The 56,258-nt window shown below is 59.4% G+C and carries 46 protein-coding genes; 17 read left to right on the top strand and 29 right to left on the bottom strand.

Going from position 1 to position 56,258, the window contains the following annotated elements:
- The 7 genes from BN1128_RS26135 to mnmL form a co-directional block, all read right to left on the bottom strand.
- Positions 1 to 2,814, bottom strand: a 2,814-nt coding sequence (locus BN1128_RS26135; protein ID WP_244464553.1) for a retention module-containing protein, incomplete at its 3' end; no start/stop codon positions are given.
- A 186-nt stretch (positions 2,815 to 3,000) separates the two neighbouring features.
- On the bottom strand, positions 3,001 to 4,926 hold the full coding sequence (locus BN1128_RS03195) for an EAL domain-containing protein (RefSeq protein WP_042866263.1): 1,926 nt from the start codon (positions 4,924 to 4,926) through the stop codon (positions 3,001 to 3,003).
- 3 nt (positions 4,927 to 4,929) lie between these two features.
- Positions 4,930 to 5,691, bottom strand: coding sequence for a transglutaminase-like cysteine peptidase (locus BN1128_RS03190; RefSeq protein WP_042866262.1), 762 nt, complete (start codon positions 5,689 to 5,691; stop codon positions 4,930 to 4,932).
- A gap of 118 nt (positions 5,692 to 5,809) precedes the next feature.
- Positions 5,810 to 7,138: a TolC family outer membrane protein gene (locus BN1128_RS03185; RefSeq protein WP_042866261.1), complete on the bottom strand. Its 1,329-nt coding sequence runs from the start codon at positions 7,136 to 7,138 to the stop codon at positions 5,810 to 5,812.
- A gap of 35 nt (positions 7,139 to 7,173) precedes the next feature.
- Positions 7,174 to 8,592, bottom strand: coding sequence for an HlyD family type I secretion periplasmic adaptor subunit (locus tag BN1128_RS03180; RefSeq protein ID WP_042866260.1), 1,419 nt, complete (start codon positions 8,590 to 8,592; stop codon positions 7,174 to 7,176).
- On the bottom strand, positions 8,585 to 10,729 hold the full coding sequence (locus tag BN1128_RS03175; protein WP_042866259.1) for a type I secretion system permease/ATPase: 2,145 nt from the start codon (positions 10,727 to 10,729) through the stop codon (positions 8,585 to 8,587). The genes BN1128_RS03180 and BN1128_RS03175 overlap by 8 nt, the downstream gene beginning before the upstream one ends.
- 388 nt (positions 10,730 to 11,117) lie before the next feature.
- Positions 11,118 to 12,053 carry a tRNA modification radical SAM protein MnmL/YtqA gene (gene mnmL, locus BN1128_RS03170; protein WP_042866258.1) on the bottom strand — a complete coding sequence of 312 codons (936 nt, stop codon included), beginning with the start codon at positions 12,051 to 12,053 and terminating at the stop codon, positions 11,118 to 11,120.
- A 600-nt stretch (positions 12,054 to 12,653) separates the two neighbouring features.
- Between mnmL and gltB the strand changes: the two genes are divergently transcribed.
- Positions 12,654 to 17,111, top strand: a complete 4,458-nt coding sequence (gltB, locus tag BN1128_RS03165) for a glutamate synthase large subunit (RefSeq protein ID WP_042866256.1) — start codon at positions 12,654 to 12,656, stop codon at positions 17,109 to 17,111.
- A 12-nt stretch (positions 17,112 to 17,123) separates the two neighbouring features.
- Positions 17,124 to 18,539 (top strand): FAD-dependent oxidoreductase, encoded by a 1,416-nt coding sequence (locus BN1128_RS03160; RefSeq protein ID WP_042866254.1) that lies wholly within the window; start codon positions 17,124 to 17,126, stop codon positions 18,537 to 18,539.
- 84 nt (positions 18,540 to 18,623) lie between these two features.
- Here BN1128_RS03160 and BN1128_RS03155 read toward each other — a convergent pair whose 3' ends face one another.
- The 6 genes from BN1128_RS03155 to soxR all read right to left on the bottom strand — a co-directional run bounded on the left by BN1128_RS03155 (position 18,624) and on the right by soxR (position 22,718).
- A complete protein-coding gene (locus BN1128_RS03155) occupies positions 18,624 to 19,385 on the bottom strand; it encodes an amino acid ABC transporter ATP-binding protein (RefSeq protein ID WP_042866253.1) in 762 nt (253 codons plus the stop codon).
- Positions 19,382 to 20,038, bottom strand: coding sequence for an amino acid ABC transporter permease (locus tag BN1128_RS03150; RefSeq protein ID WP_244464552.1), 657 nt, complete (start codon positions 20,036 to 20,038; stop codon positions 19,382 to 19,384). Before BN1128_RS03150 ends, BN1128_RS03155 begins: the two co-directional genes overlap by 4 nt.
- Before the next feature lie 57 nt (positions 20,039 to 20,095).
- Entirely contained in the window at positions 20,096 to 20,869 is a 774-nt protein-coding gene (locus BN1128_RS03145; RefSeq protein WP_042866249.1) for an amino acid ABC transporter substrate-binding protein, read from the bottom strand.
- Positions 20,870 to 21,173: 304 nt separating this feature from the next.
- The gene (locus BN1128_RS03140; protein ID WP_042866248.1) at positions 21,174 to 21,584 is read right to left on the bottom strand and encodes a nuclear transport factor 2 family protein; all 411 of its coding nucleotides are present in this window, start codon (positions 21,582 to 21,584) and stop codon (positions 21,174 to 21,176) included.
- An 11-nt stretch (positions 21,585 to 21,595) separates the two neighbouring features.
- A complete protein-coding gene (locus BN1128_RS03135) occupies positions 21,596 to 22,174 on the bottom strand; it encodes an O-methyltransferase (protein ID WP_042866245.1) in 579 nt (192 codons plus the stop codon).
- A gap of 79 nt (positions 22,175 to 22,253) precedes the next feature.
- On the bottom strand, positions 22,254 to 22,718 hold the full coding sequence (gene soxR / locus BN1128_RS03130; RefSeq protein WP_042866242.1) for a redox-sensitive transcriptional activator SoxR: 465 nt from the start codon (positions 22,716 to 22,718) through the stop codon (positions 22,254 to 22,256).
- A gap of 66 nt (positions 22,719 to 22,784) precedes the next feature.
- Here soxR and BN1128_RS03125 point away from each other — a divergent pair, with 66 nt between their 5' ends.
- Positions 22,785 to 23,768, top strand: a complete 984-nt coding sequence (locus tag BN1128_RS03125; RefSeq protein WP_042866239.1) for a questin oxidase family protein — start codon at positions 22,785 to 22,787, stop codon at positions 23,766 to 23,768.
- Here the strand turns inward: BN1128_RS03125 and BN1128_RS03120 are convergent.
- The 7 genes from BN1128_RS03120 to BN1128_RS24405 form a co-directional block, all read right to left on the bottom strand.
- The gene (locus BN1128_RS03120) at positions 23,765 to 24,199 is read right to left on the bottom strand and encodes a hypothetical protein (RefSeq protein WP_042866237.1); all 435 of its coding nucleotides are present in this window, start codon (positions 24,197 to 24,199) and stop codon (positions 23,765 to 23,767) included. The genes BN1128_RS03125 and BN1128_RS03120 overlap by 4 nt on opposite strands.
- A 49-nt stretch (positions 24,200 to 24,248) precedes the next feature.
- Complete coding sequence (locus BN1128_RS03115) at positions 24,249 to 25,289, bottom strand: M35 family metalloendopeptidase (protein ID WP_042866236.1); 1,041 nt, start codon at positions 25,287 to 25,289, stop codon at positions 24,249 to 24,251.
- Between the two features lie 316 nt (positions 25,290 to 25,605).
- Complete coding sequence (locus tag BN1128_RS03110; RefSeq protein ID WP_042866235.1) at positions 25,606 to 26,250, bottom strand: DUF2913 family protein; 645 nt, start codon at positions 26,248 to 26,250, stop codon at positions 25,606 to 25,608.
- Between the two features lie 137 nt (positions 26,251 to 26,387).
- Positions 26,388 to 27,683, bottom strand: coding sequence for a DEAD/DEAH box helicase (locus BN1128_RS03105; protein WP_042866233.1), 1,296 nt, complete (start codon positions 27,681 to 27,683; stop codon positions 26,388 to 26,390).
- Between the two features lie 274 nt (positions 27,684 to 27,957).
- Complete coding sequence (speG, locus tag BN1128_RS03100; RefSeq protein ID WP_042866231.1) at positions 27,958 to 28,491, bottom strand: spermidine N1-acetyltransferase; 534 nt, start codon at positions 28,489 to 28,491, stop codon at positions 27,958 to 27,960.
- Between the two features lie 114 nt (positions 28,492 to 28,605).
- The gene (locus BN1128_RS03095; protein WP_042866228.1) at positions 28,606 to 29,256 is read right to left on the bottom strand and encodes a DedA family protein; all 651 of its coding nucleotides are present in this window, start codon (positions 29,254 to 29,256) and stop codon (positions 28,606 to 28,608) included.
- Positions 29,257 to 29,509: 253 nt separating this feature from the next.
- On the bottom strand, positions 29,510 to 29,662 hold the full coding sequence (locus tag BN1128_RS24405; RefSeq protein ID WP_244464551.1) for a hypothetical protein: 153 nt from the start codon (positions 29,660 to 29,662) through the stop codon (positions 29,510 to 29,512).
- Between the two features lie 201 nt (positions 29,663 to 29,863).
- Between BN1128_RS24405 and BN1128_RS03090 the strand changes: the two genes are divergently transcribed.
- From BN1128_RS03090 to BN1128_RS03075, 4 genes are all read left to right on the top strand, one after another.
- A complete protein-coding gene (locus BN1128_RS03090) occupies positions 29,864 to 30,817 on the top strand; it encodes an autotransporter domain-containing protein (protein WP_042866227.1) in 954 nt (317 codons plus the stop codon).
- A gap of 220 nt (positions 30,818 to 31,037) precedes the next feature.
- Positions 31,038 to 31,280, top strand: coding sequence for a phospholipase D-like domain-containing protein (locus tag BN1128_RS03085; protein ID WP_042866265.1), 243 nt, complete (start codon positions 31,038 to 31,040; stop codon positions 31,278 to 31,280).
- 68 nt (positions 31,281 to 31,348) lie between these two features.
- Complete coding sequence (locus tag BN1128_RS03080; RefSeq protein ID WP_042866225.1) at positions 31,349 to 31,939, top strand: hypothetical protein; 591 nt, start codon at positions 31,349 to 31,351, stop codon at positions 31,937 to 31,939.
- 17 nt (positions 31,940 to 31,956) lie between these two features.
- Positions 31,957 to 32,775: an HAD family hydrolase gene (locus BN1128_RS03075; protein WP_042866222.1), complete on the top strand. Its 819-nt coding sequence runs from the start codon at positions 31,957 to 31,959 to the stop codon at positions 32,773 to 32,775.
- Positions 32,776 to 32,824: 49 nt separating this feature from the next.
- Here BN1128_RS03075 and BN1128_RS03070 read toward each other — a convergent pair whose 3' ends face one another.
- The 5 genes from BN1128_RS03070 to dapB all read right to left on the bottom strand — a co-directional run bounded on the left by BN1128_RS03070 (position 32,825) and on the right by dapB (position 42,327).
- The gene (locus tag BN1128_RS03070) at positions 32,825 to 34,009 is read right to left on the bottom strand and encodes a DUF1615 domain-containing protein (RefSeq protein ID WP_042866221.1); all 1,185 of its coding nucleotides are present in this window, start codon (positions 34,007 to 34,009) and stop codon (positions 32,825 to 32,827) included.
- 232 nt (positions 34,010 to 34,241) lie between these two features.
- Entirely contained in the window at positions 34,242 to 35,900 is a 1,659-nt protein-coding gene (leuA, locus tag BN1128_RS03065) for a 2-isopropylmalate synthase (protein WP_042866220.1), read from the bottom strand.
- Positions 35,901 to 36,449: 549 nt separating this feature from the next.
- Positions 36,450 to 39,674, bottom strand: a complete 3,225-nt coding sequence (gene carB, locus BN1128_RS03060) for a carbamoyl-phosphate synthase large subunit (RefSeq protein ID WP_042866219.1) — start codon at positions 39,672 to 39,674, stop codon at positions 36,450 to 36,452.
- 16 nt (positions 39,675 to 39,690) lie between these two features.
- Entirely contained in the window at positions 39,691 to 40,842 is a 1,152-nt protein-coding gene (gene carA / locus BN1128_RS03055; RefSeq protein ID WP_042866218.1) for a glutamine-hydrolyzing carbamoyl-phosphate synthase small subunit, read from the bottom strand.
- Between the two features lie 672 nt (positions 40,843 to 41,514).
- Positions 41,515 to 42,327, bottom strand: a complete 813-nt coding sequence (gene dapB, locus BN1128_RS03050; RefSeq protein WP_042866217.1) for a 4-hydroxy-tetrahydrodipicolinate reductase — start codon at positions 42,325 to 42,327, stop codon at positions 41,515 to 41,517.
- A 240-nt stretch (positions 42,328 to 42,567) separates the two neighbouring features.
- On the opposite strand from dapB, the gene BN1128_RS03045 reads away from it, so the two are divergent.
- The 5 genes from BN1128_RS03045 (at position 42,568) to serA (ending at position 48,436) form a co-directional block, all read left to right on the top strand.
- Positions 42,568 to 43,536 carry an alpha/beta hydrolase gene (locus tag BN1128_RS03045; RefSeq protein WP_042866216.1) on the top strand — a complete coding sequence of 323 codons (969 nt, stop codon included), beginning with the start codon at positions 42,568 to 42,570 and terminating at the stop codon, positions 43,534 to 43,536.
- Positions 43,537 to 43,953: 417 nt separating this feature from the next.
- Positions 43,954 to 45,288: a Na+/H+ antiporter NhaC family protein gene (locus tag BN1128_RS03040; RefSeq protein ID WP_042866215.1), complete on the top strand. Its 1,335-nt coding sequence runs from the start codon at positions 43,954 to 43,956 to the stop codon at positions 45,286 to 45,288.
- 156 nt (positions 45,289 to 45,444) lie between these two features.
- Positions 45,445 to 46,044, top strand: a complete 600-nt coding sequence (locus BN1128_RS03035) for a 5-formyltetrahydrofolate cyclo-ligase (protein ID WP_042866214.1) — start codon at positions 45,445 to 45,447, stop codon at positions 46,042 to 46,044.
- A 240-nt stretch (positions 46,045 to 46,284) separates the two neighbouring features.
- The gene (rpiA, locus tag BN1128_RS03030; RefSeq protein ID WP_042866213.1) at positions 46,285 to 46,938 is read left to right on the top strand and encodes a ribose-5-phosphate isomerase RpiA; all 654 of its coding nucleotides are present in this window, start codon (positions 46,285 to 46,287) and stop codon (positions 46,936 to 46,938) included.
- A 265-nt stretch (positions 46,939 to 47,203) separates the two neighbouring features.
- Positions 47,204 to 48,436, top strand: a complete 1,233-nt coding sequence (gene serA / locus BN1128_RS03025; protein ID WP_042866211.1) for a phosphoglycerate dehydrogenase — start codon at positions 47,204 to 47,206, stop codon at positions 48,434 to 48,436.
- Between the two features lie 150 nt (positions 48,437 to 48,586).
- Here serA and BN1128_RS03020 read toward each other — a convergent pair whose 3' ends face one another.
- Entirely contained in the window at positions 48,587 to 48,967 is a 381-nt protein-coding gene (locus BN1128_RS03020) for a diacylglycerol kinase (protein WP_042866210.1), read from the bottom strand.
- A 153-nt stretch (positions 48,968 to 49,120) separates the two neighbouring features.
- Between BN1128_RS03020 and BN1128_RS03015 the strand changes: the two genes are divergently transcribed.
- Both BN1128_RS03015 and aac(6') read left to right on the top strand, forming a co-directional pair.
- Positions 49,121 to 50,185, top strand: coding sequence for a 3-deoxy-7-phosphoheptulonate synthase (locus tag BN1128_RS03015; protein ID WP_042866209.1), 1,065 nt, complete (start codon positions 49,121 to 49,123; stop codon positions 50,183 to 50,185).
- A 7-nt stretch (positions 50,186 to 50,192) separates the two neighbouring features.
- Positions 50,193 to 50,651, top strand: a complete 459-nt coding sequence (gene aac(6') / locus BN1128_RS03010) for an aminoglycoside 6'-N-acetyltransferase (RefSeq protein ID WP_042866208.1) — start codon at positions 50,193 to 50,195, stop codon at positions 50,649 to 50,651.
- Between the two features lie 22 nt (positions 50,652 to 50,673).
- On the opposite strand, the gene BN1128_RS03005 is transcribed toward aac(6'), so the two are convergent.
- The 3 genes from BN1128_RS03005 to BN1128_RS02995 all read right to left on the bottom strand — a co-directional run bounded on the left by BN1128_RS03005 (position 50,674) and on the right by BN1128_RS02995 (position 53,332).
- Positions 50,674 to 51,483, bottom strand: coding sequence for an ATP-binding cassette domain-containing protein (locus BN1128_RS03005; RefSeq protein ID WP_042866205.1), 810 nt, complete (start codon positions 51,481 to 51,483; stop codon positions 50,674 to 50,676).
- Positions 51,470 to 52,477 carry a vitamin B12 ABC transporter permease BtuC gene (gene btuC, locus BN1128_RS03000; protein WP_042866204.1) on the bottom strand — a complete coding sequence of 336 codons (1,008 nt, stop codon included), beginning with the start codon at positions 52,475 to 52,477 and terminating at the stop codon, positions 51,470 to 51,472. Before btuC ends, BN1128_RS03005 begins: the two co-directional genes overlap by 14 nt.
- A 90-nt stretch (positions 52,478 to 52,567) precedes the next feature.
- Positions 52,568 to 53,332, bottom strand: coding sequence for a substrate-binding periplasmic protein (locus BN1128_RS02995; protein ID WP_042866203.1), 765 nt, complete (start codon positions 53,330 to 53,332; stop codon positions 52,568 to 52,570).
- A gap of 113 nt (positions 53,333 to 53,445) precedes the next feature.
- On the opposite strand from BN1128_RS02995, the gene BN1128_RS02990 reads away from it, so the two are divergent.
- From BN1128_RS02990 to glgC, 3 genes are all read left to right on the top strand, one after another.
- Complete coding sequence (locus tag BN1128_RS02990) at positions 53,446 to 53,802, top strand: DMT family protein (RefSeq protein ID WP_042866201.1); 357 nt, start codon at positions 53,446 to 53,448, stop codon at positions 53,800 to 53,802.
- Between the two features lie 59 nt (positions 53,803 to 53,861).
- Positions 53,862 to 55,001 (top strand): type IVa pilus ATPase TapW, encoded by a 1,140-nt coding sequence (gene tapW / locus BN1128_RS02985; protein WP_042866198.1) that lies wholly within the window; start codon positions 53,862 to 53,864, stop codon positions 54,999 to 55,001.
- 273 nt (positions 55,002 to 55,274) lie between these two features.
- Positions 55,275 to 56,258 (top strand): glucose-1-phosphate adenylyltransferase (gene glgC / locus BN1128_RS02980; protein WP_042866264.1); only part of this gene is annotated, 984 nt, incomplete at its 3' end.

Below are 56,258 nucleotides of genomic sequence, written 5' to 3'. Positions count from 1 at the left end.
CAGGCTTTCGTCCACGCTGGTACTCAGGCGCGGCGCTTCCTCCGCCAACCCGGCACTCGGGCCGTCATCTTCAAACCGGAATACCCCGCCAGTCCCCACGTCAATGGCGGCACTGGCGCTGTCGCCATCGGCATCCGTCACGGTTTGCACCAGGGTCAGTACCCCGCTGCCCAGGCTCAGCGCCACGCTGTCATCCGCATTGTTGGTATCGCCGTGCCAGACGTTATCCAGCAGGGCAAGCGTCACTTCCCCGGTACCCGGGTTGATGGTCAGCGTGAAGTAATCCACCCCACCGGCACTGCCGGTGATGACGTTACCCACCTGGTTCAGCACGATGGCCTCACCTTGCCCAGCGGGAGCTTGCGGATCCACCGCAAACAGGCCGCTGACCACGTTGCTGCCCGTGAGCGCCAGGCTATAACCAATCGTGCCCGCCCCATCGGCCCCGAAGGCCGGATTGAACTGGGCCTGCACGGTGGCGGCACTCAGGCTGGCGCTGGCGACGCCATCACTGCCCGCACCGCCCAGCGCTGCCAGGCTTTCGTCCACGCTGGCACTCAGGCGCGGCGCTTCCTCCGCCAACCCGGCACTCGGGCCGTCATCTTCAAACCGGAATACCCCGCCAGTCCCCACGTCAATGGCGGCACTGGCGCTGTCGCCATCGGCATCCGTCACGGTTTGCACCAGGGTCAGTACCCCGCTGCCCAGGCTCAGCGCCACGCTGTCATCCGCATTGTTGGTATCGCCGTGCCAGACGTTATCCAGCAGGGCAAGCGTCACTTCCCCGGTACTCGGGTTGATGGTCAGCGTGAAGTAATCCACCCCACCGGCACTGCCGGTGATGACGTTACCCACCTGGTTCAGCACGATGGCCTCACCTTGCCCAGCGGGAGCTTGCGGATCCACCGCAAACAGGCCGCTGACCACGTTGCTGCCCGTGAGCGCCAGACTATAACCAATCGTGCCCGCCCCATCGGCCCCGAAGGCCGGATTGAACTGGGCCTGCACGGTGGCAGCACTCAGGCTGGCACTGGCGACGCCATCACTGCCCGCACCGCCCAGCGCTGCCAGGCTTTCATCCACAAACACACTGCCCACACCTTCCGATCCAGAGGTAAGCGTGACGCTCGGTACATCATCCAGGATCACCACATCCAGACTGCCACTGGTACTATCGCCATCGGTATCCACCAATACCACACCGAAACTCTCACCCAGAGCCGCATCATTGACAGGCTTGGTATGATTTTCATTGTCGCTCAGGGTGTAGCTGTAATTAACGCTGCCTAACCCGGTGACAGGGTTGTAATTAATGCCGGTCACGACCAGCTGATTACCCAGTGGACTGGTAATCGCCTGAGGGAACGCAGTAATAGCTTGCCCATTACTGATCAGAGTGACACCGCCCAGAGTCAAACTCTGTACACCATCTGCCGCATTAAAGGTGAACACACCACTTTGAGTGAGAGCAGTTGCATTCGGGTTACTGCCATCTGTCAACGCAGCTTCACCTAGCGTCAGTTCACCGCCTTCCAGCTGTAAGCCAGCCAGATCAACAGGCTCATCAACCGGGGTGATAGCAATAGAGAGAGTGGACTGAACCGTGTCTGTGCCGTCTGTGACGGTATAGTTCACCGCAGGAACCGGTCCATCGTAATTAGGTGCCGGCGTGAACAGATAGCTGCCATCGGCATTGACCAACAGGGTTCCCACCCCAGTCAGAGTTACGGGTGTGCCCAATGCAGGATTGGTGATGGAACCCCAGCTAAAACCGGTAACAGACGGAGCCTGTGGCCCATCATTGTCGATGGTATTGGTCAACAAGTTACCTGATATGGTGGTGTCTTCTGTCACAACAACACTCTCATTCTGATCGGAGATATCATTGGCAGGAGTAATTGTCAGTTCCAGTGTGGACTGAACCGTGTCAGTGCCATCGGTGACGGTATAAGTAGCAGGAGGTACAGCGCCATCATAGTTGGGGGCTGGTGTGAAGGTGAAACTGCCGTCAGCGTTAATGACGAGGCTGCCGACACCATCAATTGTGATGCTGGTACCTGCAGCAATGTTGACGTTATCCCCCCAGCTGAAGAGCAGCACAGACGCCGCATCAGGGCCATCCGTGTTGACCGTGTTGGTGAGAACATTGCCGTTCAGTACCCCATCTTCGGGCACGGTCAACTGCTCACCTTGATCCGCCAGCTCGTTGGCCAGTAGTGGTTCTGCCAGCTGCTGAGCATCGACGACAGGCTCGGTCTGGTAAGTGGTGTCGAACCCGGCGGCAGCAATCGTTGCATCACCGATTCTATCTATGGTGACAAAACCGCCATTACCACTGGCACCGGCGACCCCACCAATTCCACCGCCACCACCACCTGCGGCAGGTGCCCCACCGGCGGCAGAAGCCTCAAAGTTTTGCGTCGGGTCTACCCCTTGCAAAATCGATTTTTGCAATGCGGCAATATCGGGAGAGGTCGCACTCCCTGCATCCGGAGTTTGTGGTTGTCCCGGTACCGGAGCATCCGGAGCTACGGCGTCCGGGGTGGCAGATGTAGGAGAATCGTCGTAGGGTGCCAGAGCCAGCTTGGCGTCGTCTGCAATATTGAGTTTGGCGCCTGGCTGAAGGATTTCACCTTTCTGCAGAGGGCGACTGCTACCATCGGCCAGCAATATTTGAACATTGCCTTCAACAGAAGAAACCACCACGGTTTTGTCGATTATTTGGGTACGCATATCCATTGCTCCAACATGACAGATCTTGATGCCTACACCATAGATGCCTGTCAGGTTCGATTCCGTTGCAAAAATGTACAAGATGGGTTCAAACCGGGAGCAATGCTTCGCATTAAATCGAAGGGTCTTTTTTTATATTGTTTAATCAGTCACTTATTTGGGATTCGAGTAAAGCCTTACGCGATCCATCAGCTAAAAGCCTTAATACTTATTTTTAATTCGCATAAAAAAAGGGCCCTCATGGGGCCCATTTTTAGTGCTAATGGCTCAGGACAAAGGAAATGCAGGGTGTACGAAGCCCTGATAACCATCGATATGCAACCTGGATAGCAACTCGACCTGATGCTGATCCTCGACACGGGTTGCAATGGTTGTCACACCCGCATTGTGAGCGGCGCGGCAAACTGCGGCCAAGAAGGAGGTATCGGCACCTGGCTCCATGACCTGACTGGTATAACCATGGTCAACCTTGACATAGGCTGGCGCCAGCTCCTCCAGATAACCCAGAGACTGGAAGTGGCGACCATAATGATCAACACCCCACTGGAACCCGTATTCCTGCAACGTGTTCACCAAGGCGGTCACATGTTCCTTGTGCTTCATGATGGCGGCCTCCGGTATCTCAAACAACAATCTGTCCTTCAATTCGGCGTGAGTCGACAGATACCCTGTCAGCCAGCTCAGAAACTCGTCAGAACAGAGGGAACCTGCCGTGATATTGATGGCCAGCACCAGATCTGATTGCCGCTCAAGCAAGGGCACGCAGGCCTCCAGCACCGCCTGATCAAACTCGCTGCCCAGCTTGAACTGCTCGATGGCTGGCAAGAATTGACCGGCAAAGTAATCAGTACCATCACGTGAAATAGAGGCAAACAACTCGGCATGCAGTCGTACCCCATTGTCGAAGCGGCAAGCCGGCTGAGCCTTGAAGCGCCACAAGTGCTGAGCAATGGCATCTTGCACCAGATCGCGCCAGGCCAGACGCCCCATCAAACCCTGATCGGTACCGCCTTCCATCACAACGGCACCACGGCGCTCATTGCGCGCCTTGCCCAAGGCATTATCGGCCTTGGTCAGCAGGGCAGACAGGTCGTCATTACCGTCACGTCCCGCAATACCGATGACAGAGAGGGCATCCCCTTCCCCCATGGGATTCACGACCAGGTCGGCAATACGACCGTTGATGACTTCGGCCAGCTCCTTAAGCTGAGCCAGATCATCGGTAGGGCACAGCAGCGCATATTCAGTCGCAGAGATCCGCGCCAAAGCCGCACCATCCCACCCCTTCAACTGATCTTTCAAGGTCTGGGCGATGGACTTGACCATGTTGTCCCGCGCGGCAAACCCCTCTTCACGGTACAGGTCATCCAGCATATCGACAGCCACCAGCATGACACCACCTTGTCCTGCCTCGGCAATCCATGCATTGACCTGCCCGACAAAATAGGCACGGTTACCCAAGCCGGAAACGGCGTCCACATAGACACGCTCCCGCAATTTTATGGCCTCTTCTGCTTGCTCTTTAAACTGCAGAGCCAGCTTGCTGGAGAGGGTGTTGATGGCCTGTACCACCTGTTTCAACTCGTGGGTCTTGGGTTCTGGAATGGCGTGACCAAAGTGATGCAGTTCAATCTCCACCGCCTGCTCACAGATCTGCTTGAGCGGCTTGAGCAGATAATTCAATGCTCTCATCAATAGAATGATGGTGATCAAAAAACCGATAAGGAACCAGCTTGCCAGTTCACTCATCCCTCGCCACAGCTCGTAATAGGCCTGACCCGGGTGACCGACTACTTTCAATTTGCCCAGTTGCAGCCAGCCTGATGTCAGAATTGACTCGTTGGATACCTCGGGAAACAGGCCCAGGCCAATAAACCATTGCGGCACACCCTGGATATTGCTGGTGTTCTCCTGCTCGATGACATCCTTGGAAGCCAGCAGATCCAGCCGGATCAACTGGTAATAACCACCATCAAAAATGGCCTGGATCACTGATTCAGCCCCCACCTTGTCACCGTTTTCCAAATACGGGGTAAGTGCCAGCCCCAGCGAAGTGGCGGTATTGATGACGGTGGTTTCCTGTTGCTGCGCCAGGTAGGTTCGAGTCGAATTGAATTGCACCCAATAAGTGGCCGCAAACAACAATCCGAACAGGATCAACATGGTTGCCAATAATTGTCTGTAGAGCGTCATAGGTTAATCATCCAAATTCACCACAGGCTGAGCCAATCGCCCTGAAGTCATGCGATTGCGTAAATCACTCCATAATCCCAAGCGTGACGACCGCCCGGCCAGTTCCCCTTGGCCACGCGCCTTCATCAACCACAAGTGACTACCGTTAAAGCTGTATATCGGCACCAGATCCCTGCGCTGACTGGCAGGGCGGATCGAGCCGATTAAATTATCCAAAATCACAGGCACTGAGGAAGGCGTGTCATAGTAGGCAACAACCATATGAAACTGGTTATAATCCAATGCCTTGACATATACCATCCGCATCTTTTCATCCGGAATGCCAAGCTCCAGCAGGGTGAAATACTTGGAAATGCTGAAGTCTTCGCAATCACCGCCTGCCGCCCCCAAAAACTCCAGCGGGGTGGCCCAGTAATCTTTTTTGCGCCACAACTTGATGTCATCGATGAAGCGCATCTGGTTGAAAAACTGGTTTACCTTCTCCAGCTTCTGGCGCTCGTTCAGCCCTGCAGCACGATTTTGCATGACCAGCGTACGCCAGGTTGTCACACGCTTGCCCGCCCTGACCCCATAGGTTTCCTGGGCGCGCTGGACCAATTTGAGATCTTCGGGTGTCAAAGGCTGACTGGCAGAGAGCAGCAGCGGAAGTGAAACCAGCAGTAACCACAGCGAGTAACGCAACCAGCGAGCGCGTAAAAGCGGGCCCAACCCTGAGACTGACACCCTGCTGCAACCGCTTGCCTTCCACCACACAGTCACGCTCATCCTCTGGCATCCAATGACAGTCACTGCATCGGTCTAGGCTGACCGTGAGAGACAAAGGATGGCGGCAGCACGGCTGCAACCATCCCTTTCAATCGCATCAAGCCTGATGCGATCCCCATTACTGCTTAGCTTGCCAGTCGGCAGGCTGCTGGACGTTAAACGCGTTGAGCAGACTGCCTGTGGCGTTGAGGATGCGATAGTCAGCCAGCAGAGCGTCATACTCGGCGGTAATGTAGCTGCGGCGCGCCTCAAACAGTTCGTTCTCGGTGTTCAACACGTCCAGCAAGGTACGCTGGCCCAGGCCAAACTGCTTCTTGTACGCCTGTACAGTGTCATAGCTGGCGTCAACGTGCTCTTTCAGGAAGGTCTTCTGCTTGGTCAGCGACTCCTTGGCGTTCCAGGCCAGGCGAGTCCCCTCCTCAACCTGACGGAAGGCATTCATGTGAATGTCTTTCGCCTGGGAGTAAAGGGCTGACGTTGCCTTGCTTTCGGCCAGATCAGAACCGCCGCGGAACAGGTTGTAACGCATCCGCACCATGGCGGTCAGATCGTCGTTACGTCCCTTGACTGCATCTATATCCTCGTTCCAGTTCTGATCCACTTCAAATGACACATTCGGATAGAAACCGGATTTGGAACCCTCATGCTGATACTTGGCCGCTTCGATATCCTGCAGGGAGGAGAGCAGAGTCGGATGCACTTCGGTGGCCGTTTTCAATGCAGCATCCAGACTGGCGGGAACAAGTTCTCCATTGGGAACGGGTTGTACCAGATCCTTTGGCATCTCGTTGACGACGCGAATGAACTCACTCTCGGCATCGCGGTAGTTGTTCTCGGCAGCAGCCTGGTTGGCATAAGCCCGGGCAACACGACCATCGATCTGGGTCTGGTCGGCGGTAGAGCCAAGACCCGAATCGGTCCGCTTGCTGATGTCGCTGCGGATCTGCTCATGGGTTTCCAGGTTCTGCTTGGACAGCTCCAGGAGCTCCTGCTGGCGCAGCATGTTGAGGTACACCTCTGACACACGCAACGCCGTGTTCTCCGCTTCGGAGATCATGGCCAGACGCTGGGCGTTGGCTTCTGCATCGGTACGGGCCACGTTGCTGCTGACATTGAAACCGTCAAACAGCATCTGACGCAGGCTGATCCCGGCCTCTTTGCGGGTCATCGAGTCATCGATGGTGGTCGAGTTGGCAGCAGCTGCACGGGTGGACGGGCTGTCGGTCTTTTCATAACCGACACCACCGCGCAGATCTATGGTGGGGTAATAACCGCCTTTGGCACCATCATGCTGATACAGTCGAGCCTGATAGAGGTCAAAAGCTTCCTTGATTTTCGGATGGGTAGCCAGTGACTGTGCCACTGACTGTTCCAGCGTTTGGGCCTGGGTAAGGCCCGGGAACAGCACGGCGCCACTTACTAACATGGCAACAATCGTCTTCTTCATGGTATCTCCAGTCATGTTGTTTTTAGATTGTTGGCTTATCGTTCTCTCAGTGCCGACTGCCTAGCCCGTAATATCGGCTTAAGCAAATAGTCTAGGACACTTTTTTTACCAGTAATAATATCTGCACTGGCTAACATACCGGGGATGATGGGAAGTGCGTTAAGCTCATCGCCCAAGTAACTTTTCTCGGTGCGAACTCGCACCAGGTAGAAGGAGTTTCCCTCCTCATCCTGGATTGAGTCGGCACTTATCTGTTCAACCTTTCCATGTAATCCTCCATAGATAGTGAAGTCATAGGCAGTGATCTTGACCACGGCTTCGAGCCCTGGCCGCAAGAATGCAATGTCTTTCGGGGAGACCTTGGCCTCGACCAGCAGGGTGTCTTCCAGCGGCACTATCTCCATCAGGTCCATCCCAGGTTGCACCACACCACCCAGGGTATTGATCTTGAGCTTCTTGATGGTGCCCTTGAGCGGCGCAATCACGCTGGTACGATCGACCCTGTCCCGCAGTCCTACCTGGCCCTCGGAGAGCTGGCTCAGTTTCCCCTGCCGCTCGTTGAGTTCGGTCTGTGAGTCGGCCCGAAACTTCAACGCTATGTCGTTGCGCTTGGAGATTGTCTCTCGCAGCACTGAGTTGAGTTTGGGGATCAGCAGCCGGTTGCTCTCCAGCTCCCCCCGCATCTCGTTGACCTGACGCTCCAGCTTGATGAGCTCGACCTGAGGAACTATCCCCTCCTTGGCCAGCGGACGGCTGATATCCAGCTCCTGACGAGCCAGATCCACACTGCGCCCGACGGTTCTGATCTTGGCGTTGAGCTCTATGGTCTCCTGCTCTTTTTGCTCGATCTGCTGACCAAGTATATAGAGCTGGTTGTTCAGGTTGTTGAGCCGCTCATCCTGTACCGACTTTTCACGCGCAACGTACTCGGCAAACACGTTCTCGAACCCATCTGGAAAATCGATCGGCTGCTTGTCGATGACCACCTGTTCACGCCAGCCAAGATTGGGGCCGGTCTTGACCACGACACTCTGGATCTCGGCCCTTAGCCGGGCGATATCGCCCTTGAGGATCACCAGCTCTTGCTCACGCTCCCGAAAATCGGAGCGGAAACGGGTGTCATCGATACGCAGCAACGGCTGCCCCTTCTCGACTATGTCCCCCTCCTTGACGAAAATCTCCTTGACGATCCCCCCCTCCAGGTTCTGGATCACCTGCAACTGACGGGACGGGATCACCTTGCCCTGCCCGACCGTCACCTCGTCCAGCTCGGCCCAGGCGGCCCAGATGATGGCGCTCATGAAGAACAGGAAGCAGGCCCACAGCAAGGCTCTTGCCCGGGTCGGGGTGGTCAGTAAGACGGCGGCGGCGCCATCGTCGACAAACTCCAGATGCTCGGGGGCAGGCAGCACAGTATCGGACGGCGACTTATTGAACAGGCCAAATCTAGCCATTGGACGCCTCCTGCACTCGCACCTTGCCTTCTTTCAACTGTTGCAACACCACCTCTTTGGGCCCATCTGCCACTATCTGTCCCTGCTCCACAACGATGACTCGCGACGCGACATCGAGCATGGAGGTCTTGTGAGTGATGAGGATCAGGGTCGTCTCCGGTCCCAGTCGTGCCAGCTCATGCTTGACCTGCATCTCTGACTGGTTATCCATGTTGGAAGTGGGTTCATCCATCACCAGAATGGGGGGATCGTTGAGCAGGGCCCGGGCCAGCAGGATTGCCTGACGCTGACCGCCGGAGAGCTGTCGCCCCCCTTCGCCTATCTGGCGGTCAAGACCGTTCGGGTCCCGGTTGGTGAAGTTGGTGACTCCGGCCCGCTTGGCCGCACGCATGACCCGCACATCGTCCACCAGCGGGTTGCCGAGCATGATGTTGTCACGCACCGAGCCAAAAAACAGGGTCACATCTTGCGGTACACAGCCTATGTTGCGCCGGATCACGGATGCGGGCAGTTGATCCAGCTCGAACCCATCGATGCGCACCGAACCATCGGTTGGCCGATACAGGCCCATCAGGATCTTCTCGAGCGTCGTCTTGCCCGCCCCGATCCGGCCTATGATGGCCACCTTTTCGCCCGGTTCGATCCGCAGATTGATGTTGTGCAGTGTGCTGCTTTCCATCCCGGGGTACTTGAACGACACATTGTCAAATTCGATCCTGCCAGCGATGACAGGGTGATGAATATACTGCTTGCCCTCCTCCTGCTCGCCCGGCGTCATCATGATCTTCTCCAGGATCTCCAGCGCAGATTTGGCCTGGTTGTAGCGGGTGGAGAGCACCGAGAGTTGCACCATGGGGGCGATGGCACGGCTCGACAGCATAACGGCGGCAATCATACCGCCCATGGTGACCAGCCCTTCCGATATCTGATAGACACCGACGATCACCAAGCCCACAGTCACCACTTGCTGGATGTAGCTGGCCAGGGACGACATGGAGTTGGTGATGCGGCGAGTCTGCACGCCCCAGGTCGATATATGGGATACCGCCTGCTCCCAGCGATGCTGGAACATACTCTCGGCACCAAAGATCTTGACGGTCTCCAGCCCGGAAATACTCTCGATCAGGTTGGCGTTTTTCTGGGAAGCGAGCCGCGAGCCCTCTTCGATGGACTGCTTGAGGGGCGCCTGGATATAGAAGCTGTAGGCCACCAGGATCAACATGGCGACGATGGGCACCACCACCATGACGCCGGCAAACATCCATATGATAAAGAGGAAAAAGACCGCAAAGGGCAGATCGATGAGGGTAGAGACAGTGGCGGAGGTGAAGAACTCCCGCACCGACTCGAACTCCTGCAGATGTTTGGCAAAGGCGCCGGTGGAGGCCGGTCTTGACTCCATCCGCATGCCCATTACCTTGGCGAAGATCTTGGCCGACAGCAGTACGTCCGACTTCTTGCCTGCGATATCGATAAAATAGCTGCGCAACTGACGCATCACGAAGTCGAAGGTAAACACCACCATGGCGCCCACCGCCAGCACCCAGAGCGACTCGAACGCCAGGTTGGGCACTATCTTGTCATAGACGTTCATGGTGAACAGCGGGCTGGCCACCGCAAACAGGTTGATCAAGACGGAGGCAATCAGTACATCCCGATAGATGCCTCGGGATTCAAACAAGGTGCTCCAGAACCAGTGTCCATCACGGGTCTCCAGCACCTTGGGGGAACGGTCATCAAACTTGAACTGCTTTTTGACAAAGAAGAGCCGACCCAGATATTCATCACCCATCTGGGCAATGCCGAGCCACTCGGCCGCATCCCCTGCCTGAGGAAAAATCACCTTGCCCTGGGTTCTGTCTTCGTTCCACTCCAGCAGAATGCAGGCACCGCCGTTGCGCATCTGCAGCACGCAAGGCAGCAACAGGGAGGAGATATCGGCAAGGGGCTGGATCACTTCCCGTGCAGACAGCCCGCCCCGCTCGGCGGCGCGACTGAACAGGTTCGGGGTCAGCAGGCCGGACACCAGCGGCAATCCAGTGGTCAGGGCATCCCTGCTGTTGGGTACACCATAAAAGCGGGTCAGGAAGACCAGGCACTCCAACAACTCATCAATACGGTTAGTTTCTGCTTGCATAGCATCCTGTCACTGCATGATTAGGCCGACTGTGGTGGTCACACATCGCTGTCCGTTGAACGCGATCTCATGGAATAAATAACCCGGACTCCACGGCAAGAGATCAACAGCCTGATTAATGTTAAAGCACAGGTAAATGACACTGGATCTCATCGTCAGACCTGAGAGGCATTATGCCCAAAGGCGGTACGGCATGATCGGCACTCGATAGCGACACAAGATGGCGCCACGTCCGATATATCCCACCTAAATTGGAAATAATACAAGCTTATTGATAATGATATCTTTTTCAAGCCCAGTACTATATCAAGACAATTTTACCGAAACTATACCGCAAAGACTGAATTTCATCTAATAACCCTCTGTTTTTTTGACGAAATTTGATCGCTCACTCAATACATCCGGCAAGGGAAAAAGGTCGTCCCAGGCTGTGCCCCTGAGCGCCGGAGCGAGCCAGTTCACTAGCAATACCGGCCATGGCTGTCCAGCGATTCTCGCACCAGACCGGCGCCAACAGGGTCGGACGGCGAGCCGAGGCCGAGATGCGGTGATAGACCACCTCGGGTGGCGTGTGCTGGATCATGGCCACCGCCGCCTCCACATATTGCTCCAGGGTCAGCACCTCAAGTCGACCCGCCTGCCAGGCCTTGCCGAGGGTACTCCCCTCCACCACGTGCAGCGGGTGCAGCTTTATCCCCTCCACGCCCGTCTCCACTATGCGGTGCAACGTATTCAGGCTGTCCATGGGCACTTCACCGGGCAGGCCGACGATCAGGTGGGCGCAAACCTTGATGCCACGCCGATGGGCCCGTTCGACCGCATCGGCATAGGCTGCATAGCCGTGCCCGCGATTGATACGCTGCAAGGTTTTGTCATTGGCGCTCTGCAGCCCCAGCTCCAGCCATACCTCATAGCCACGGGCCTGATAGCCGGCCAGCAAGTCCAGCACAGCATCCGGCACGCAATCGGGGCGAGTGCCGACACACAAGCCCACCATATCGCTGACCGATAGCGCCTCTTCATACATGCGCTGCAGATATTCAACCTCTGCATAGGTGCTGGTATAAGCCTGAAAGTAGGCGAGGTAGCGCTTGGCACGGGTCACTTCATCCCGGCGCGCCAGCAGTTGTTGCACCACGGAGAGCTGCTGGGCCGACTCGTCGGCAAAAGAGGAGACATTGCAGAAGGTACAGCCACCGCGGCCCAGGGTGCCGTCCCGATTGGGGCAGGTGAAGGCGCCGTGAATGGAGAGTTTGTGGATCTTCTGGCCGTGGCGTTGCTTGAGATCCTGACCGAATGTATTGACGAGTTCGTGTAACTGCATGACACCTCCGCTAAAGGAGCGCCATTGTACGAGCTTGCACAAACAGGGCGCTGAGCTGGATCAAGGGAGGCGAGGGTCAGAAAACATATAAATATTCACCAATATTTGGATAAATATCTGCAAGTGGGTAGTTATTGACGCTTTCGAAACCCGTCAGCTAAAAACAGCGCCTGGGCTACAACCGAATAACGGCCAGCTAACCACCTGTTGAGCAATGAAATTTGCCTCGTAGCCCCGTTGGCGACAAATGCAAGACTCGGGGTGCGTAATTGTGATCGCCACCTCTCACTGACCGGATAGATTGGTAAAATTACTACAAATCCCCGTCCCCACTGAGTCAACCAACAAACCCCAAGATATCAGTATTAAATACCGCAAAAACAAAAACAGCCAGAGCAATAGCCAATTCAAGCCCCATATACACCCGCACCCCGACATTTTGTTATGACTTTGTAATATTGAAAACAGCCGGGATGTCCAATTGACCTTGCCGAAAAATCCCATTAGTTTGGAGATTCGCCACGTCAGGCGGACGGAACCACAAGAGCCAATCGCAATTTATGCAATTTGCGATGCAAGGCCGAGCAAGGGAGAAATGCAATGTCACTATATGATCCAAAGCTGGAGAGGGATAACTGTGGCTTCGGCCTGTTGGCCCACATGGAAGGTGAAGCCAGCCACAAGCTTGTCCGTCTCGCGATGTCAGCATTGGCTCGCATGCAGCACCGCGGCGGCATCTCCGCCGACGGCAAGACCGGCGATGGCTGCGGTCTGCTGCTGCAAAAACCGGACAGCTTCTATCGCGCGATCGCCGAAGAGAAAGGATGGCATCTGGGCCGCAACTATGCGGTCGGCATGCTTTTCCTGAATCCGGACCCCCTGTTGGCCCAGGCCACTCGCGACATCATAGATGAGGAGCTGGAAAGAGAGACCTTGAGTCTGGTTGGTTGGCGCAAGGTGCCCATCGATACCAATGTGCTCGGTCCCATTGCCAAAGCCTCCCTGCCAAGCATCGAACAGGTCTTTGTCAACGCGCCCCCCGGCTGGGTCGACAAGGATCTCGAGCGCCGCCTTTATATAGTGCGTCGCCGCATCGAGAAACGCATCAGCGACGACTACTTCTACGTGGTCAGCCTCTCCAACCTGGTCACAGTCTACAAAGGACTGTGCATGCCAGTGGATTTGCCGCGCTTCTACCTGGATCTCGCCGACATTCGCATGCAGGCCGCCATCTGCGTGTTCCACCAACGTTTCTCCACCAACACCAGCCCGCGCTGGCCGCTGGCCCAGCCGTTCCGCTACCTGGCCCACAACGGCGAGATCAACACCATCGCCGGCAACCGCCAGTGGGCCAAGGCGCGCAGCTACAAGTTCGCCACCCCGCTCATTCCGGATCTGCAAGAGGCCGCCCCCTTCGTCAACACCACGGGCTCCGACTCCTCCAGCCTCGACAACATGCTGGACTTGTTCCTGGCCGGTGGCATGGACTTGTTCCGCGCCATGCGCCTGCTGATCCCGCCTGCATGGCAAAAACACCCGAACATGGATGACGACCTGCGCGCCTTCTATGACTTCAACTCCATGCACATGGAGCCCTGGGATGGCCCGGCAGGCATCGTCATGACAGATGGCCGCTACGCCACCTGCGCGCTGGACCGCAACGGCCTGCGCCCTGCACGCTATGTTATCACCAAGGACAAGTTCATCACGCTGGCCTCCGAAGTGGGCACCTGGGATTACACCCCGGACGAGGTGCTGGAGAAGGGCCGGGTCGGCCCGGGCGAGCTGTTTGTGGTGGATACCCGCAACGGCAAGGTGTGGACCAGCTTCGAGATCGATGACGATCTCAAGAGCCGTCACACCTACAAGCAGTGGATGGACAAGCATTGCAAACGACTGGTGCCGTTCGAGCAGATGGACGACGCCAGTACAGGCGCCCGCGAGTTCTCGGACGACCAGCTCAAGACTTATCAGAAGCTGTTTGGCTACTCCTACGAGGAGCTGGATCAAATCATCCGCGTACTCGGCGAGAACGGCCAGGAGGCGGTGGGCTCCATGGGGGACGACACCCCGATGGCGGTGCTCTCCTCCAGCCAGCGCACCCTGTATGACTACTTCCGTCAGATGTTCGCCCAGGTGACCAACCCGCCCATCGATCCGCTGCGTGAAAACCACGTCATGTCGCTGGCCACCTGTATCGGCCGCGAGCAGAACGTCTTCAACGAGACCTTCGGCCACGCCCACCGGGTGCTGTTCCAGTCGCCGATCCTGCTCTACTCCGACTTCCATCAGCTGCTGGCGCTGGAAGGGGAACACTATCGTCATGCGGTGCTGAGCCTCAACTACCAGCCAGAAGAGGGACTGCAAGGGGCGCTGGAGCGGCTGTGCAACGACGCTGCCGACAAGGCGCGCGGCGGTACCGTCCTGCTGATCCTGTCGGATCGGGACGTCAGCGCCAATACCCTGCCCATTCCAGCTGCCATGGCGGTGGGCGCGGTGCAACGCACCCTGGTCGACAACAACCTGCGCTGCGACGCCAACATACTGGTGGAGACCGCCAGCTGTCGCGATCCGCACCACTTCTCGGTGTTGCTGGGCTTTGGTGCCACCGCCATCTACCCCTATCTGGCCTATGAGACCCTCGCCAAACAGGTCGAGGAAGGCGTGCTCAAGATGAGCCTGCGCCAGGCCATGCTCAACTACCGCAACGGCATCAACAAGGGGCTCTACAAGGTGATGTCCAAGATGGGCATCAGCACGGTCGCCAGCTACCGCTGCTCCCAGCTGTTCGAAGCCGTGGGCCTCTCCAGCGCCGTGGTCGCCATGTGCTTCCGGGGCGTCTCCAGCCGCATTCAGGGCGCCGATTTTGCCGATATCCAGCAGGATCAGCTCAATCTGGCCCGTCAGGCCTGGCTGCAACGCAAATCCCTCACCCAGGGCGGCCTGCTCAAGTTTGTCCACGGCGGCGAGTACCACACCTACAACCCGGACGTGGTACAGACCCTGCAAACCGCGGTGCGCTCCGGCGACTACGCCGATTACAAGGAGTACGCCCGTCTGGTGAACGAGCGCCCAGTCTCCACTCTGCGTGATCTGCTCGCCCTGAAGAAGGTCGATAACCCGGTCCCGCTGGATCAAGTCGAGCCCGCGGCCAAGCTGTTCCCCCGCTTCGACTCCGCCGCCATGTCCATCGGCGCGCTGGGCCCTGAGGCCCATGAGGCGCTGGCGGTGGCCATGAACCGGCTCGGCGGCAAGAGCAACTCGGGCGAGGGTGGCGAAGATCCCAAGCGTTTCGGCACCGAAAAGAATTCGCGCATCAAGCAGGTGGCCTCGGGGCGCTTCGGCGTCACCCCCCACTACCTGATGAACGCCGACGTGGTGCAGATCAAGGTGGCTCAGGGCGCCAAGCCCGGTGAAGGCGGTCAGCTGCCCGGTGACAAGGTGACGGCCCAGATCGCCAAGCTGCGTTATTCCGTGCCCGGCGTGACTCTTATCTCGCCGCCGCCGCACCACGACATCTACTCCATCGAGGACTTGGCCCAGCTCATCTTCGACATCAAGCAGATCAACCCGGACTGTCTGGTGTCGGTGAAACTGGTCTCCGAGCCCGGCGTCGGTACCATCGCCTGCGGCGTGGCCAAGGCCTATGCCGACTTCATCACCGTCTCCGGTTATGACGGCGGTACCGGCGCCAGCCCGCTGAGTTCGGTCAAATATGCCGGCTCCCCCTGGGAGCTGGGTCTGGCTGAAACCCAGCAAGCGCTGGTGGCCAACGGCCTGCGCCACAAGGTGCGGCTGCAGGTGGATGGCGGCCTCAAGACGGGTCTGGACATCATCAAGGCAGCCATCCTCGGCGCCGAGAGCTTCGGTTTTGGCACAGGCCCCATGGTGGCGCTCGGTTGCAAATACCTGCGCATCTGCCACCTGAACAACTGCGCCACCGGCGTTGCCACCCAGGATGAGAAGCTGCGCCGCGAGCACTTCACCGGCCTGCCGGAGATGGTGATGAACTACTTCCAGTTCATCGCCGAGGAGACTCGCGAGCTGATGGCCCAGCTGGGGGTGACCCAGCTGACGGATCTCATCGGTCGCACCGATTTGCTGGAAGCCCTGCCAGGCCTTACCGCCCGTCAATCCAAGCTGGATCTCTCCGGCCTGCTGGCGAGCCCGGTGGCACCGGCAGGCTCCAGCCTGTTCAGCCAGCAGCACAACCCCACCTTCGACAAGGGTCCGCTCAACCTCAAGATGGTGGAAGACCTGCTGGAGGCGGTCGAGCACAAGTCTGGCGGCGAATTCCGCTATGACATCCGCAACACGGATCGCTCCGTGGGTGCGCGCCTGTCTGGCGAGATAGTCAAACGCCACGGCAACCAGGGCATGGCGGCCGATCCGGTGAAGGTGCACTTCAACGGCACCGCAGGCCAGAGCTTCGGCGTCTGGAACGCGGGTGGCCTCGAGATGATACTCACGGGTGACGCCAACGACTACGTGGGCAAGGGCATGACAGGCGGCAAGCTGGTGGTCAAACCCCACGTCGGCGTGGCGTTCAAGTCCCACGAGGCGGCCATCATAGGCAACACCTGCCTCTACGGCGCCACCGGCGGCAAGCTCTACGCCGCAGGCACGGCGGGCGAGCGCTTCGCGGTGCGCAACTCAGGCGCCCTGGCGGTGGTTGAGGGGATTGGCGACAACGGCTGTGAATACATGACAGGCGGCATAGTCACCATACTCGGCACCACGGGCGTCAACTTCGCGGCAGGCATGACGGGCGGTTTCGCCTACGTGCTGGACGAGTGCGGCAACTTTGCCAAGCGCACCAACCCCGAGCTGGTTGAACTGCTGGACGTGGCGGATCTCGCCATCCACCAGGAGCACCTGCGCGGCATCATAACGGCGCACCTCAATGAGACCGGCAGCTCGCGCGCCGAGGAGATCCTGGCCAACTTCGACTCTTATGTGCCCAAGTTCAGGCTGATCAAACCCAAGTCCAGCGACGTCAAGTCCCTGCTTGGCCACACCAGCCGTTCCAGTGCAGAACTCAGAATCCAGGCGCAATAAGGAGGGAACCCTATGAGCCAGAACGTATTCCAGTTTATCGATGTCCAGCGGGTCGACCCGCCCAAGAAGCCGCTCAAGATCCGCAAGATCCAGTTTGTAGAGATCTACGAGCCCTTCAATCAGGCCCAGGTCGGCATGCAGGCGGATCGCTGCCTCGACTGCGGCAACCCCTATTGCGAGTGGAAGTGCCCGGTGCACAACTACATCCCCAACTGGCTGAAACTGGCCAACGAGGGGCGCATCCTGGAGGCGGTGGAGCTCTCCCACCAGACCAACAGCCTGCCGGAAGTGTGTGGCCGCGTCTGCCCGCAAGACAGGCTGTGCGAAGGGGCTTGCACCCTGAACGATCGCTTTGGCGCCGTCACCATAGGCAACATCGAGAAATACATCACCGACAAGGCGTTCGAGATGGGCTGGCGCCCGGATCTCTCCAAGGTGATCAAGACAGACAAACGGGTCGCCGTCATAGGTGCGGGCCCGGCCGGACTGGCCTGCGCCGACGTGCTGGCGCGCAGCGGTGTCAGCGCCGTGGTGTTTGACAAGTATCCGGAGATCGGTGGCCTGCTCACCTTCGGCATCCCCTCCTTCAAGCTGGAAAAAGAGGTGATGCAGCGTCGGCGCGAGATCTTCGAGGGCATGGGAATCGAGTTCCGCCTCGAGACCGAGGTGGGCAAGGATGTCACCTTCGCCGACTTGCTCGGTGAGTTCGATGCCGTCTTCCTCGGGGTCGGCACCTACAAGTACATGAAAGGCGGCTTCGACAACGAGACGGCCCCCGGGGTGTATGACGCCCTGCCCTACCTCATCTCCAACGCCAACCGGCTGCTGGGCTTTGAGAAGGCACAGGCCGATTACATCGACTTCGCCGGCAAGCAGGTGGTGGTGCTCGGCGGCGGCGATACCGCCATGGACTGCGTCCGTACCGCCATCCGTCAGGGCGCCGACAAGGTGATCTGCGCCTACCGTCGCGATGCCGAGAACATGCCGGGCTCCAAGCGGGAAGTGAAGAACGCCCAGGAGGAAGGGGTGGAATTCATGTTCAACCTGCAGCCGGTCGGCGTCGAACTCGATGCCCATGGCCGCACCTGCGGCATCAAGGTGGTGAGCACCGAGCTCAGTGCGCCCGATGCCAATGGCCGTCGCAATCCGGTGGTGATCGCGGGTTCCGAGCAGGTGCTGGCTGCCGATGCTGTGGTGATGGCGTTTGGCTTCCAGCCCAACCCCCAGCCCTGGATGGCGGAGTACGGCATCGAGCTCGACAGCCGGGACAGGATCAAGGCCCCCGAGCAGGCCGAGCATGCCTTCCAGACCAGCAACCCCAAGGTGTTCGCCGGTGGCGATGCGGTGCGCGGCTCGGATCTGGTGGTGACCGCCATCTACGAGGGCCGCAAGGCCGCCGAAGGGATCATGGACTACCTGGCAGTTTAATCTGCCGTCCAAGGCTTCCCCAAGCAAACAGCCCCGCATCTGCGGGGCTGTTTCTTTATGTGGCTGCCGCCCTGGCAAGCGCCGCTAGATGCTCCAACTCTCCGGCAACCGCTCGGTCAGGGTGGAGATGTACTCAAAGGTACGTGCCCGCTTGGGAGTGGTGAACATCTGGCGCGCACTGCCCGCCTCCACCACCTCGCCGGATTCCAGAAAGATCACCTGTTGCGCTATCTGGGCTGCGAGGCGCAGGTCGTGGGTGGCGATCAGCATGGTGGTGCCTTCACGGGCCAGCTGGCGCAGCACGGCCACCACCTCGAGCGCAAGTTCGGGATCCAGCGCCGAGGTGGGCTCGTCACAGAGCAACACCTTGGGCGCCGGTGCCAGGGCTCTGGCGATGGCGACTCGCTGTTGCTGGCCGCCGGAGAGGGTAGCGGGCACCGCCTCGGCCTTGTGCCTGAGTCCCACCTTGTCGAGCAACGCCAAGCCACGCGCCTGCGCTTTCGCCTTGGGCCACTTCAGCACTGTCACCAGCCCCTCCATCACGTTTTCCAGCACCGTCATGTGCGGGAACAGCTGGAAGTTCTGAAACACCATGCCAGTCTGCTGACGCAGGCTCAGCACGCTCTGGCGGGACAGGTGGTGGGCAAAGTCGAGCTCGCTCCCTCCCAGCACCAGCTGCCCCGCATCCGGTCGCTCCAGCAGGTTCACGCAGCGCAGCAAGGTGCTCTTGCCGCTGCCGGAGGGGCCTATCAGGGCGGTGACGCTGCCTGCGGCCATGGCAAGGTCTATCCCCTTGAGCACCCGCTGCCCGCCAAACTGTTTCTCGATGCCGCTCAATCGGATCATAGGGCAAGCTCCCGGGTCTCTTTGTGGGTCAGTCTACGCTCCAGCCTGTTTTGCAGGGTGGAGAGTACAGAGCTGAACAGCAGGTAGATGATGGCCGTTTCTATGTAGAGAATGAGCGGCTCATAGGTGACGGAGGCAAGTCGCTGGGCCGCCTGAAACAGCTCGGGCACAGTCACCGCCGCCGCCAGCGAGGTGTCCTTGACCAGCGAGATGAAGGTGTTGGAGAGCGGCGGCACAGCGATACGTGCCGCCTGTGGCAGGATCACCCGCCACATCACCTGGGGCCAGTTCATGCCGATGGAGTAGGCCGCCTCCCACTGCCCTTTCGGGATCGCCGCCAGGGTGGCGCGGATGATCTCCGAGCTGTAGGCACCTATGTTGAGGGTGAAGCCGATGACGGCGGCGGTAAAGGCATCCAGCACAATGCCGGCGCTCGGCAGGCCGTAGAAAATCAGAAAGAGTTGCACCAGCAGCGGCGTACCCCGAATAAGCCAGACATAAAAACGGACCAGTACAACCAGCGGGGTGGGGCCATATAACCTTGCCAGTGCCACCAGGAAACCGAGCAATATTCCCAATACGAAGGTGATCAGGGTCAAGGGCACGGTAAAAATAAGCCCCGCACTGAGCAGGGGCCAAAAAGAGTCGATCATTAACTGTAACCAAGCCGGCACGTTAATTCCCTCGATTGTTATTATGTTGTCGCAATATTATTGCGAGACGTCGGTGCCAAAATATTTAACCGATATTTTTTGATAGCTGCCATCCTGTTTCGCGGTGCGCAGCGCCTGATTGATGGCGGCCAGCAATTCGGGTTGCCCCTTGGCGAGCAGCACGGCAGATTGATCCCCCTTCGCCTCGGTCGCCGCCACCTTCAACTTGGCATCCGGCTTCTGCTTCTTGAAGTCCAGGAAGGAGAGACTGTCGTTGATGGTCGCATCCACCCGCCCGGTCAACACCAGCGCCAGCGACTGGTTGAAACCCTCTGTAGCCACCACCTCGGCCCCCGACGCCTTGGCCAGCTGGGCGAAGTTGCTGGTCAAGGACTGGGAGGATTTTTTACCCTTCAGATCCGCAAAGCTGTTGATGCTTTTGTTGTCGCTGTGCACCACCACGACTGCCTTGGAGGTGATGTAGGGATCTGAAAAGTCATACTTTTTCAGCCGCTCCGGGGTGATAGCCACTTCGTTGAGCACCAGATCGTAGCGTTTGGCATCCACCCCGGCGATGAGCCCGTCCCACTTGCCTTCGACAAACTCCGGCTTCACTCCGAGACCGCTTGCAATCAGCTCGCCAATCTCAACATCAAAACCCACCAGCTTGCCGCTCTTGTCGTGATAGGTGAACGGAGGATAGGCCCCTTCCGTGCCGATCTTGATCACCCCGGCGCTATGGATGGCGGCGAGGCTGGATTGGGCCTCGGCCGATGTCATCAGAGCCAGCGGAAGCGCCGCCAGCAAAAACAGGGAGCGTACTTTTTTCATGATCCACCTCGTTATATTTATAAATATCCAGAACGCTTGCCAAATAAAAATATTGGCGCCATGCAATCATTATTTTCCAACCCTGAATCCATAGCCGGCTGATTAATTTCATTCGCTGCAATATCAAAGATTAATTCTGCGGGCTATCGGCATGGACAAAACATAACGCGGACCATTCCATTGCCAAACAATGAAATGTGGGGATATTTAGCGAAATAATGGATAACGAGGATGGATGAGAGTAAGGCAACAACACAAAATAATCATTTCCCCAGGGCGGCATGGCTCACCCTGGGGGCCGGGATCAGGCGAGTTGCGACTCCCGGGGGATCGGGGTCACCCAGGGACGACGCCAGTGGGGGGCCTCGTAGAGATCGGGCCAGAACTCGGTCTGGTGCAGGATGGCATTCCCGCTCACCGTGTGAAAGGTGATGGCGCGGGCATGCACCAGGCCATCGGTGATCAACACCTCGGTCACCACCTCCCGCCCCTGCTCCATCAGCCGGACCACCTCAAAATTCCAGGGGCCCGCCGCCGGATAGCGGCGGTTGACCTCGATGAAGTTGCAGCGCCCCGCAATCCGCTCACCGGACTGCGGCCAGTCACAGACATAATCCTCACACAACCACCTGGCAGCCTTGGCAAAATCGTTGCTCTGCATGGCCTGCCAATAGGCCTCTACCACAGCTCTTGGTTCCATGGTCTTGAATTCCATGCTCACTCTCCCTACAGACGCACCACCAGCCACTCCCCCTTGCCCACCGGCACCAACGTGCTCTGGAAGGCCGGATCGCGCTGCACCTCACTCATCCACTCGGCCATCTCGTCCCAATGGGAGATGGCGTTGTCCACCACCAGCAGGCCACGAGGGGCCAGCAGGCGCCGGATCTGCGGCCACCAGGCCCGATAGTGCTGACGATCTGAATCCAGGAAGACCAGCTGATAACCTTCCGTCGGCAGCTCGGCCAGCAGGGCCCCCGCCTCGCCCGCCAGCTGGGTGATCCAGGGGCCTAGGCCGGCGCGCTGGAAGTTGGCAGCAGCCATGACCCGCTTGCCCTCATCAAGCTCTATGGTGGTGACCCGGCCATCGAGCCTGCGTACCGCCTCGGCCAGCCAGAGGGTGGAGTAACCGTTGGAGGTGCCTATCTCCAACACGGCGTCTGCCCCCCTGGCCTGCACCAGTACAGCCAGCAGTTCGCCGGTATCGCGGGTGATGTTGAGCATCTTGCTGCCACGGGCCTGCTGCTGGCTGTCGTTGTATTCGCCAAACTGCTCCAACTCCCGTTTAAGCTGTTCCAGTGCCATGTCTCCTCCTTGATGGTTAAACGAGTCGGCCCTGTGCATGGCATGGTTGGGTCGACGCTCATGTTCATCATGTTGCTGATCACTCGTCGGACGGCGGCGCATCCCCCAGCAGATAGCGAGGGCCGGCGCCCTGTCTTGCGGCCTGATCATCCGGGTTGTAAAGGGCGCAGTGCTCGAGCGACAGGCAACCGCAGCCGATGCAGGAGGTGAGCTTGCCCTTGAGCTGCAGCAGAGCCTCGATGCGCTGATCGAGCAGCCCCTGCCACTGGCTGGCGATCTGCTCCCAGTCGCGACGATCCGGTGTGCGACCATCGGGCAAGCCGGCGAGGGCATCGGCAATGTCGCCAAGGCTCAGTCCCATCCCCTGCGCTACCCGGATGAAGGCGATCCGGCGCAGCGCATCCTGCGGATAGAGGCGCTGGCCGCCTTCGCTACGCACGCTGCGAAGCAGCCCCTTCTGCTCGTAAAAACGCAAGGCACTGGCGTTGACGCCGGAGCGCCTGGCTATCTGGCCTATGGCTAACCACTTGCGATCCGTATCCATCCTTGACCTCAAGTTAGCTTTAACTTGCACAATCCTGTCTCCCTTAATGAAAGGAGTCAAACGATTATGCATCATCTTCATCGCCTGCTCGATGCCAACCGTGCTTTTGCCCTCAATGGCCGGGGCACCACCAACCACTGCCCGATGGCGCTGCATGCCCTGCACGAGATGGGAGCCAGCCCCCGCCAGCTGCAGCATTTCTTCGATCACTGGCAGGCAACCCATGCGCTGCCGAGCGGGGAAACAAGTCAGGGGGAGGATGAAATCAGCTTCGTTAGGCTGCGTCAGCAACTGACAACGCGGCTTGCCACCCAAGGCTGGCAGCCCACCTTTGCGACACTGCTGACGCGCCGGCTTTCCCCTGCGGGAGGGGCCTTTCACCCCCTGATCCGCTTCGCCTGCGCCCTGGAAAATGGCCATCTGGGGGAGCAGGCCGCCGCGCTGGCTGCCTGGCAGTGCCGCCCCCTGATACTGCCCGCCGGAGAGGCCGCCCCCAGCCGAGATATCGTCAGTCTGCTGGCTGGGGTATCCGGACAGTGGGAGGGTGCGAGCTGGCAGGGCGAGTGGATAACGGGTCGATTGCAGCAGGTGGCAGAGGCGCCGCGCTGGCCGGGCACACTGCCCCGCTCACTCGTCGAGTCGTCGGCAGTATTCGCCCAGCTGGCAGAGATCGCCCGGCAGCTCTATTGGCAGACCGGCAATTTCACCGTGTTGCACATGGTGACCGGCAGTAGGGCCGCCGCCCTGGTCGCGCGGCAGTTGCCCGGCGAGTGGCAAGCGCCGTGGCAAACCCTGATGTGGCAGGCGGTGGCGGCGGCTTATATCACGGTCGGGGCGCCCGCGTTGCGTTCCCGGCGCTGGCCAGACGTTTCAGGGCTGGATTGGCAGAAGGTGTTGCCACTGGCGCTGGCCAGCTTGGACGATCATGTGATCAAGCTGGTGCACTGCTGCTGGCGGGAACGGGACATATCGCCTCGTTATCTGGCGGTAGCGGCGCGCGCTGTGGGGCTGCTGGATGCGAGCAACGGCAAGGCGTGTCAGCTCGCCTAGTGCGCAGCCAGGCGACTGAAGCTGATGGCTGGGCAACGCGGGGCAACCCCCTGAGTCAGGGTCAAGGGCTGAGTACGATAGCTGAGGTGATAGAGGCCTGGGCGCGACAGATCGTAGACCTGGGTCAGATCCGCATCCGCCTGGCTCTGCTGGCCCGGCCCCAATATGAAGAAATCCTCGGCCGCAGGAGCACCACGCTTGGCGAGCGGCCCCTTGTAGGCCAGCGGCTGGTTATCCAGGGTGAGTTCGATGGCATCGGCAAACCAGCCCTCGAACGGGGTAAACCAGCTCAGCACTTCGAGCGGCCCCTCCCCCTTGTTGGTCAAGGTCATCACCAGAGGCAAGGGCTCGTCCACCCGGCTGTGTGCCTTGACCGACAGCTCGCACTGCAGGGGGGCGAGTGCAAGGGTCGTGAGCAAGAGTGTCATCATGGTGCCTCCTTCAACATCAAACAGGGGCCTCGCGGCCCCTGTCAGCGGATCATTTTTCGCTCGGGGTATTCTCGGCGAAGTATTCGTGGTTGTCGGCGTTGTTGAGCGCCTTGACCGGATCCGTCTTCGCCAGATTGCGGGCATTGGCCTGACCGTAACCCAGATCGTCGGTGCCCGCCACCACGGTGAAGTGGCTCAACTCATGGACTATGGTGCCGGCACGGGAGTCGGTCCCGGTGACGGGCGCCGTCCAGAAGCTCTTGCACAGATAGACCTTGTAGGGCTGATCCGGGTAGACGTAGGCAAAGTAGCTCTGCTTGCAGCCGCAGTCGAAGGTGAGCGGCTTGTTGCCGATGGCATCCTTGATCTTGCTGAAGTGCCCCTCGGCCTGATCCCAGCGGGAGGCGTCATAGGCGCCAAACCAGCTGCGATAACGCTGGCCATCGGGCTTGTCCACCGCCAGGTAATTGCTGGAGTTGTTGCTGATGCCGCTGGCGGCATCGAGCGCGGCCAGAATGTCACTCTTCTGGGTGTTGCTGCAGCGGCCGCTGAAGCTGACCGAGGCGGTGACGGCCTGAGGGTCGGCGGCGGCTACCTTGGCCTGGACTCGCTCATCGTTCACCCCCTCCACCCACAGGGTGATGGCGTTGGACTCGCTCGCCTGGGCCTGTTTGGCCTTGGCGGCCTTCGCCTCCTGCGGTACGGTCGGCAGCTGATAGCGGATGCTGTACTGACCCTGGGCGCTCATGTCATAGAGACCCGACACCTCCGCCTGCACCGTCAGGCTCTGGCCGGCCTTGAGCAGCTGGAAGTCCTTGTCGGTCGGCGCCGCCCGCTTGATCAGGGCCCCCTCGTAGCTGACCGGCTGGCCATCCCGTTCCACCAGGAACAGGGGCGCATCTTCGCTGCCCGGCAATTGCCACTTGAGCAGTCGGATCGGCTTGTCACCCGTGTTGGTCAGCGTCAGGTAGACGCGCACATCGTCTGTGCTGCCATCCACCAGGGTGAGTTGGGCGTCGAGCCCTGCGGCGCAGAGCGGAGAGGCCAGCACACCGGCCAGCAGCAGGGCAATGGGAGTCGCTTTCATCATGTTTCCTCATTCATTGAGTATCGCCATCAGGCGGTTTGCTTCCTTAAGGCCCTCTTTGGGGCCAACTCACCCTAGAGCAGAAATTTTCCGCCACCATCCCACCATATGGGGGATGCCCCCCATCAGAGGGGAAAGAGGAGGGAATCGCCCGATGCGACAAATCGCCCGCGACAAGAACTGGGCACGCCAGCCCTCATCCCACTTGCTCCTGACCCTCCTCTTCTTGCCTCCCCGGCGTCCCCATCGCAGCTCGCCGCGCATAAAAAACCCCGGCGCCAGGCCGGGGTTTGGAAACTGCAGGGGAAGAGGCTCACCGTCAGGCTTTCGCCTCGGCCAGCAGCGCCAGCGCGGGCTGCAGGTTGGCCGGCACCAGACAATACGCCTTGTGGTGCTTGACCAGTGTGGTCTTCTTGTTGCCCTGGCTCAGCAGCAGACCGTGGCGAAAGGCCGCCTCGGCCAGCTGGGTTTCATCACAGCGCGCATAGAGGGTCAGCGGCTTGACAAGCTCCCCCTGGACCAGGTGCTCGCCATATTCGCGGCTGGAGATGACCAGGCTGGATTGGCCCTGCCCCTGCAGGCGCAGCTTGGCGCTCACCTCGCTGTCGGTAAACACTAACCAACCCGCACTTTCCAGCTCGGCCAGCATGGCGGCCAGCTTGGTGCCGAGCTGTTGGGAGTCGGCCTGCGTGCGAGCGTACTGGAAGGCGATGCGCTCCAGCAAGCCCTTGAGATCGGCGCCAGCCCCCAGGGTGCGGCCCTGCTGGATCCAGCCTTTCAGATCCTCCATCACCAGCCGGGAGAAACGCTTCTCCTTGAGGGAGTCCGCCATCCAGGTACAGAGAAAATGGCTCTCCTGGGCCGGGGTGCGCTTGCCCGCCTTCTGCTCGGCGGTACGCGCCAGCTCGGCAAGGCTCTGGGTGGCCATGTCGAGCAGGGCCTGATTGTAGTTGGGAAGGGTCATCACGGATCCTCAGAGAGACGGGCGGGCCAGAGGCCGGGTCATCAACAGCATAAAGGCGCCAGTGGCGCCTTTATATACAAAATCGCCCCTCCCGGTCTGCCCTGACAAGGGGAAGGCCCGGGCGGGGTTGGGCGCGCTTACTTCGGCTGACGCGGCTTCTTCATTGCCGCCAGACGCTTGAGGCGCTGGCCCTGCAGCTTGGCCTCGGCCATGGCCTGGGCGGCGGCGTTGTCATCGCGCTGGGGGCGCTTGCCGAAGCGACGACGCTCCTGCAACTGCTTGATCAGCTCGTCACGGTTGCCCACCTGGTAGCCCGGCACCATGACGCGACGGATCTTCTGGCCGATCAGCGCCTCGATCTCGAGCAGGGTGCGCTCTTCTTCGCGGCTGACGAAGGAGATGGCCATGCCGCTCTTGCCGGCGCGGCCGGTACGACCGATGCGGTGCACGTAATCTTCGGCTAGGAACGGCAGATCATAGTTGACCACGTACTGCAGATCCGGGATATCCAGACCACGGGCGGCCACTTCGGTGGCGACCAGCACCCGCACCTTGCCTTCGGTGAATTCGCGCAGGGCGCGGCGACGGCTGCCCTGGGCCTTGTCGCCATGTACCACGGCGGACTTGATGCCATCCAGGTTCAGTTCGGCCACCAGCTCGTCACAGCTTTCACGGGTACTGGCAAACACCAGTACCTGCGGCCAGTTCTGCTTGCCGATGAGCTCGGAGAGCAGCTCGCGCTTGCGCTTCTGCTCTACCGGATAGACGGTGTGAGTAACGGTATCGGCGGTGGAGTTCTGCTTGTTGACGCTGATGATCTGCGGCTTGTCCAGCATGACGTTGGCCAGCTTCTTCACCCCGTCGGAGAAAGTGGCGGAGAACAGCAGGTTCTGGCGCTCCTTGTTGACCGCTTGCAGGATCTGCTGCACATCGGCGCTAAAGCCCATGTCGAGGATGCGATCCGCTTCGTCCAGCACCAGACACTCGACGCCGGAGAGGCTGAGGTTGCAGGCGGTCAGGTGCTCCAGCAGACGACCCGGGGTCGCCACTATGATGTGAGCACCCGCTTTCAGCTTCTTGGCCTGCACATCCTGCTTGCCGCCGCCAACGAGCGTCAGTACGGTAACATCCAGGTACTTGGCAAAATCATTGATGTTGCTCGCCACCTGGGCTGCCAGCTCGCGAGTCGGGGTCAGGATCAGCACACGGGCGTTGGACGGTTGCAGCTCGGCCGGCTTGTCCACCAGGCGCTGCAGTATCGGCAGGGCGAAGGCGGCAGTCTTGCCGGTCCCCGTCTGGGCGCTGGCCAGCACATCGAGACCGCGACGGATAGTCGGGATCGCCTGGCGCTGCACAGGGGTCATCTCCTGATAACCGCAATCTGAGACAGCACGCAAAATCTCGGGGGCAAAATCGAACGATTCAAATCTCATAAATTGGGTTCCTGTGTTCCAGCTGGGCTGTGTTTGGCTTGCGGCTCGGCGTAGGCGAGGCGGAGGTTGATACCACCGGTGGCTGCGTCCGACATCAAGTCAGAAAGTGAGCCGGAAAATGGCGGGCGCGAAGTGTAACAGATAGGCATCACAAATTCTGCCTCAAATGACCTGAGTTTTTATCCTGCTGCCAAAACGCGCCGACCGGGGGAAAAGCCAGGCTGACACGGGCCGGCGCCGCCCTCCCCCCTGGGCACTCAGGCGTCAGGCAACCTTAGTCCCGGTTTGCATCATCTGCCTGAAAATCACGCTGAAACAGACACATGCGAATGGCGGTGCGATATTTGCCATCGATGAAAAACTCCTCTTTCAGCTCCCCCTCCGGCGCGAACCCCAGCCCCTGATAGACGTGGATCGCCTTGGCGTTATCCCGATCGACGATGAGATACAACTTGTGCAGGTTCAACACGTTGAAGGCGTACTTCATCCCCTTCAGGGTCGCCGTCTTGGCATAACCCAACCCCTGATAGGCGGGAGCTATGATGATCTGGAATTCGGCGCGGCGATGAATACTGCGAATATCCACCAATTCCACCAGCCCGACCTGGGTGCCGGCCACCTCCAGGATGAAACGGCGCTCGTGCTGATCGTGGATGTGCTTGTCATAGAGCTGGGCCAGCTCCATGTAAGCCTCGTAAGGCTCCTCGAACCAGTAGCGCATTATGCTGGCGTTGTTGTTGAGCTGATGCACGAATTTCAGATCCTCTCGCTCGAGGGGACGAAGGCTCAGGGTGTCATGACATGACATAAGGTACCTGCTTGAAGGTTGATGGGCGACCCTGGCGGCCCGCTCGGGGTCGTGCCAGGGTCAGGTGAACATTCACAAGCAACACGCGGGGCGGTCTTGGCCGCCCGCAGCCGATCAGCGGATGCGATTGGTCGGGCGCTTGAGCAGCCGGATGGCGATGGCCGCCATGGCGATGACGAACAGACCGAGGGAGGTCACCAGCAGACACTTGGTCATCAGCTCGTGATACTGGACAAACGCGGGGGCCGCCATCACGAACTTGCCCACCAGACTCAGCAGCAGGGCCCAGAGGAAGGCGCTGGCGAAGCTTGCCATCATCACCCGCGGCAGATGCAGGCGCGAGACCCCCATCAGCATGGGCGTCAGCACCCTGACGAAGGGCACGAAGCGGGAGGAGAACATGGCCCAGAAGCCATAGTTGTGCAGCAGACGCGAGGCCCGTGGCAGGCTGCCGTCCGGGATCATCCGCTCCACATGGCCCATGAAGGAGGTGCCGTGCAACGCATGGCCCTGCAGATAGGCGATCAGGCTGCCAAGGCCGGCAGCAAGCGGCATGTAAATCAGTGTAACTTCGGGGCCGAGCACCCCCATTCCCACCAGACCACCGGCCAGCAGCACCAGACTGTCACCGGGCAGGGGCAAAAAGACGAAGCTTGATTCGAGAAAGAGGATCACCACCAGGCAGGTGACGAGCAGGCCCACCGCCTGCATCTGGATCAATTGGTCAAAGTCCTGTTGCCATATGGCAAGCAGCATATCCTGCATCTGGTGACTCCCATCAACGTCAGTGAGTATCCATCCCGGGGGACCCGATGGCCCCCAGTGCGGCAGACCCTCCCTGTCGCCATGCCCCTTCTCTCCCTGAGGGATGCCCGTTATACACCCTGCCAAGTGAACAAGAAATTAATGCAGGTCACGGATAGTGGAGATAATCGGCCTGACGCGACGAAAGTTGCGCCTTGAGCCTTGAGCGCGTACGCCTTGAACCCAAGGGATTGCGCTCGAGGGAAGACGGCCATCAGCTGCGCTTGAGTTGCTGCAATTTGGTGAGGGTGAGCAGGGTCTGGGCGAAGAGATCGCACACCCAGAGCACGAAGACCGTCTCGTCCGGGTGCGACTCCTCCTTCAGACTGGATCGCTCGGCGATGATGAATGAAACCGAGCAGCTCATCCCCCTGCTTGAGGGGCGCCATCAGTATGGTGACCGAGAGGGCAAGCCCCGCTTGGTCCATCGTCAACCACCCGCCCCTTTGCCTCGGGATCACACACGCCAGAAGAGTGCCATCCGGCTCATTATCCGGGCTGCCAAGCCGGTAAAAGATCGCTACAGTGTAATCGTGCCTCACCCAACGAGGCTTCACGGGAACCCGGCATGCCCTCACACACCTCTCACACCAGCCTGCCCCTGCTGATCAGCCTGCTGCTCGGCGCCAACGCCATGGCCGACGAGGAGTCGCTGGTGCAACAGCGCGCCAATGCGGTGGTCTCGCTGATGACCTTCACAGTGGTGCCCGACATCACCGCCAGCAACATCAATATCGGCAGCGGCACCAACCAGTCGGCGGCGCTCAACATGACCCAGGTCGGCGGCGGCGCCACCATGAGCGAGAGCGTGCCCATCTATCTGGAGGGGACGCTGGGCTTTAGCCGCTACGATCCCCAGTTCGTGGTGAGCAACGGCAGCGAGACCCGCACCCTGCCCACCAAATGGAACAGCTTCACCGCCGCAGGGGGCATCGGCTGGGATCTGCATCTGCATCAGGATCGCCACGGCGGCAACTGGGTGCTGCGCCCCATTGGCAACGTCACCCTGGGCACAGTGGCCAGCGATTTGCGCGTCGGCAACTGGCTGCTGGGCCAATACACCGGCAAGAATCTCGATTTTCTCGACGGCGGCAGGCTCGATGTCTACGGCCTGGGCGGCGCCATGATGCTCGACTATGAACTCTTCTCCCCAACCCAGGACATAGACGCCGAGCTGCGCTACTCCTATCAGCATCTACAGAGCTTTGGCGGCACCTCCGCCAGCGTGACCGGCCAGGCCAATGCGGAGAACCTCGGCCTCTATCTGCGTCGCCGTGCCCCCATCGGCGAGCTGACACTACTGGATCGGCCGCTGCGCTACGTGGTGGAAGGGGCTCGCACCGAATATCTCGGCGAGCAACGGGGCCTGCTCGGTTTCAACTCCCTCAACTCGCTGGGGCTCGGGATCGAGCTCGACAGCAGCAAGTACGACATCATAGTGACCCGCACCCGGCTGGTGGCCCGCTATATGTTCAGCCACAACACCAGCGGCTACGGCGTCGGGCTGGCGATGAGTTTCTAGTGTCTTGGCATGGCGACATGACCCGCCTCGACAGCAAAATCTCTGACTGGGCGCACATTTGACTCAATTGCCACTATCAGGTCCCACCTGTATCTCCTAGCATGGGGGCATGGGGCAGCGATGGATACGGTGACGCTGTGCTGTGCCAAGGATGGAGGTCGGTCTTATAGACTACCGTGACCAGAGAACACATGACATTTCCAAGGACAGGGAGCTTGTTATGGCCAAATTTCTGAATACCAGTGCAACCAATTACTTTCTTGAAGAACTGATCAAGGACGCCAAAGAACGACTGATCCTGATCAGTCCTTTCCTCAAGCTCAATGTACGGAATGCAGATCTGGCGCCGGCTTGCCACAACACGGTACTGAGGACCAGCAAATGGGGAGATACCAAGGGCAATAGTTTCTGTGGCTGTCCTAGCTATCAACAATACCGCAACCTTCTCCCTATTAAGAACTAAACATCGAACTAAAAGACGCTTACTCCTGAGCGGATAACCAAATTCACATATTTAAATAAGGATATTGTATGCCAGAGTTAGCTATCTCAGATTTCACTAATATTGCTGTTGCAACTGGCTCACCTAAACACACAAAACTTAAGCAGGTTGCACTAAGAGGGGATTATGCACACTATAAAGATTACTACTTGCAACTTAGAACAGCTATAAAGTCACTTTTTAGCCAAAAGAGACATGTTTCGTACCTGATCGAAATATCACGAAAGCAAAAGGACTCCAGTAAAAAAATAAAATTTGAACGCCTAGCCCATAATTTTATTAAGTGGCAGTCAGGTAAGAACATTGATGTGTATGCATCATTGCGAGAGTCCTTTGTTTTTAATAGCACTACTATCCATTGCAATCCCGAGCTGAGCGCATTGATAAATGGCGTCCGAACTCATGTTAAGCTCCATTTTACCGAGAAACAGAGAATGACAAGAGAGCGAGCTGACTATATCTGCTATTTAATGCATGAAGCAATTCAAGAGGCAGATGCGGAATATATAGTTCTTGATCTGCATTCCGGCCAAGAGTTCAGACTTACCTCTGACAGAGACAGAATGGAGGAGAAAGTGTGTCGGGAAATATTATGGATTGAGCAGAACTGGCCGATTTAACTTTTAGAGGATTATTCATGAAGTGCGCACTAATTTATGATTTTGATGGGACCTTAGCGGAAGGTGATTGTGCCCAGCATGGGGTTATGCCCGAATTAGAGATAACTGATATACCTGAATTTTGGGCCAGCGTGAAACGTAGAGCAATGTACGATGACGGCGATGAAATATTGACCTACCTTGGTATGCTAGCAGAAAGGGCTAACATGCTTCAATCTGATGTCCTTAGTACAGAAAAACTAATGATGCATGGACAATCAATCCCTTTATTCAGTGGCGTTGATTCATGGTTCGATAGAATTAACAGCTTTGCTGAAAGCATTGACCTAGAACTGGAGCATTACATCATATCAAGTGGCCTTGATGCAATGATTAGAGGAACATGTATTGGAGACAAATTTCGTGATATTTATGCTTGCAAATATCACTACTCTGAAAATCATCGCTACGCAACGTGGCCCGCACAAGCAATTAACTATACAACCAAAACACAATTCTTATTTAGAATAAACAAAGGAATTCATAATTCATGGGATAATAGGGAAGTAAATAAATTCATTGAACTTCAAGATAGAGACATACCATTTCAGAGAATGATATATCTTGGTGATGGCGACACCGATATTCCATCTATGAAAATGGTGAGGTATCAAGGTGGCAGGTCTATTGCTGTCTTTGACAACAAAAAATGGCCTCTAAAATCAACTCAAGACAAAGTAGAAAAGCTAATATCCGAAGAAAGAGCTGATTATGTCGTCCCTGCTCTGTATGATGAAGGCAGTCACCTAGACATCACAGTAAAAGGCTTATTGAGGTTATTTAAAAGAAAGGGATAGTTCTTAACTATAAACAAAGGCGGCCCATTGGCCGCCTTTGTTATTGCAGTTACAGCGACCCCAGCCGCTTCAGGCAGGTTTGCTGGCGCCACTGCACCCGTTTGGCAAACCAGGCGGTGGTGAGGTTGCGGGTGATCTTGGGGCTTTTGAGAGAGATGCCCGGCAGCACGGCGCGGGGTTGTCGCTTGCCGGCCTGCTTGTCGGCCAGGGTAAAGACCCTGTGGTAGAGATCGCTCTGGGCAAATTCGGCGGTATCCCCCAGTTTCAGGCTCTGGTGAATGGCCTGCTTGCTCATGCTGAGGCGGCTGGCGATGGAATGAACCGCGAGTTCTGTCTTGCCCGGCAGATCTGAGTCGTAGCGAATGAGATCCCCATCCAGTGCCAGCGGCTTGCCGCTCACGCGGCTGACCGCCGCCTGGAATGCGGCGTTGCGACTGGCATACCAGCCGGCGTTGAAGTCGGCGTAGCGGTAGAGGTGATCCGGATACTGGGCCGGGTAGTTGAGCAGATGACGGGTGCCAAACCAGATGCCACCGCGGCGGCTAAAGACTTCGTGGCGGATGGAATCCTTGACGGGATAAGGGTAGCCACGGGCGTTGGCCTCGGCGAAGGCGATACTGACCTGCATGGGACCACCGGTACGCACCGGGTTCATGTTGCCAAACAGGGTCTTGCCCATGGGCACCTCCCCTATCATGTCCTCGAAGATCTCGCTCATCTCCCGCTCGGTGCGCAACTTGTCGATGCGCTCGGCATAGCTCTTGCCGGTGGGTGAATTGATGCTGAGCGCTGTGCGCACCACGAACTCGGGGATCAGCAGCTTGCCGGCACGGGCGTTGATCTCCTGCCAGGCGATCTTGCCAAGCCCTGGCACCACGGGGTCTGCTTGAAAGGTGGACTCCTGCTCGGCCACCGCCAGCACAGAACAGACATTCTCGTCGGTCACGGCCAGATCCTGTTTGGCAAGGGCCGTGACTATGTCCTGCGCCCAGCCCTTGCGATCCACGGTACGGGCCGGCAACAACCGCACTATGCGCGACTGCATGCTGGCCGGGGCTCTGGGAGTCTGGGCCTTGGGCAGGGACGCGGGTTTGGTGATGGCCGGCCCCATGATGGCCGCACTGCCAGGTTTGCGGGTATCGCCCTGGCTGGCAGGTTCGCTGGCACAGGCAGCCAGCAGCAAAGCGGCCAACAGAGGCGCGACATGATGACGATAACGAGTGAGATGATGCATGAAAGCTTCCCGATGGATGAGGCGCCGCTGGCGTGGCCAGACAAGTCCGGCCCCCGGCAGCAAGGGCATTGTAGAGGATTGATCGGGGGATCTGAAGGCATGAGCATCGCCAGCCCGAGAGCATCCGCCGTTGACACGACAAGGCCCCCGCCGGTTGGACGGGGGCCTTGCAGGTGTATCGGGCCAGGGCCAGAGGCAAAAACAGCGCCCCGGCAGCTGAGCAGGGGGTGGATCAGGCCGTTTGGCGCAGCGCCTGAACCTGGGCGGCGCCATTGATCACCGCCTGCAAGGAGGCATTGACCACGTCACGGCCGATGGCGACCCCGCACATGCGCTGGCCATCGACGCTGAGCAGCACATAGGCGGCGGCGCGAGATTCGGTACCGGCACAGAGGGCATGTTCCGAGTAATCGAGCACGTCGATGTGCATCCCGGTCTGGCGCTCCCAGCCGTTGACCAGCGCTGTGATGGCCCCCTCCCCTTCGCCGCTCAGGTGCAAGGTGCCGTTCGGGGTCTGCAACTCGAGGCACAGACTCTCCTGACTGTCGTGACCAAGCTGGAAGCGACCAATGCGATAGCCGTGTACCGGCTCGAGGTAATGCTGCTCAAACAGGGCTCGGATCTGTTCCGGGCTGATTTCGCTGCTGCTTGCCTCGGCCTGTGCCTGGACCCGGCGGCTGAAGTCAATTTGCAGCCAGCGTGGCAGTTGCAGGCCAAGGTCGCGCTCCAGCAGATAGGTGACGCCGCCCTTGCCGGACTGGCTGTTGATGCGGATCACCGCCTCGTAGCTGCGGCCAAGGTCTGCGGGATCGATGGGCAGATAGGCCACGTCCCAGTAGGCATCGGGTTTCTCGGCCGCCAGAGATTTGCGAATCGCATCCTGGTGGCTGCCGGAAAACGCCGTGTAGACCAGCTCGCCCGCGTAGGGGTGGCGCGGGTGCAGGGCTATCTGGGTGCAGGCGCCCACGGTGGCGACTATGGCGTCCATGTCAGAGAGATCCAGCTCGGGATCAATCCCCTGGCTGTAGAGGTTCATGGCCATGGTGACTATGTCCATGTTGCCGGTGCGCTCGCCGTTGCCAAGCAGGGTACCCTCGATGCGATCGGCCCCCGCCAGCACCGCCAGCTCGGCGGCGGCCACGCCGCAGCCCCTGTCATTGTGGGTATGGATGGAGATGCTCACCTCGGGGCGCGCCTTGAGGTGGCGGCAGAACCACTCCACCTGATCTGCGAACACATTGGGAGTGCTCACCTCGACCGTGGCAGGGAGGTTGAGGATCATGGGGCGGCCAGCAGGGCGCCACTCGTCGATGACGGCGTCGCACACATCTACCGCGAACTCCACCTCTGTGCTGCTGAAACTCTCGGGGGAATATTGAAAACTCCACTCTGTGCCAGGGTTGCGCGCCGCATGGTCTCGCACCCAGCGCGCGCCTTGCACGGCGATGGCCTTGACCCCCTCCTTCCCTGAGTTGAACACATAGTTGCGCTGGGTCGGGTTGACCGAGTTGTAGACGTGGACGATGGCCCGTTTGGCCCCCTTTAGCGATTCAAAGGTGCGGGCGATCAGATCTTCGCGGGCCTGCACCAACACCTGTATGGTGACGTCATCGGGAATGAGATTGCGCTCAATAAGCTCGCGCACGAAGTCGAAATCAGGCTGGGAGGCGGCGGGGAACCCCACCTCTATATGCTTGAAACCGACATGGACCATGAGCGCCCACATTTGCAGCTTCTGGGCCACCGTCATGGGTTCGACCAGCGCCTGATTGCCGTCGCGCAAGTCCACGGCGCACCAGAGCGGCGCCCGCGTCATCACCTGGTTGGGCCATTGACGGTCCGCCAGTGCAATAACGGGGGCGGGGCGGTATTTGCGATGATCGAAGCTCATATTCAGATTCCCTTGGCTGATGTCCTTGAGGCGCGGCGCCGTTGCGGGCAATGAAGGTGAGCAACGACGCGACTGGGCAGGCAAGCTGACGGGGTAAGGAGGGGGAAGCGGGCTTGCGCGGTAACGCTGGCCCTGACGGTTGCGTGGGTGGTAACCCCACAACCGGTTTCCTGTGGTCCCTATGGATAAAGGGGCCGGCCTCGGCTGCCGGATAAGCAACTGGCCCTGATCCTCGCACCCCGCTGTTGCGGGCGCAGACGACCTTATGTGATGAGAAACAAGTATATAGAGGTGGGCAGGCGAGTGATTGCAAAGATTGCAAACCAGAGCCACCAATGCGCAATCATTATCACTTTTATGCCACCCATAGGGTGTATCTCACCCTCCGATGACCATATCCCCTCTCCCATGCGCACCTTTCCCCCATGACGGAGGCTGGTCAGAGCCGCCAAAAAACAGAAACCCCGCCATCGCTGGCGGGGTTTTTCAGGTTCGCGGGTGTTGTGCAAAGAAGGAGAGAAAGACTCCCCTGCCCTTGTTACGCAATCCTTAGCGGTTTTTCACCTTCTGATGCAGCTCCTGCACCGAGTTCACGTTGGCGGTGGCATCCATGCTGATGGCCATGCAGGTGGCAAACGCCTCATTCATGGTGGTGGTATAAGCCACCTTGTGCTGCAAGGCGGCGCGGCGCAACTGCTTGGAGTCCTGGATCGCCACTCGCCCTTCGGCGGTGTTGACGATGTAGGTGTACTCGCCATTTTTGATGCGGTCGAGAATGTGCGGACGCCCTTCGTGCACCTTGTTGACCAGGCGCGGGTTGATGCTCGCTTCACCCAGCGCCACTGCGGTGCCGTGAGTGGCATCCAGCTCGTAGCCCAGCTCCAGCAGCTTGGCAGCCAAATCGACCACCAGCGCCTTGTCGCTGTGACGCACCGACAAGAGAGCACGGCCCTCTTTCGGCACCGCATGGCTGGCACCCAGCTGGGCCTTGGCATAGGCCTCGGCAAAGCTGCTGCCCACCCCCATTACTTCACCGGTAGAGCGCATCTCTGGCCCCAGCAGCGGGTCAACCCCAGGGAACTTGGCGAAGGGCAGTACCACCTCTTTCACCGAGTAGTAAGGCGGGATTATCTCGGTGGTAAAGCCCTGATCTTTCAGGCTCTGGCCGGCCATGACGCGGGCGGCAATCTTGGCCAGCGGCGCACCGGTCGCCTTGGAGACAAACGGCACGGTACGGGCGGCACGCGGGTTCACTTCGATGAGGTAGATGTCATCGCCCTTGACCGCAAACTGCACGTTCATCAGGCCGACTACACCGAGTTCCAGTGCCAGCTTGCGCACCTGCTCGCGGATCTCGTCCTGAATTTTCTTGGACAAGGTATAAGGCGGCAGGGAGCAGCCGGAGTCACCGGAGTGGATACCGGCCTGCTCGATATGCTCCATGATGCCGCCGATGACCACATCGGTGCCGTCGCAGATGGCATCCACGTCCAGCTCGGTGGCATCGTCCAGGAAGCGGTCCAGCAGTACCGGCGATTCGTTGGAGACGCTCACCGCCTCGGCGAAGTAGCGACGCAGGTCGGTCTCGTCATAGACGATCTCCATGGCGCGGCCACCCAGCACGTAGGAGGGGCGCACCACCAGCGGGTAAGTGATCCGCTCGGCGGTCAGCACTGCCTGCTCCAACGCGGTGACTGTGCCGTTTTCCGGCTGCTTGAGGCCCAGACGCTCGACGGCGGACTGGAAGCGCTCGCGGTCTTCGGCGCGGTCGATGGCATCCGGGCTGGTACCGATGATCGGCACGCCGTTGGCTTCCAATGCCCGTGCCAGTTTGAGCGGGGTCTGGCCACCGTACTGGACGATGACGCCCTTGGGCTTCTCGATGCGCACGATTTCCAGCACGTCTTCCAGGGTCACTGGCTCGAAGTAGAGGCGATCCGAGGTGTCGTAATCGGTGGAGACGGTCTCCGGGTTGCAGTTGACCATGATGGTCTCGTAACCGTCTTCGCGCAGGGCCAGTGCCGCGTGCACGCAGCAGTAGTCAAACTCGATGCCCTGACCGATACGGTTCGGGCCGCCGCCGATGATCATGATCTTGTCACGATTGGTCGGGTTGGCCTCGCACTCTTCGTCATAGCTCGAATACATGTAGGCGGTGTTGGTGGCGAACTCGGCCGCGCAGGTATCGACCCGCTTGTAGATCGGGAAGATGTTGTGGCGGGCACGCAACTTGCGCACCTCGCCCTCGGCCACGCCGAGGATCTTGGCCAAGCGCGCGTCGGCGAAGCCCTTGCGCTTCAAGGCGCGCAAGAAGTCGGCGTCAAGACCGGCCATGCCGCGCTCTTTCACCTGCTCTTCCAGCTTGATGAGATCTTCTATCTGCACCAGGAACCAGGGGTCAATCTTGGTCAGCTTGAAGATGCCGTCCATGGAGAGACCGGCGCGGAACGCATCGGCGATGTACCAGATGCGGTCGCAGCCAGCGTCCTGCAGCTCGTGGCGGATGCGGGTCAGGGAGTCCGGAGCATTGAGGTCAACCATGGGGTCGAAGCCGGTCTTGCCGGTCTCGAGACTGCGCAGCGCCTTGTGCAGGGACTCCTGGAAGTTGCGGCCAATGGCCATCACTTCGCCGACGGATTTCATCTGGGTAGTCAGGCGGTCGTTGGCACCGGCGAACTTTTCAAAGTTGAAGCGCGGTACCTTGGTGACCACATAGTCGATGGCCGGCTCGAAGGAGGCCGGAGTGCGACCGCCGGTGATGTCGTTCATCAGCTCGTCCAGGGTGTAACCGATGGCGAGCTTGGCGGCAATCTTGGCGATGGGGAAACCGGTCGCCTTGGAGGCCAGCGCAGAGGAGCGGGACACCCGCGGGTTCATCTCGATGATGACCATGCGGCCATCTTTCGGGTTGATACCGAACTGGACGTTGGAGCCGCCGGTCTCGACGCCGATCTCGCGCAGTATCGCCATGGAGGCGTTGCGCATGATCTGGAACTCCTTGTCGGTCAGCGTCTGGGCTGGCGCGACCGTGATGGAGTCACCGGTGTGGATGCCCATGGGGTCGAAGTTTTCGATGGTGCAGACGATGATGCAGTTGTCGTTGCGATCCCGCACCACTTCCATCTCGTACTCTTTCCAGCCGATCAGCGACTCATCGATCAGCAGCTCTTTGGTCGGCGACAAGTCCAGACCGCGCTCGCAGATCTCGACGAACTCTTCGGTGTTGTAGGCGATGCCGCCGCCCGAGCCGCCCATGGTAAAGGAGGGACGTATGATGCAGGGGAAGCCGACCATCTGCTGCACGCCCCACGCCTCTTCCATGTTGTGGGCGATACCGGCGCGCGGACACTCCAGACCAATGCTCTTCATGGCGATGTCAAAGCGGCGGCGATCTTCGGCCTTGTCGATGGCGTCGGCGGTGGCACCTATCATCTCGACACCGAACTCGGCCAGCACCCCGTGTTTTTCAAGATCCAGCGCGCAGTTCAGTGCTGTCTGGCCACCCATGGTAGGCAGTACGGCATCCGGGCGCTCTTTCTTGATGATCTCGCGCACCACTTCCCAGGTGATGGGCTCTATGTAGGTGGCGTCGGCCATCTCCGGGTCGGTCATGATGGTGGCCGGGTTGGAGTTCACCAGGATGACGCGGTAGCCCTCCTCGCGCAGGGCTTTGCAGGCCTGGGCGCCGGAGTAGTCAAATTCGCAGGCCTGACCGATGACGATGGGGCCGGCGCCGAGGATCAGGATGCTCTGTAGGTCGTTACGTTTTGGCATGGCTTCTCTTTTCCTCTTAAGCGCGATACTGCTTGATCAATTCAATAAAGTGGTCGAACAGACCGGCACAGTCGTGCGGGCCCGGGCTCGCCTCGGGGTGACCCTGGAAGCTGAAGGCCGGACGGTCGGTGCGGTGGATACCTTGCAAGGAACCGTCAAACAGGGAGACGTGGGTGGCACGCAGGCAAGCCGGCAAATTGTGCTCATCGACCGCGAAACCGTGGTTCTGGGCGGTGATCATCACAGTGTTGTCATCGAGACTCTTCACCGGGTGGTTGGCTCCGTGGTGGCCAAACTTCATCTTCATCGTCTTGGCACCGGAGGCCAGACCCAGCAGCTGGTGACCCAGGCAGATGCCAAACACCGGGGTGTTGGTATTGAGGAAAGCCTTGATGGCCGCGATGGCGTAGTCGCAGGGCTCGGGGTCACCCGGGCCGTTTGAGAGGAAGATGCCATCGGGATTCATCGCCAGCACTTCGGCGGCCGGGGTCTTGGCCGGCACCACCGTCAGGCGGCAGCCACGATCCACCAGCATGCGCAAAATGTTGCGCTTGACGCCAAAGTCGTAGGCCACCACGTGGTATTTGAGTTCATCGGCCGCCGGGGTGACATGCCCCTTGCCAAGCTGCCAGCTGCCTTCGGTCCAGGCGTAGGGCTGCTCAACCGTCACTTCCTTGGCCAAGTCCATCCCCTTGAGACCGGGGAAGGCGCGCGCCTGTTCGAGGGCATATGCCTCATCGACCTGTTTGCCCGCCACCTCTTTACCGGCATAAATGCAGCCAGCCTGGGCGCCTTTCTCGCGCAGGATGCGGGTCAGTTTTCGGGTGTCGATGTCGGCGATGCCAACGATGTTGTGAGACTTGAGGTAATCGGAGAGGGATTGCTGATTGCGGAAATTGGAGGCAAGTATCGGAAGGTCCCGGATGATCAATCCCTGCGCGTGGATTTGACTGGACTCTTCATCTTCGCTGTTGGTGCCGGTGTTGCCTATATGGGGGTAAGTGAGGGTGACTATCTGACGGGAATAAGAGGGATCGGTAAGGATTTCCTGATAGCCCGTCATCGACGTATTGAAAACCACTTCACCAACGGAACATCCCTCGGCGCCTATCGACACGCCTTTGAACACAGTTCCATCTTCCAGCACTAGCAATGCAGTGTGATTCAAGACAACCTCCAGTTATTTAGCTTTAAATTCAGCAATTTACCTGGGTGTTGCGGGTCCGGACGCTGTTTGAAACAGGGCTCAAACCCGGCAGATTTCTGGCAAATTGGGCGCATTCTACTTAAAAACGATCGCATTTCAACGTCTTTTCTCGTTTTAAATGCATCTAAATTCAATAAACAAGCAACATTACCCATTATCTATGCACTCGATCGCTTTGCAACCCCCGCCATCAAAAGAAAAGCCAAAACCCGACACAAAAGGGAGCACTCATGCCACTCAACTCACAAAAAATGACTTTTAAACCCTAAAAAACAATAAATTATAATTTAAAGAAAAAATTCAAAAAGGCTTAAACGAGCCTTTTATTGACAGATGAGTGCCAAACAAAAATAGAAAACGTTTTTCTTGTTTTGAATTTTTAGTCTTTTTCATGTCATGTAAAAAAATGCGGGTGCAGGGGGTGTTGAAGCTCAATCCCGTTACCCTTTGATGACATTTGAGCCATAGCCGGATGGGATGAATTGGGTAAAGAAGAGGTTTAGGCCATTTCACATAAAAAACAGGGTGTAAGCGCCATTTATACAAAAATATATGAAAAACCCCGGCGAACCGGGGTTTGGCAACATTGTCAGGAGGGGCCCATTACGGCCCGCCTGCCGCCACCTTGGCCGCTCACTTGAGGTCGAGCACATCCTGCATGTCGTAGAGACCGGCACCCTGCTGGCCAAGCCACTTGCCGGCCCGCACGGCACCATTGGCGAAAGTGAGGCGGCTGGAGGCCTTGTGGCTGATCTCCACCCGCTCGCCGATGTCGGCAAACATGACAGTGTGCTCCCCCACCAGATCGCCGGCACGAATGGTGGCAAAGCCGATGGTGTTGCGATCCCGCTCGCCGGTGATCCCCTCGCGGCCGTAGACGGCGCACTCTTTCAGATCGCGGCCCAGGGTTTTGGCCACCACTTCCCCCATGGAAAGCGCGGTGCCGGACGGTGCATCCACCTTGTGTCTGTGGTGCCCCTCGATGATCTCGATGTCGGTGTAATCCCCCATCACCTTGGCGGCCTGCTCCAGCAGCTTGAACACCAGGTTGACACCGACCGAGTAGTTGGAGGCGAACACGATGCCGATCTGCTTGCCCGCCTCTTTCAGCGCCGCCTTGCCAGCATCGTCAAAGCCGGTGGTGCCGATCACCATCTGCTTCTGATGAGCCAGTGCAAAGGCCAGATTGGCCAGGGTCACCTCGGGACGGGTGAAGTCGATGATGAGATCAAACTTATCCCGAACCTTGTCCAGGCTGTCGCTGATCATCACACCCAGCTTGCCCAGACCGTTGAGCTCACCGGCATCCAGCCCGATCACGGCAGAGCCCGGTCGCTCCAGCGCCGCCCCGACCACCACGCCCTCGGCATTGGTGATGGCTTCCAGCAGCACCTTGCCCATACGACCATTACAGCCCATCACGGCCACACGGATCGGATTGTCCATCTCCACCCTCTCATCTGTTTTATGGAAAGAGACCGTTTTACCAGCCTGCGCCGGCTTTGAAAAGCCGTGAGACACCCTCTTCGGTTCGGGTGCGACGGTGAACCACTCAAAATGGCTGATGCACCCATTGCCATTCCAGCCCCGCAGACTGGAGGTTTGGCAGAGACGGCGCCATCTGATAGGTTTCCCTTGATGGACACAAGGCTCAACCCCACGCCGCTGCCGCCAGGAGATAAACATATGAATACGGGATTGCTGCTTGTGCTGGGTCTGCTGTCGCTCGGCCTTGTCACCCTGGTGGCGGCGCTGCGCTTTGGCGGGCCAAGTCCGGCGCCGGAGATGGCCAGTATCAACACCCCCTTCAAAACCCTTGACTGGAGCGGCCTGCCGCCGCTCTCAAGATACCCGGCCCGTGACGGCGCGCAGTTGGGCTATCGACACTATGCCCCCGCAGGCAAGGATGTCAGGGGTAGCGTTGTGCTGGTTCATGGCTCTTCTGCCAGCAGCCAGAGCATGCACATACTGGCGAGCGCCTTCTCGCAAGCCGGTTATGGTGCCTATACCCTCGATATCCGTGGCCATGGCGAGTCGGGCCAAAGAGGCACGATAGCCTACATAGGGCAACTGGAAGACGATCTGGAAGATTTCGCCGCAGCAGTGGCTCCGAGCAAACCTGCCACCCTCGCAGGCTTCTCATCCGGCGGTGGCTTCGTGCTGCGTGTTGCTGGCAGCTCACGCCAAACCCTGTTTGAAAACTACCTGCTCCTCTCCCCGTATCTGGGCCCCACTGCCGCCAACTACCGACCCAACAGTGGTGGCTGGGTGCGTGTCGGCATTCCTCGCCTCATTGCCCTGAGCATCCTCAACGGTTTCCATATTTCAGCACTCAACCATCTGACCGTGCTGAACTTTGCGCTCAATGAAGAAGCGAAAGCTCTCCTGACCCCCTCCTACTCATTCAACCTCGCCTCGAACTTCCAGCCAGAGCGCGACTACCGGCAGAATTTGCGCAATGCAAAGCGCCCCTGCGCCGTGATTGCGGGCACCGATGACGAGGCGTTTAAAACCGACCAACTGGAACCCGAGTTAAGAGCGCTCGGCATTCAATGGCCCGTCACCCTGGTGCCGGATATCGGTCACATTGCCCTGACTCTCGATAAGCACGCCCTGGCTGCAGCCGTTCAGGCCGTGGAGAAAATGACGCAGTAACAGCGCCGCCCTCACCGACTATCAAGGCCGCCTCATTGCCTGCAGATGCGAGTGCCATATCCAGCACGTGCAAGGCGGCGTTGGTGGCCTACTCCAAACACAGATAGCCCGTATATTCAGTGTCATTAGCCCGTCAGCCCCGTCCGCCAAATGACATGTCTGTGAAAAGTGCCCTGTATGTCCCAAGACAATGCCGAACAATAAACAGTATTGATTAATATTTCCGAACATACTTTTGATATTTCAATCACATCAGAATTGGCTGATAAAAATCCTTATCCATCTGGACGTCTATCTTGACCGAATGGCCCTGACTCACTACTGTAGGCGCCCCATAGCGGCAGGATGCCCGCCAGGCTCACTCCCCTATCTGGGCTGGCTGCGACAGGGAGGTCATGTTCAACCACAGAGGAACACATGATCCAGACCCAACCCAGTGCCAGAGCCCTGCTGCCTCTTCTGGTCTTTCTCGCTCTCTTTATCGGTACCGGCACCTGGCTTACCCTGCAGGGGGTGGAATTCGCCTTCTATCAGCTGCCCACCCCCGTGGCTGCACTGCCCGCCGTCATGCTGGCACTGACGCTGGGGAAAGAGGGGTTCAACAAGAACCTTGAAACCTTCTTCAAGGGGGTGGGTGACAGCAGCATAATGGCGATGTGCATCATCTATCTGCTGGCTGGCGCCTTCGCCACCGTGGCCAAAGCCACCGGTGGAGTCGATGCCACTGTTGCACTCGGTCTGTCGCTGATCCCGGGCTGGTTCCTGCTGCCGGGGCTGTTCCTCATCTCTGCCTTTATTGCCACTGCCATGGGCACCTCCATGGGCACGATCGGTGCCGTGGCCCCCGTGGCTCTTGGCGTGGCCCAGGCAGCCGGTATCGATCCGGTACTGATGGCCGGCACCATTCTCTCCGGCGCCATGTTCGGCGATAACCTCTCCATCATCTCCGACACCACCATAGCCGCGACCCGCAGCCAGGGCTGCGAGATGAAGGACAAGTTTCGCGAGAACTTCAAGATTGCCGCCCCCGCCGCCATCGCAGTGATCCTGCTCTATCTGACCCTGGGATCCGTAGGGGAAGCCCCCGCCACGACAGCCCATGCGGATCTGTTCAAGGTGATGCCCTACCTGCTGATCCTGGTGCTGGCCCTGTCCGGCATGAACGTCTTCATGGTACTGGGCATTGGCATACTGGCCGCCGGCGCCGTGGGCATGGTCAGCGATTATCCGCTGGGCCAGTTCAGCAAGGACATCTATCAAGGCTTCACCGGCATGCAGGAGATCTTCCTGCTCTCCATGCTGATCGGCGGTCTCGGCGCCCTGATGGAGCGCCAGGGCGGGCTGGCCTGGATCAGCGAGCGGATCAGCGCCCTGATCGCCCGCTTTACCCGCCAGCACGATGGCGAGCAGAACGAGAAGGCGGCCGAGCTCGGCATCGCCGGCGTGGTGGGGCTGACCAACCTCTGCACCGCCAACAATACGGTGGCCATCATAGTGGCCAGCAAGGTAGCGCGCGAGCTGGCGGAGCATCACGGCGTCACCCCGCGCCGCGCCGCCTCCATGCTGGATATCTTCTCCTGCGTGGTACAAGGACTCATCCCCTGGGGCGCACAGGCGCTGCTGCTGGGCTCCATCTTCGCATTGTCGCCACTGGCGGTGGTGAGCATGAGCTTCTATCCCATGGCCCTGGCGCTGGCAGCGCTGGTGGCAGTGTTCGTCAAGCATCAGATGGGCAAGACTTCTGACAAGTAACCAAATCCGCTGCCGGACGGGGCATTGAGTCCTGCCCGGCGGCCCATTCAAGCAGGGCTGGTCGCGCTGTTCATCCCTCGCCAGCCTTGTTAAGGTAACCCCAACCCGTTACGGCAACCCATCTGCACCACACGGGTGCACACCAGAGGAGCCCCCATGCCGGATGATACCCAGCCTGAAAGACAATCCCTGCGCCAGCTCATCCGCCAGCGCAGAAAGAGCCTGAGCCAGGCCGAGCAGCAGGAAGCCGCCCAGCGGCTGGTTGCCCAGTTCAAGCAACATCCGGAGATACTGGCGGCCAGACGCATCGCCCTCTATCTGGCCAACGATGGCGAACTCAATCCCCTGCCCGCCATCCACTGGCTCTGGGCCCAGCAAAAAGAGGTCTACCTGCCGGTGCTGCACCCCTTCACTCCGGGTCACCTGCTCTTCTTGCGCTATACCGCCACCAGCCCCATGACCCGCAATCGCTATGGCATCGCCGAGCCTGAGCTGGACATGTCCCAGGTGGTGCCTCACAGCACCCTGGACCTTATTTGCACTCCGCTGGTGGCGTTCGATGCCGAGGGCAACCGGCTAGGCATGGGCGGCGGCTATTACGATCGCACCCTCGCCTGCTGGCATGAACACAGGCTGGGCCCCAAACCGCTGGGGATCGCCCACGACTGCCAACAGGTGGATGCCGTGCCACAGGAGCAGTGGGACGTGCCGCTGCCGCAGATCATCACCCCCAGCCGCTGCTGGCAATTTCCATGACCATCAGGCATCGGCCCGTACTGACTGCCTGCCCCTCTCTGTCTTGGGCTTGGCCTGCTCCGTTTTGCGCGCGATACCGCCACTTTTGCACATAGCTCTGCCCCGTCCGGGTGACAGGGCTCAATAAACAGGCAAACGATTTACATCTTGGGGGTTTTTGGGCCGGAACGTGAGCGCTGTGGTCGCTCTGAGGGGGATGCTTGGATATAATGCGCCCGCTTTTTCCCCAAAGGATCCATCATGACTCAAGATGAAATGAAGAAGGCGGCCGGTTGGGCTGCGCTCAAGTACGTGGTTCCCGGCACCATAGTCGGGGTCGGCACAGGCTCTACCGTCAACCACTTCATCGACGCGCTGGCGACCATGAAGGACGAGATCAAGGGGGCCGTATCCAGCTCAGTGGCCTCCACCGAGCGCCTCAAGGGCTTTGGCATCCAGGTGTTTGACCTCAACGACATTGATGCCCTCTCCGTCTACGTGGATGGTGCCGACGAGATCAATGCGACCCGCGACATGATCAAGGGCGGTGGCGCGGCCCTGACCCGCGAGAAGATAGTGGCGGCCGTGGCCGACAAGTTCATCTGCATCATAGACAACACCAAAACCGTGGACGTGCTGGGCCAGTTCCCGCTGCCAGTGGAAGTGATCCCCATGGCCCGCGAATACGTGGCCCGCGAGATCCGCAAGCTGGGCGGCAATCCGGTGTGGCGTGAAGGTGTGGTCACCGACAACGGCAACATCATACTGGACGTCAAGGGCATGGCCATCGAGGATGCCAAAGGGCTGGAAGTGCAGCTCAACGCCATCGTCGGTGTGGTCACCAACGGCCTGTTCGCCCACCGCGGTGCGGACGTTGTGCTGATCGGCACGCCGGAGGGCGTGGTTACCCAGTAATACCTATGGATGGGGGCAGCTCAGTTCCGCAGCCACCGCAGGCTGATGCCCCAAGATAGCCCCCTGAATGGATGACGGCGCCTGATGGCGCCGTTTTCATTTATCCCTCAATGAGTTGCAAACTATGGTTTACAACTATCGTTGAAAACTTCAAAGAATTTGACTTTCGTCACAAATATTCCCTCTCCCAACCGTTTTTGTTACTTTACGGTTTTCTTCACACGCCATATCTGCACTCATTCTTTGCATACATAGAGGGATCGTCATGACTGCCAAGTTTTCGCTGGACAAGGATAAGATCAAGGTGCTGCTGCTGGAGGGAGTCCATCCCAACACGGTGGAAACCTTTCGTGCCGCCGGTTACACCAGCGTGGAGTACCTCAAGACCTCCCTGTCGGAAGAGGATCTGATCGAACGCATTCGTGACGTGCATTTCGTGGGTCTGCGCTCCCGTACCCAGCTCACCGAGAAGGTGCTGGATGCCGCCGGCAAGCTGGTTGCCATCGGCTGCTTCTGCATCGGCACCAACCAGGTCGACCTCGATGCCGCCCACCTGCGTGGTATCCCCGTCTTCAACGCCCCCTTCTCCAACACCCGTTCGGTGGCCGAACTGGTGCTGGGAGAGATACTGCTGCTGCTGCGTGGCATCCCGGAGAAGAACGCCAAGTGCCATCGCGGCGTGTGGGAAAAACTGGCCAACCGCTCGGTCGAAGCCCGTGGCAAGAAGCTTGGCATCATAGGCTACGGCCATATCGGCACCCAGCTCGGCATCATAGCCGAGAGCATAGGCCTGAAGGTCTACTACTACGACATCGAGAACAAGCTGTCGCTCGGCAACGCCATTCAGGTGCCGAGCATGGTCGAGCTGCTCAACATGTCTGACATCATCAGCCTGCACGTCCCCGAAACCGCCTCCACCAAGGATCTGATCGGTGCCGAGCAGCTGCGCATGATGAAACCGGGCGCCATCTTCATCAACGCCTCCCGCGGTACCGTGGTAGACATAGATGCGCTGGCCGACGTCATCAAGAGCGGCCACCTCTCGGGCGCCGCCATCGACGTCTTCCCGAGCGAGCCCAAGTCCAACGACGAGGAGTTCCTGACCCCGTTGCGCGGCCTGGACAACGTGATCCTGACCCCGCACATAGGTGGCTCCACCCAGGAAGCCCAGGAGAACATAGGGTTGGAAGTGGCCAACAAGTTGGTCAAGTATTCCGACAACGGCTCCACCCTCTCCGCCGTCAATTTCCCGGAAGTCTCACTGCCGGGCCACAAGGGTTCCAGCCGCCTGCTGCACATTCACCGCAACCAGCCGGGCGTCATGAACCAGATCAACCAGATCTTCGCCGAAGAGGGGATCAACATCGCCGGTCAATACCTGCAGACCAGCAGCCATATTGGTTACGTGGTGATCGACGTGGAGACGGAGCACAGCGAGAAGGCCCTCGCCAAGCTCAAGGAGATCAACGGCACCATACGTGCCCGGATCCTGCATTGATGCCCTGAGCCCCAGCGCTCGGCCAGCAAAAAGCCCGTCTCGATGACGGGCTTTTTTATGCTAGAAGTGCCAGGAGGAAGGTTGATCTCGCAACCTACCACCAGCTCAGCTGGGTTATGCCCCGTCGGGCTTTTCTTGGTACCGAAAGATCTACCACCAGCCCAGCAGATTGCGTCCCACCAGGGCGCCCCATACCAGCGCATTGAGGGCCAGCGCGATAAACACCGCAGCAGAGCCGAGATCCTTGGCGCGGCCCGACAGCTCGTGATGCTCCGAGCCCACCCTGTCCACCACAGCCTCTATGGCGGAGTTGAGCACCTCGACGATCACCACCAGCCAGCTGATGCTCACCAGCAGCAGGATTTGGTTGAGGGAATCCCCGAGCCAGAAGGCCAGTGGCATCAGCAGCAGGATCAACATCAGCTCCTGTCGGAAGGCCGCCTCGTTGATCCAGGCTGACTTGAGCCCCTTCATGCTGTAACCGGTTGCGTTGATGATGCGGGTAACCCCGGTTGCTCCTGGCTTTGCCACGCTATCTACCTCATTTGGCGTCGTTTTGGGGTTCACATCCTATCAGAGCCCCTCAAGGTTTCAATCAGGGGGTTTTTGCTTTATTTTATCCCCTTGCATTTTCGGCACGCCGTCGAGCAACAGCCCACGCCACCCACTCGAGAATTGAGTCGTATGTCCATTCACACCGATGAATTGCGCACCCGTCGCCTGGAGTCTCTGATCACTCCAAGCGAGCTCGCGCACGCCTTCCCTATCAACGACACCATTGCCCAGAATCTGCTGGATGCCCGCCGCGAAGTGGAAGCCATTCTGGCCGGTGAGGATCAGCGCCTGCTGGTCATCGTCGGCCCCTGCTCCATCCATGATCCGGCCGCCGCCCATGAATACGCCCGCCGTCTCAACGCCCTGCGCGAGCAGTACAAAGAGAGCCTCTGCATCGTCATGCGTACCTACTTCGAGAAGCCGCGCACCATAGTCGGCTGGAAGGGGCTCATCAATGATCCGCGCCTCGATGGCAGCTTCGACGTCAACGAAGGGCTGAAACTGGCCCGCAAGCTGCTGGTCGACATCAACGAGATCGGCATGCCCACCGCCACCGAGTTCCTCGACATGGTGACCGGCCAGTACATCAGCGATCTCATCACCTGGGGCGCCATCGGCGCGCGCACCACAGAATCCCAGGTGCACCGCGAGATGGCTTCGGCCCTCTCCTGCCCGGTTGGCTTCAAGAACGGCACCGACGGCAACACCCGCATCGCCATCGATGCGGTGCGCGCCGCCCGTCACAGCCACATCTTCTACTCCCCGGACAAGGACGGCAAGATGACCATCTACCGCACCGCCGGCAACCCCTTTGGCCATGTGATCCTGCGTGGCGGCCACAGGCCCAACTACGACACCGCCAGTGTCGACGAGGCGTGCGAGGCCCTGGCCGATGTGGGCATGCCCGAGCGGCTGGTGGTGGATTTCAGCCACGGCAACAGCATGAAGGATCACCGCCGCCAGCTGCTGGTGGCGCAGGACATCTGCGATCAGCTGCGCCGTGGCCGTACCGGCATCGCCGGCATCATGGCCGAGAGCTTCCTGGTGGAAGGGCGTCAGGATGTGGAGAACGGCTGCGCCGCTACCTTCGGCCAGAGCATCACGGATGCCTGCCTGTCGTGGAGCGACACCGAAACGCTGCTGGCCATGCTGGCCGAGGCCGCGCAGGCACGCCTTGCCAAGCGGCAGGGCTGAGCCCGGCATGACAGAGACTGGCTGGCGAATAGTGCCCCTCGATGAGGCCCGGCTGGCGCAATGGGCGGCCCTGCGCCAGCAACTGTGGCCGCACCACGGGATCGCTGCCCATCTGCAGGAGGGGGGCGAGTTGCTGACCAATGCCGGCCTGAACGCCTTTCTGGCGCTGGATGAGCAGGATCAGACGGTGGGCTTTGCCGATGCCGCCCTGCGCCACGATTACGTAAATGGCTGCGAAAGCAGCCCGGTGGTCTATCTGGAAGGAGTCTATGTCCAACCGGCGTCGCGCCGGCGAGGGCTGGCGCGCGCCCTGATCGCCCAAGTGGCGCATTGGGGCCGCGAGCTGGGTTGCCGCGAGCTTGCCTCCGATGCCGCCATCGACAATCTTGCCTCACAGCGCATGCACGAGCGACTCGGCTTTGCCGAAACGGAGCGAGTCGTCTTCTTCAAAAAGGCCCTCGGCTGACGCCAAGGGCCTTTCTTGTTTCTCACAGGCTCGGCATAAACCAGACCCGACCGGCCGCCTCAATGCGATCCGTCTTTATCTGGAACACCCGCTCCAGCAAAGCCTCGTCGATAAGCGCGGTCCCACCCTCGCTCACCACCCGCCCCTGTTGCAGACAGAGGATCCGATCCGCCCAATCGATAGCCAGGTTGATGTCGTGGATGGCGAGCACCACCAGCAGTCCCTGCCGGGCCAGCGTCTTCAGCAGCCGCAACAACGCCAGCTGATGGTGCAGATCCAGCCCTGCCAGCGGCTCATCCAGCAGCAGTACCCGGCCTGCCGGATTGAGGCTGGGCCATAGCTGCAGCAGGGTGCGGGCGATCAGCACCCGCTGCTGCTCCCCGCCGGAGAGTCGACTGAAATCGCGTGCCAGCAGGGTGCTCAGCTCCAGTGCATCACACAGGGCGTCAATGGCCTCGCTCTGGACCCGCTTCACATCGCTCTGCGTGCCGGCTTCCACCCCGTCGTCCAGCCCTATGGCCAGCACCTGAAACACCGGAATATGAAACAGCTGGGGCTGGCGCTGAGGCAGCATGGCGCGGCGCCGGGCCAGCTCGGGCCAGCTCAGCTCGCTGACCGCCTCCCCGCACAGCCGCACCATACCCGTGGCGGGCAGAATGCCGGCCAGGGCGCCGAGCAAGGTAGATTTGCCGCTGCCGTTGGGGCCGAGCAGGGCCACCAGCTGGCCCCCCTGCCAGCACAGATCGAGCGGGGCCAATCGCTCGGGGATGGCGAGGGCGCGTGCCTCGATCAGGGGAGCCGGTTCAAGCGAAGAGGGATCAGCGGGCGACATCGGCATCTTGCCTCAACAGCAGGTAAATGAAGAGCGGCGCCCCCACAGAAGCAGTGATGACACCGATGGGCAACTCGCCTGCGCTCAAGGCAGAACGTGCCACCAGATCGGCCCCCAGCAACAAAGCACCGCCCCCCAGCGCCGAGGCGGGCAACAGGAAGCGCTGGTCGCTGCCGCCGCACAGGCGCAGCAGATGGGGCACCACCAATCCGACGAAACCGATGACACCGCACAGGGATACCGCCAGGCCGGTGAGCAGACAGACCGCCAGCACCAGCCGCACCCGCATCCTGTCCACATCCAGCCCCATCAGGCGAGCCTGGGTCTCCCCCAGCAACAGTTGCTGCAAGGCCTTGCCCTGCCAGCAAAGCCAGCCGAGCGTCAGCGGCAGCACCAGCCACCACCAGCCGAGCTGCTGACTACCGTAGGCGAGACTGCCCATCATCCAAAACATGTACTCGCGCAGGGAGCCATCGTCGGCAAAGTACATCAGCCAGGTCATGGCCGCATTGGTGAGAATGCCGATGGCCACCCCGAACAGCAGCAGACGGGCATGGCCGAGCCGGGCCCGGCGCGCCAGCCGTATGAGCAGCATGGTCACCAGCAGGGCGCCACCGAAGGCCGCCAGCGACAGTCCCCAGCCCGGCAGATAGACGCCGAGGGATTTGGCCACCGCCATCGCCACCATGGCAGCCAATCCCGCCCCGCTCGACACGCCGAGCAGGCCGGGCTCGGCCACCGGGTTGTGCAGCATCACCTGCAGCACGGCGCCACCACAGGCGAGCGCGGCCCCTGCCAGCAGGGCCAGCAGGGCGCGCGGCAGCCGCAGCTCCAGCAGGATGCGCTGTTCGAGCTCTCCCATGGGTTGCCAGGGTAGCAGCACGAATTCGCCCCAGGCGAGGGAGAAGAGAAACAGCGTGAGGGTCAGCAGCGCCAGACCGAGCAACCAGCCCCGCTGCCAGCGGCGCTGGCGGGCGAGCAGAGAGAGATACACAGAGGATCCCCGAACGTGAACAAGGCCCGGCGCCGATGAGGAATTGACCCGCCCGGCGCACAAGGACGAAAAACGCATGATAACAGCGTGTTACCACCCGAGGTCAAGGCTGGTAAGGCTTGGCCAAGGCTGGTAAGGCTTGGCCAAGGCCTGGATTTCGCCGCTGGCCACCAGCTCCTGCAACGCCAGCACCAACGGCTGTCTGAGCGCCTGGTGGGGTGACTGCTTGCTCATGCCCAGATAGAGCACCACAGGCAGGGGCGGCTGGTAGGCCGCCTTGATGAGACCGGCCTCGTTGTGCTGGCTCAGGGCATAATCCACCTGGCAGTCGGTGCCTATCATCAGCGGCAGATGGCCACGCTGCACCATGCGCAGCAGTTGATCCTCGGTGGGTACGCCGTGCTTGTCGAGCCGGTTGTCGGTATCAAACTGCTCAAAATAAACGGAATTGAGCACATAGCCCACCTTCTGCCCCTGCAGATCGGCGTAGGTGCGCAGGGTTGATACCGCCGCAGCCTTGCCATAAAACGCAGGTCGGCACTGGTAATAGGCCGGTTGCAGATAATCGATGAATTGTGCCCGCTCCGGCGTCATGGCCAGGCCTATCATGAGGTCGACCTGACCGGTCTGCATCTGCTTGAGCGCCCGTCCCCAGGGGACCCGCTTCACCTCGAACGGTATGCCGCTGCGGCGTTGCAGCCGTTGCAGAATGTCCATGTCCAGCCCGCGGAACTGACCGTCCGGTTGCGAAATCCGAAAGGGTGGCCAGACATCGGTGGCCACCGTCAGGGTCGGCGACCCGTGCGCCAGGCAGGCAAACAGCAGACCAAGCACACCCCAGCTTGTCTTGCCCATCCCGTTGAACCTCGTGTTACCCAATCCTTGATGGGTTAAAAATACCCTGCTGCCCCACTTATGGAAACCCGTGCTTCAGAGATAAAATGCGATTGATTTTAAAGGAGAACCTAATGAACCCTATCATTGCCAGTATTGGTCTGTTGGTGTGCAGCAACGTCTTCATGACCTTCGCCTGGTATGCCCATCTCAAGAGCATGAACCACAAGCCCTGGATCATTGCCGCCCTGGTGAGCTGGGGCATAGCCCTGTTCGAATACCTGTTGCAGGTGCCCGCCAACCGAATCGGCCACACGGTGCTGAGCGTGGGCCAGCTCAAGATATTGCAGGAAGTAATCACCCTCACAGTGTTCGTCCCCTTCTCCGTCTTCTATCTGAAAGAGGATCTGAAGTGGGATTACCTCTGGGCTGGTCTCTGTATCATGGGTGCGGTGTTTTTTGTGTTTCGCGAGAAACTCACCGGTGCCTGAAGCTGTACACTCTATGACATTCAATGCAATGGCATCTGCTTGATAGACGAGGCAAAACCATGGAATTGCGAGACATGCTACAAATCCTGGCCCAACAGGACGGCTCCGACCTCTATCTGTCGACCGGCGCCCCCCCCTGCGCCAAGTTCAACGGTGGGCTGCGCCCCCTGTCCGAGACGTCGCTCGAGCCGGGCGAGGTGGCAAAGATTGCCGCCGACATCATGGACGGCGAGCAGAAGCAGCAGTTCGAGCGGGAGCTGGAGATGAATCTCGCCATCTCGTTGCCCCAGATAGGGCGCTTTCGGATCAACATCTTCAAGCAGCGCAACGAAGTCTCCCTGGTGGCCCGCAACATCAAGACCGAGATCCCGCGCTTCGAGGACCTGAAACTGCCCCCCGTGCTGCTCGACACCATCATGGAGAAACGCGGCCTGGTGCTGTTTGTAGGCGGTACCGGCTCGGGCAAGTCCACGTCGCTCGCGGCCCTCATCGACCATCGCAACCGCAACAGCGGCGGCCACATCATCACCATCGAGGATCCGGTGGAGTTCGTGCACCGCCACCGCAAGAGCATCATCAACCAGCGGGAGGTGGGGGTGGATACCCGCAGCTTCCACGCCGCACTCAAGAATACCCTGCGCCAGGCGCCGGACGTGATCCTTATCGGCGAAATTCGCGACCGCGAAACCATGGAGCATGCGCTGGCCTTCTCCGAAACCGGGCACCTCGCCATCTCCACCCTGCACGCCAACAACGCCAACCAGGCGCTGGATCGCATCATCAACTTCTTCCCGGAGGAGCGCCGCCCGCAGCTGCTCAACGATCTGGGCAACAACCTCAAGGCGTTTGTCTCCCAGCGGCTGGTGAAAACCACGGATGGCGGCCGCCGGGCGGCGGTGGAGATCATGCTGGGCACCCACACCATTCGCGACATGATCAAGCGCGGTGAATTTGGCGGTCTCAAGGAGGTGATGGAGAAATCCAAGGCCCTCGGCATGGTCACCTTCGACAGCGCCCTGTTCGATCTGGTGGTGGAAGGGGTGATCGAAGAGGAAGAGGCGGTGAAAAACGCCGACTCGGCCAACAACCTGCGCCTCAAGATCAAGCTGTGGAAGGAGAAGGGCCAGATAGCCAGCAGCAGCGATGCCACGGGTTGGAGTCTGGAGCCCACCAAGGATGAAAGTAACGATCCCTTCTAGTGCAAGTCACCCCCTCCCCCGTTAAACAGACACCCGCTTCGGCGGGTGTCTGTTTTAAAAAATGCTGTTTATTCAAAATCATCCCTGCCCTCTCGGCCCGCTGACAACCTGACATCTGGTGAACTATCGCGCTCCCTGCGACAATTTCTGTCATCACAAATGATAAAATCATCACTTCGTCGAAAAACCATGTGAGAAGTGTGACTGAAAGCACTTTCAAACCAGCTTCAAAGGAGGCACTATCGAAGAGATATATCAATAAAGGGGTATTCAATGTTGTTACAACCTGCCAATACAGCAAAATCCAGACAGTTGCTGAACGAGACCATGGCCTTGGTTCTCGCAGGAGGGCGGGGCAGTCGCCTCAAGCAGTTGACGGACAACAGGGCGAAACCGGCAGTGCATTTCGGCGGCAAGTTCCGCATCATCGACTTCGTACTCTCCAATTGCATCAACTCGGGGATCCGCCGGGTCGGCGTGGTCACCCAATACAAGTCTCACAGCCTGCTGCGCCACCTGCAATCGGGCTGGTCATTCCTTCGCTACCAGATGAACGAGTTCATCGACTTGCTGCCAGCCCAGCAACGGGTGGACGAGGTCAACTGGTATCGCGGCACTGCCGATGCCGTCTATCAGAATCTGGATATCATTCGCGATCACGGCCCCAAATATGTGGTGGTGCTGGCGGGGGATCACATCTACAAGATGGATTACGCCGCCATGCTGCTTGACCACGTCAACATGGGCGCCAAAGTCACGGTGGCCTGCATCGAGGTACCACGTACCGAAGCGAGCGCCTTTGGCGTGATGGCGGTGGATGAGGATCGCAAGATCAACGCCTTCGTCGAAAAACCGGCCAATCCGCCGGCCATGCCGGGCAAGGCCGATATGGCACTGGCCTCCATGGGGGTCTATATCTTCGAGGCCGAGTATCTCTACCAGTTGCTGGAAGAGGATCTGGCCAACCAGGAATCCCACCACGATTTTGGCATGGACGTGATCCCGCGAGTGGTCAAGGAGGGCACAGCCTACGCCCATCCGTTCAGCATGTCCTGCGTCGGCTGCTGCCCGCAAAAGCGCCCCTACTGGCGCGATGTGGGGACTGTGGATTCGTTCTGGGAAGCCAACATGGATCTGGCCTCAGTGACGCCCGAACTCGACATCTATGATCAGGAGTGGCCAATCTGGACCAGCCAGAACATGACGCCCCCCGCCAAGTTCGTGCAGGACAGAAACAGTCAGCACGGCATGACCATC

The organism is Aeromonas piscicola, assembly GCF_000820005.1.
Lineage (GTDB): Bacteria > Pseudomonadota > Gammaproteobacteria > Enterobacterales > Aeromonadaceae > Aeromonas > Aeromonas piscicola.
The sequence above is the reverse complement of the archived record's forward strand: the minus strand, read 5'-3'. Positions and strand labels throughout refer to the sequence as shown.

Coding starts and splice junctions, on each gene's coding strand:
- BN1128_RS03195 (WP_042866263.1), bottom strand. CDS start 4,926: ATGACGCTCTACAGACAATTATTGGCAACCATGTTGATCCTGTTCGGA.
- BN1128_RS03190 (WP_042866262.1), bottom strand. CDS start 5,691: ATGAGCGTGACTGTGTGGTGGAAGGCAAGCGGTTGCAGCAGGGTGTCA.
- BN1128_RS03185 (WP_042866261.1), bottom strand. CDS start 7,138: ATGAAGAAGACGATTGTTGCCATGTTAGTAAGTGGCGCCGTGCTGTTC.
- BN1128_RS03180 (WP_042866260.1), bottom strand. CDS start 8,592: ATGGCTAGATTTGGCCTGTTCAATAAGTCGCCGTCCGATACTGTGCTG.
- BN1128_RS03175 (WP_042866259.1), bottom strand. CDS start 10,729: ATGCAAGCAGAAACTAACCGTATTGATGAGTTGTTGGAGTGCCTGGTC.
- mnmL (WP_042866258.1), bottom strand. CDS start 12,053: ATGCAGTTACACGAACTCGTCAATACATTCGGTCAGGATCTCAAGCAA.
- gltB (WP_042866256.1), top strand. CDS start 12,654: ATGTCACTATATGATCCAAAGCTGGAGAGGGATAACTGTGGCTTCGGC.
- BN1128_RS03160 (WP_042866254.1), top strand. CDS start 17,124: ATGAGCCAGAACGTATTCCAGTTTATCGATGTCCAGCGGGTCGACCCG.
- BN1128_RS03155 (WP_042866253.1), bottom strand. CDS start 19,385: ATGATCCGATTGAGCGGCATCGAGAAACAGTTTGGCGGGCAGCGGGTG.
- BN1128_RS03150 (WP_244464552.1), bottom strand. CDS start 20,038: ATGATCGACTCTTTTTGGCCCCTGCTCAGTGCGGGGCTTATTTTTACC.
- BN1128_RS03145 (WP_042866249.1), bottom strand. CDS start 20,869: ATGAAAAAAGTACGCTCCCTGTTTTTGCTGGCGGCGCTTCCGCTGGCT.
- BN1128_RS03140 (WP_042866248.1), bottom strand. CDS start 21,584: ATGGAATTCAAGACCATGGAACCAAGAGCTGTGGTAGAGGCCTATTGG.
- BN1128_RS03135 (WP_042866245.1), bottom strand. CDS start 22,174: ATGGCACTGGAACAGCTTAAACGGGAGTTGGAGCAGTTTGGCGAATAC.
- soxR (WP_042866242.1), bottom strand. CDS start 22,718: ATGGATACGGATCGCAAGTGGTTAGCCATAGGCCAGATAGCCAGGCGC.
- BN1128_RS03125 (WP_042866239.1), top strand. CDS start 22,785: ATGCATCATCTTCATCGCCTGCTCGATGCCAACCGTGCTTTTGCCCTC.
- BN1128_RS03120 (WP_042866237.1), bottom strand. CDS start 24,199: ATGATGACACTCTTGCTCACGACCCTTGCACTCGCCCCCCTGCAGTGC.
- BN1128_RS03115 (WP_042866236.1), bottom strand. CDS start 25,289: ATGATGAAAGCGACTCCCATTGCCCTGCTGCTGGCCGGTGTGCTGGCC.
- BN1128_RS03110 (WP_042866235.1), bottom strand. CDS start 26,250: ATGACCCTTCCCAACTACAATCAGGCCCTGCTCGACATGGCCACCCAG.
- BN1128_RS03105 (WP_042866233.1), bottom strand. CDS start 27,683: ATGAGATTTGAATCGTTCGATTTTGCCCCCGAGATTTTGCGTGCTGTC.
- speG (WP_042866231.1), bottom strand. CDS start 28,491: ATGTCATGTCATGACACCCTGAGCCTTCGTCCCCTCGAGCGAGAGGAT.
- BN1128_RS03095 (WP_042866228.1), bottom strand. CDS start 29,256: ATGCAGGATATGCTGCTTGCCATATGGCAACAGGACTTTGACCAATTG.
- BN1128_RS24405 (WP_244464551.1), bottom strand. CDS start 29,662: ATGAGCTGCTCGGTTTCATTCATCATCGCCGAGCGATCCAGTCTGAAG.
- BN1128_RS03090 (WP_042866227.1), top strand. CDS start 29,864: ATGCCCTCACACACCTCTCACACCAGCCTGCCCCTGCTGATCAGCCTG.
- BN1128_RS03085 (WP_042866265.1), top strand. CDS start 31,038: ATGGCCAAATTTCTGAATACCAGTGCAACCAATTACTTTCTTGAAGAA.
- BN1128_RS03080 (WP_042866225.1), top strand. CDS start 31,349: ATGCCAGAGTTAGCTATCTCAGATTTCACTAATATTGCTGTTGCAACT.
- BN1128_RS03075 (WP_042866222.1), top strand. CDS start 31,957: ATGAAGTGCGCACTAATTTATGATTTTGATGGGACCTTAGCGGAAGGT.
- BN1128_RS03070 (WP_042866221.1), bottom strand. CDS start 34,009: ATGCATCATCTCACTCGTTATCGTCATCATGTCGCGCCTCTGTTGGCC.
- leuA (WP_042866220.1), bottom strand. CDS start 35,900: ATGAGCTTCGATCATCGCAAATACCGCCCCGCCCCCGTTATTGCACTG.
- carB (WP_042866219.1), bottom strand. CDS start 39,674: ATGCCAAAACGTAACGACCTACAGAGCATCCTGATCCTCGGCGCCGGC.
- dapB (WP_042866217.1), bottom strand. CDS start 42,327: ATGGACAATCCGATCCGTGTGGCCGTGATGGGCTGTAATGGTCGTATG.
- BN1128_RS03045 (WP_042866216.1), top strand. CDS start 42,568: ATGAATACGGGATTGCTGCTTGTGCTGGGTCTGCTGTCGCTCGGCCTT.
- BN1128_RS03040 (WP_042866215.1), top strand. CDS start 43,954: ATGATCCAGACCCAACCCAGTGCCAGAGCCCTGCTGCCTCTTCTGGTC.
- BN1128_RS03035 (WP_042866214.1), top strand. CDS start 45,445: ATGCCGGATGATACCCAGCCTGAAAGACAATCCCTGCGCCAGCTCATC.
- rpiA (WP_042866213.1), top strand. CDS start 46,285: ATGACTCAAGATGAAATGAAGAAGGCGGCCGGTTGGGCTGCGCTCAAG.
- serA (WP_042866211.1), top strand. CDS start 47,204: ATGACTGCCAAGTTTTCGCTGGACAAGGATAAGATCAAGGTGCTGCTG.
- BN1128_RS03015 (WP_042866209.1), top strand. CDS start 49,121: ATGTCCATTCACACCGATGAATTGCGCACCCGTCGCCTGGAGTCTCTG.
- BN1128_RS03005 (WP_042866205.1), bottom strand. CDS start 51,483: ATGTCGCCCGCTGATCCCTCTTCGCTTGAACCGGCTCCCCTGATCGAG.
- BN1128_RS02995 (WP_042866203.1), bottom strand. CDS start 53,332: ATGGGCAAGACAAGCTGGGGTGTGCTTGGTCTGCTGTTTGCCTGCCTG.
- BN1128_RS02990 (WP_042866201.1), top strand. CDS start 53,446: ATGAACCCTATCATTGCCAGTATTGGTCTGTTGGTGTGCAGCAACGTC.
- tapW (WP_042866198.1), top strand. CDS start 53,862: ATGGAATTGCGAGACATGCTACAAATCCTGGCCCAACAGGACGGCTCC.